Genomic DNA, 56,736 nt, shown 5'->3' on the forward strand with positions numbered 1-56,736 from the left:
ACTGCAACGTCATTCTCGTGCCGAATCACGCCGGTCGGATGGAGTGGGTTTTGGTCCCCCTTCGCGGTGACGCGAACCTCGAGCGGATCACCGACTTCGTGGACGACTTAACCACCGACGTGTTGCAGAAGGTGAGTCTGGTCCACGTGGCAGAATCGGAAACGGACCGAGAGGAAGGGAAAGCGCTCATCGAGAACGGGCGCCAGAAACTGGTCGAAGCGGGAATAGACGATCGGTTGATCGACACCGATCTCGTCGTGTCCGATGACGTGGTCGGAACGGTTACCGAACGAGCAAAGGATTACGATACGATCGTCATGGGGGGAACCGAACCGTCCCTCCTGGACCGTATCTTCGGTGATATTCCACACCGAATCAGTCAGGAGACCGGGTGTCCCGTCTTCGTCATTCCTCCTGAAATGTAGATGGAATCAGCAGTCGAGTTGCGCGCTGTCGCTCGATGCGCCTCAAAACACTACGAGAAACGGTAGAGAGACCGACTGACGTCATCGAATATCCGATCAGCATACGCTGATCATCGAGCGAACGTCGGTTTGGCTCATCAGCACGTATGCGTTCTACGATCGGCTCTACTGGAGACGGCCAGTAGAACGCGATCGGTGTACGAGTCGTGTTAACCGAACGAATACCGCGTCAGTGAACGTAGGCGATGAACTGGTTGACCGTTTCGTCACTGCCCGCGACGATGAGCGTATCGTCTTCCCGAACGGTGAACTCCGGACCCATGTCCGTCGAGAGCTGTTCCCCACGCTCGACCGCAACGACGGTACACCCCGTTCGCGAACGGACGTCGGCCTCGCCGAGCGTTCGGCCGACGATGGCCGGTGCAGCCGTCCGGACGATTTCGAACTGCGTCTCCGGCGTCAGTACCTCTTCGTCCTCGAGTAACACCGAGGGGAGCATCCGGCGAAGCCGGCCGTCGTCAGCGACTCGATGACGGTCTGGACCGACTGCACGAGCGTCAGTTGCACCCCCTCGTACGTCGCCATCGCCCACTGGTAGACGAACGCGTAGACGAGAATGATGCCGAGGACTGCCACGAGCGAGAAAACGACCCGTCGCCACCACGTATTCGTTCGGCACACGAACGGTGAGGGTACGGAAATCGGACGGTCCGTTAGTGACCGCGCTGTCGTCTCGAAACTCGCCCGTGATCCACCGGCTGTCACCGCGACCCCCAGCTTGAATCGACGATCGAAGCATGCAGATAAAACGACTTTGTCGGACGAGGCCCTACGTCGACCATGGATGTCCTCGTCGCCGTAGACGACTCGGAAGAAGCCCGGCAGGCGCTCGAACACGCGCTCGAGACGTTTCCCGACGCCGCGATACGAGTCGTCACCGTCCTCGAGGTAGAGCTCTCGGATATGCCGGGCAGCTCCGACGCATCGGCGGAAGACGCGGCCCGCGAAGACGCCGAGGAAATCCTCTCCGACGCGGTGGCGATCGCCGAGGAGTACGGCCAGACCGTCGAGACGGACGTCGTTACCGGCCACCCTGCGAAGGCGACGGTCTCGTTCGCCGACGAACGAGACGTCGATCACATCGTCATCGGGAGTCGCGGGAAGGGCGGCGTGAAACGGGTCCTGCTCGGGAGCGTCGCCGAGACGGTCGTCCGCCGGGCGGACTGTCCCGTGACGGTCGTCCGGTGATTCGTCACTCGTTTTCGCTGTAATCGACGGCGTCACTCGTACGATCGGCCTCGCCTTCCTCCCTGCGCTCGGTCCCGTCCACGGTGTCCGCCTCGAGTCGTGACCCCATTCGCTCCGCAATTCCGAGCTGGTCTTCCGGCAATTCGGACTCCTTGCCGGGTCTGGCAGGAACGTAGGCGCGCCCGGCGAGCCCGCCGATAAACCACTCCCGCACCGTCAGCTGTCGTTCGGCTCCGTCCTGGCGAGCGGCCTCGAGACGGCGTTCGGTCGTCTGGAAGTAGTTGACGACCGTCACGAGCAGGACGCCGCCGATGGTGTTGCCGAGCAGGACCGGCAGGACGAACTGGCTCATCCCCGCGTAGAGCGCGATTCGTCCGTTGAACACGAGGTACATCACCTCGGTGATGGAGACGACGACGTGGAACAGATCCGCAAACGGGATCATGAGAAACGCCATGTAGACGAGGAAGAACCGGGTGATAGTGTCGCGGGACGCGAAGTCGAGCCAGACGACGCCGGCGACGATCAGTCCGGCGAACGCGGCCTTGAAGAACAGGTCCCAGAAGGGCGTCTCCATTCCTTTCATGGCGATCTCGGTGGCCGCGATGGACGCGTCGTGGGAGAAGACGCCGGTGAACGCGAGCACGAGCGCGCCGAACGTTCCGCCGACGAAGTTTCCGATCAGGACCACCGTCCAGACGCGAAAGAGTGCCGGGAGACTCGCCAGCCGCTCGAGGACGAGCGCGACCGGCGGCAGGGTGTTCTCCGTGTAGAGCTGATAGCCGCCCAGGATGATGTAGATGAAGCCGATCGGATAGAGGAACCCGCTCAGAACCGGATCTCCGTCGTATTTGGCGTACATCGAGGCGTATATCAGGAACGTCAGCGTGATCGCGAATCCGGCGGCGAGAGCACTGAAGAACAGCTCGCGGAGCCCGGTGTCGATCTCGTCGTCCGCCGCGGCGATAATCCGCTGGAAGACCTCGTTGCTCTCGAAGCGATCCCGGACGACCGCACCGACCGCCGGTGCGCCGTGGCGCGACTGTTCGACGCTCTTTCGAAGCGAGTCGTCGGGATCGTCTTCGCTCATTATGCCGCCTTCCGGGCTCACCGGTGAAAACGCCTGTCATCTGCGTGTCAGCGGTCTCCGGAGTCTACACTGGCAGCACGTTCCCGTTCCGGCCAGCTTCGACACTGCTCGAGTCGCCGGATCGGACTCGTAGCCGGCGGATACCGCGGGACCTGCTTCCTGTGCATCGTCACGATGCGCACAGTGACCGCTCGCCACCGGCGATAGACTCTCTATCCTGGCCATTGTACAGATCAGTATGCCAGAAGAAGTACTCTTCAAGTTCGAACGCTCGATGGAGCGCGCAGAGATCGCGGACTACCTCCGAACGGTCGCAGATTCGGTCGAGAGCGGCGACGTGACGCTCGACGCCGGCGACGAATCCGTCACCATGTCACCGCCGGCGCGTCCGACCTTCGAGATCAAGGCCGAACGGGAAACCTCGAGTTCCGGCGGGCCGGCCGAACTCAGCGTCGAGTTCGAACTCGAGTGGGACGAGGGCGACGAGGGCGACGAGAGCGGTGACGGCGAACTTCGGATACAGTAGCTAGAGATCGACGAGCCAGACCCGGTACTCCTCGGGGAGGCCGTAGGCGCGTCGGAACACCGCGTCGAGAAACTGCCCGATCCGGTTCGGGTCCGCCTTCGCGCTGATTCGAACGTTGACGCCGTCGGCCTCCTCGGGCCGATTCAGTTCGTCTATTTTGAACACCGGATACTCCGAGAGCAGTCCCTTGAGTTCCTCGAGTTCCGCATCGGTACAGTCGAGGTTGATCGTTCCGTCGGCGAACTGGATCCACGGGGTTCCCAGATCGGGATCGGTTCCCTTCGCCTGCGCGAGCGATTCCTCGTCGGCTTCGAACGTCACGAACCCGCTTCCGCGTTCTCGGTGGGCCTGGATTCCCTCGGCGTACAGCTTTCGCCGGTCCGTCGGATCGACGGCATCGAATCGAGTCATACCCGTAGAGATGTGCCCGATTCTTTAAGCCTTTATGTGGTGCTGGCGAACGGGGAGATATGGCACAGCCACGAATCCTGATTCTGGGGGCGCCCGGAGCGGGAAAAGGAACCCAGAGCGCAAAGATCGCGGAGGAGTTCGACGTCGAGCACGTCACGACCGGCGACGCACTTCGTGCGAACAAGGGCATGGACATCTCCGACATGGACACGGAGTACGACACGCCACGTGAGTACATGGACCAGGGCGAGCTCGTGCCCGACGAGGTCGTCAACGCCATCGTCGACGAGGCCCTCTCCCAGGCCGACGGCTTCGTCCTCGACGGCTACCCGCGCAACTTAGAGCAGGCCGAAGAACTCGAGGACATGACCGACCTCGACGTCGTCCTCTACCTCGACGTCGGCGAGGACGAACTCGTCCACCGCCTGACCGGCCGTCGGATGGACCCCGAGACGGGCGATATCTACCACATCGAGTACAACCCGCCGGAGGACCCCGAGGTCGAAGAGCGACTCGAGCAGCGGGACGACGACACCGAGGACACGGTCAAAGAACGGCTGCGCGTCTACCGAGAGAACACCGAGCCGGTGATCGAACATTACGAGGACGAGGGCGTGCTCGAGCGCGTCGACGGCGCGCAGGCGCCGGACGAGGTCTGGGAGGACGTGAAGGCGACGATAGACCAGTCGGCCTAATTTAATAACGAGCTATTTATTCGTCACTTTCACGTCGTAGTGGGCCACATTTACATACGTCAATTGTGGTGGAGGTACGTATCCGTCCGGATATGCGGTAAGATTCGCATCTTGAAGGCTATCGTCGTACTCTATATCTTGGGCATTAGCCTGGAAGTGCACAGAATGGGCAATGATCGATCCGGTAAATTTGGGATTTGAAAGGAGACAAACCTGATGGCCAGAACAATGCTTATTATCTATTACTTTGTTTTCTCCCTCAAAGTAGTCTGTTGGTGTAAAAATAGTTCCTACGTAAGTGCCGCCGGTGATTCCAACAGAGGTGTCTGGCGTGCCAAACAATTGTAACTGCTCGGCCTGGCGTTCGCCGTCTATTTCTTCGGGCTTAACATCTCCACCACTCATCTCAAAATTACCCGTCGTGTATATTTTTAGTGAGTTATTTGGGCTATTTTCGTTCTCCCAATCTCTGACAGAGAGACCTTCGTCATTTAGATCGACATCACCGTCGACAAGAATCGTCGCGTTTCCATCTGAGAGGTTAACGACGAGTTCATCGTTGAGGGATACCTCTCCTGCCAAGTGCGTCCCATTCTCTATTTGCTCACTTCCGTCAATGACCCCCTGTTCTTCGATGTCATCCCCCTCTTCACCGAACTCATTATTTTCAGCGTCTTCGATCATCTCGTGAATCGTATTATTGAGATCACCGAACGATCCCGGATTGAGTTCGATTTCTTCTTCGACGCTATCACTACCACTTCCCTGCTCGCTCCAGCTTTCAGAATAGGTCACTCCCTCTTCGAACGCATCTTCCATCTCGAGGTGTCCAAGCGTAACGGTCAGAATCGCTGAATCCCCTTCTGCGGGTTCGATGTTCCGGACGACCGCATTACTGGCCTGCTGTTCGAAATACGTCGCCCATCCACGCCAGTATTCACTTTTGATTATAAGATCAACGCTCTCGTCTTCGACAACGTTCGTTTCGGCGTACGCTGTTGTCTCATTGTGAGACATGGATATATCGCCGGTACCGAGCTGTTCGTCACCAGAAACGGTGATAACAGGGAGCGTCAACGTCTCACTGTGAAAATCATAATAGATCGGAGGGGAGGATACCACGCGCGTTTCTTCCCCCGTTTCACGGAACACTGCACCTGATTCGTAGGCGATCTTCGTTCCACTATCGCTCTCGTATTCGATCGTTCCGAACGTAAGATTGAGATCTTGTTTTAAGCCATCTGATTCAACTCGCATATATCCGGTTTCGTCCCGGGCGATGGCTCCGTCTTCACCGGCATCAAGATTGATCGTGTTCGCAGTATCAGAGTTAAACGACGTTTCTGATAGGGACTGGCTCATTTTTACGAACGACAGTTCAACCCGTTCTTCCTCCGTCTGATGCTCGGTCGTGGTCAGGAGGTCACCTCCGACCACGAGGATTCCGGCGCTGGCGACGGCGACCATTCCGATCAGTATCACGAACCCGATTAATGCCGCCTGACCGCGCTCCGTCGAAATGGTTGCTCCGTCGCCAACATCACTCATATGTTCCTAGAGGAATGGTGGCGATAATAAAACTCTCGGCTGATAGAATCATTCGCCGCCGTTTATTCCACCCGTTCTCCGGAGGACGGAAAGGAAACTCGAGCAGCGAACGAACGACGGCCGTGAGCGACGCAGAGAGCCCCGAACAGTTCGGTTATCGAATCTTCTCCGCCGCGAGGGAGCGAAACCCGGCATCCCCGAAGATAAACACTTGTATATCGGACGTACCCTAGCCTTCGTCAGATGACGCGTACAGCCGAGAAGATCAACGCCCTCGTCCGCGAGGATTCCTCGATGACGGATGCCCTCGAGGCCATCCGCGAGGAGGCCGACAGGAACGGTGGCGAGGTCCAGTGGGGCGATGTCAACGACGACCTGACCAGCGGGCAGTGGGGTCGACTGATCGAAAAAGGCGTGCTGGTCGACGGCGACCAGGGGTTCGAAATCGCCGACCGCGAGGCCTACGACGAGGCGCTCGACGGAGACGGTGAGACCGACGGCGTTCCGGACGTCGATATCGACGAAGAGGAGGCGAGCTGGTCGCAGTGGGACAAGATGGCCGGCGCCGGTTCGGTGCTGTTGATGGTCGGCTACTGGTTTAACTCAGTGCGGGATACGGTCGGGAGTACGATCAACATGGCGCTCGGGCCGCTCGATGCAGCGCTGCCGTTCTACGCCGTGATCCTCTCCGTCGCGCTGCTGACCGGTCTCTACTCGACGCTCCTGCAAGCGAACCTGATGAACCCCGACCGCATCGGGAAGTACCAGGAGCGGATGAAGGCGATGCAAGAGAAACAGAAGGACGTCCGCGAGCGCAAAGAAGAGGCCGAAGAGCGCGGCGCGAGCGAGGCCGAGATCGAACGCCTTGAGAACGAGATGGAGCGCGCCCGCGAAGAGCAGATGGAGGCCATGGCCGACAACATCGGGATGTTCAAAGAGCAGTTCAGACCGATGGTCTGGATCATGCTGTTTACGATCCCGCTGTTCCTTTGGATGTACTGGAAGATCCAGAGCGCGGGCATCGCCGACGCCGAGGCGACGATCATCATGCCGATCGTCGGCGAGACCGGCTGGAACGAGGGCCTACTCGGTCCGATGCAGGCATGGATCGTCTGGTACTTCCTGTGCTCGATGGGCTTTACGCAACTGCTTCGCAAGTCCCTGAACATCGACATGACGCCGTCGAGCGCCTGAATCCGGCGCCGACCCCTTCTCTGCAGTTACCGCCCTCGTCGCGATCGTCGCGGCGTGGTCCCCCGTCACACGCTCACGGGCGTGTTTCGTCGGTGGATTCAAAACCCATTTTACCCGTCCCGTCGCAGTTTGGATATGTTACTCACCGTCTCCGGCCCGCCGGGAAGCGGGAAGAGTACGACTGCGGAGTTGCTCGCCGACGCATTCGATCTCGACCACGTCAGCGGCGGCGACATCTTCCGTGAGCTAGCCGACGAGCGCGGCTACACCCCTCTCGAGTTCAACAAACTCGCGGAGGAGAACGAGTCGATCGACCGCGACCTCGATCGTCGGCTGCGCGAAATCGCCATCGAAGAGGACGACCTCGTGCTCGAGTCGCGCCTGGCCGGCTGGCTCGCCGGCGATCACGCCGACTTCCGATTCTGGCTCGACGCGCCGGCGGGAGTCCGCGGCTATCGGATCGCCGAACGGGAGGAGAAGGATCCCGAACGGGCGACCGAGGAGACGAAGGCGCGCGAGGCGAGCGAGGCCCAGCGGTACCAGGAGTACTACGGGATCGACATCCGGGATCTGACGATCTACGATCTCTCCGTGAACACCGCTCGCTGGGAGCCCGACGCCGTCCTCGACATGCTCGTGACCGCCGTCGACGAGTACGAGCCAAACGGTGACGAAGGAAAGGCGACCGTCACCGGCGTCGACTACGACTTCTAATGGCACTTCGTGGCCCACCCGAGGAGCGATCGCCCGCCGACCTCCTGACCTTCGGCGTCGTCAACCTCGACAAACCGCCCGGACCGTCCTCCCACCAGGTGAGCGGCTGGCTCCGGGATACCGTTGCGGACACGCTGGCCGAACGCGACGCGGGGACGATCGACCAGGCGGCTCACGCCGGCACCCTCGATCCGAAGGTGACCGGCTGCCTCCCGATCATGCTCGGCGACGCGACGCGACTCGCACAGACGTTCCTCGAGGGCGCGAAGGAGTACGTCGCCGTCCTCGAGTGCCACGGCCCCGTTCCGGCCGACGTCGAGTCGATCGCCGTCGAGTTCGAGGGCCCGATCTATCAGAAGCCGCCGCGAAAGAGCGCCGTCTCGCGTCGCCTTCGCGTGCGCGAAATTTACGACCTCGAGGTGCTCGAGGCCGACGATCGACAGGCGCTCGTGCGAATTCGGTGTGAGAGCGGGACCTACGTCCGAAAACTCTGTCACGATCTCGGCCTCGCGCTGGGGACGGGCGGTCATATGGGACACCTCCGGCGGACGGCGACGACGCCGTTCGACGACTCGACGCTGCACACCGCCCAGGAGTTCTACGACGCGCTCGCCTTCTGGCTCGAGGACGACGATCCGGAGCCGCTGTTCGAGGTCGTCGAGCCGGCCGAGCGGATTCTCGAGCACATTCCGAGCGTGATGATCGCCGAGAGCGCGGCCCAGCAGGTCGCGACGGGCGCGCCGGTCTACGCGCCGGGCGTACTCGAGGCGGACGACGCCGACCGCGGCTCCCTCGTCGCCTGCTATACGCCGAACGGGGCGGCGGTGTGTCTCGGCGAACTGGTCGGCGAGCCGGACGCCGAGAGCGGCGCCGTCGTCGATCTCGAGCGCGTGTTGGTGTGATACCGGCGACCAACTCACCTCTCACGGGGTTCTCGAATACCGAGGCCGAGAGCAGCGAGGTGCGTCGACGGGCCGCTCTTTGGTACCGTCCTATACGAGTGGCTCGAGGACGTTCTCTCTTCGGAACAGGGCGGGCTCGCGCCGTATCTCCGGGAAACGCTTCCGGAAGGGGTGTTGACAACCGACGTCGCCGGCGTGACGTTCCTCGACGTGATCAACGCGGTCGTCGACGGCCGCAGCCAGCTGTACCTCGGAATCGTCTTCGTGCTGTTCGTGCTGTTCGTCCCGAACGGGCTGCTCGGTTCGATCCGGGACCGTCTCGGCGGCACCGTCGCGAAACGGCTTCCGGCGCATCTGGAGCGGTACCGTCGCTGACGGCCGCCGTGGTGCGCTCGCGTTCTCTTTTGCGGGGGTATCGTCCCTCGACTCGAGCCGGACTGGATTCGAGTCGTGTCGTTTCTCTCGAGGTGGCTCGCTGCTTCCAAAACGACACGCTTAAACGATAGACGGCCATCGATCTACGTACGGGACCGTGGGGTAGTGGTATCCTCTGCGGATGGGGTCCGTAGGACCCGAGTTCAATTCTCGGCGGTCCCATATTCCGTCGCGAACAAACTCGTGAGCGACAGCACTCTGGAACGAGCCGAGAATTGAGCACGCAAGTCGCAGCGTCCGAGCGAAGCGAGGACGACCGTCTTGCATCTGTTCAATTCTCGGCGGTCCCATTTTCACGACGCAACGAACGAGGGAGCGTAGCGACCGTTGTGACGCGAGGAGTGGAAATGGGAGCAGGGAGCAGCTTCGCTGCGACCGTGCTGGACGCGCTCGTCGCAAATGTGTTCTCCGGCGGGTCGATCAACACGAAACACTACGCCCCGTCGTTTGCACTGAACCACCGCGGCGAAGACGCTCACGTTCTCGATGCGCTCGATCTGGTCGGCGTCGACTATCGGATCGTCGACGACCGTCACGAGCGGGCCGATGAAGTCTGGCCGACCGAAGACGGAACTGTTCTCGGGCGGGTATTGGCTGTTCTCGGTGCGCCTGTTGGACAAGAGCGGAACAGCGTCTGGAACTCCCGGTGTATCTCGACGACGCGCCTACCGACGTTCGGGAAACGTTCGTCGTTTGCTATCTCGAGAACCGAGCGACAGAGCCCCGCGGCGGTGTCACTACGTTTCGAGAAGAACGCAACGAATCGTATCTGCTCGCATTTGCAAACTGATCGAAGACGTGAGTGACGGACCAGTGCGGGTTTCCGAAAAGAACGTATTTTATCGCAGGAAGCGACGCAGAACCTTGGCGTCGTTCGGTGAACGGGTAGATTACCCGTTCAATCCGATTCGAGGTCGTCGGCATCCAACTCTCCAACCAAGTACGCCTGACCTCGGCCGGTAATCTCGTAGAGTCCCTCGTCGACGCGATTAACGAGCCCCGCCTCGTGAAGTTTCCCGAGGCGGGTACTCAGATAGTGGCGCGAGTAGTCCAGGTTGACCGATAGTACTCGAGGCGAGAGAACGAGAGCACTATCCGCGAGAGTCTCGAGGAGACGATCGTCCGCTTGCGTCATCCACGAGACGCTCGGCCTTCGCATACTGGTACGTCATCGGCTGGCATTTTATCAATACTGGTTGGTTCGCTCGACAGCAACAGATGTTGTGCTCTGTCGTAACGAGCGGTCGGTTGAGTGGGGTGAGCGGAACGGTTCGGTGTCGGTGAACGGAAGCCGGACAGACCCGACGGTCGCCGGTCGGGTTCTCGTCAGAAACGCGAACCCGGTATTCGAGGCACCGGCCCGTCTGGTTCCCGTGAGGGAGACGGAACGCGACAGCGAACGATCCCGCTCGAGTAGATCCGTCGACCGGCCGACCGCCCGCGCCTTCGACGGCGATCAGCGGCTTTATCGGGATTCACTCCCGATCAATCGGCTATGACGGTCGTTCTCGCCGGTGTCGGTGCGGACAGCACGAACCTCGGTGCGCTGGGGCCGCTGTACGACGACGGCGGCTTCGAGTACGTGCCGATCCCCGAGAAAACTCGCGAGACGGACGAAACCGAAACGCTCGGCTCGTGGTCGCTCCGGGGAGACGACGGGGTTGCAGCCGATCTGACGACCCGGATCGAACCCCAGCCGGTCCGCGGCGGACTCGAGGCCGTCTCCGGCGGCGACCTCGCGTCCTGGCCGTTCCACCGCGATCCGAACTTCGAGGCGCTGACCTACGGCGAGCACCGGACCAGCGGCTACGTCTCGCGGCTGCGCGCCCTCGAGCCCGGTGACATCGTCGGCTTCTACGCGGGACTGCGGCGTCCGGGCGGTGACCGGGCCCACCGGTACCTGATCGGATACTTCACGGTCGACGACGTCGCGGTCGTCGCACCCGAGATGCCACTCGAGGAGCGGCGAGCGATCCTCGAGGCACACCCGAACAACGCCCACGCCAAGCGGGCGCGGGACGGCGACCTCTACCTCGAGAAGCCGGTCGTCGTCGTCGACGGCCGAGAGCCGGGCGGACTGTTCGATCGAGACCCGATTCGCCTCAGCGACTACTACGTGCGGGACGGAAACGTCCGGGCGCAGTACTACCTGCGCGAGGAGATCGAGTCCGCGTGGGACGTCCGCGCCGGCGGCGCGAACATGATGTTCAAGCCGGCCTACCGCTGTGGACTCTCCGGCGAGCGCTTCCGCGAACTGGTCGGAGTCCCCGGCGAGCGAGAGGGCGCGCACGCGGTCGTCGGCGACGGCTGATCGGCCGCTCACCCCTGCGGACCGCTCGAGGGGTGGCGAATCGATCGGTTTCATGTGGTGACAGATCGAACGATCCTCGCAGTGACCGACGACACGACCTCGAGACACGACCGCGTTCGCTCGCACCCGACCCGCGGAGCGCGCAATTCGCTCGCTCACTGGACCCGCGCTCGGCACCCGCTACGGGTCGCGATCAACTACGTGGTCGTCTGGCTCGTCCGCGTTTCGCCGAGCCTTCGGCTCAAGCGCTGGCTGCTGCGCCGGATCGGCGTCGCGGTCGGCGAGGGTGTCTCCTGGGGGCTCGAGGCGACGCCGGACGTGTTCTGGCCCGACCTGGTCACCGTCCACGACCACGCGATCGTCGGCTACGACGCGACGATCCTCTGTCACGAGTTTCTGCAGGACGAGTACCGGACCGGGGAGGTCGTCGTCGGCGAGCGGGCAATGATCGGTGCGGGCGCGATCGTCCTCCCCGGCGTCGAGATCGGGGCGGAAGCGAGCGTCGCGGCTAACTCGCTCGTGACCCGGGACGTCGAACCCGGTACCACGGTGGCCGGAGTGCCGGCCCGGCCGATGAACGGTGAGGCGCTCGAGGAGGGAGGCTCGAGCGCGGACGGGTAACCGTACGACGCGGTAAAACGGAGTGCGGGCGAAACGGCGGAACGGCGACTACAGCGAGGACCAGGACTTACGAGCCCGGTTCCAGGAGGTGATGTCGGCGATCCAGCGCGCGGCGATGAGCTTCTTCAGATTCTTCGCGGGTACGCCGCCGAACGTGTCGACGGGAAGCGAGAGTCCGAGCGCCGGCTTGACGCCGTGGGCGACGGCCTCCTCGCCGACGGAGACGACGGTTCCCTTGTCCTCGAACTCCCAGGTCTTCAGCGGGCGGTTCTCGATGGCGCGGCTGATGTTCTCGCCGGCGACCTCGGCGGCCTGCCAGGCGGCCTGTGCGGTCGGCGGCGCGGGCTGGTCGCCCTGATCGACGATCGCCGAGTCGCCGATCGCGAACACGTTCTCGGCTGACGTCTGGAAGTTCGCGCCGGCGTTGACGCGGTTGTGTTCCTTCTCGAGGTCGGCGCTGTCGAGCGCGTCGCGACCCGTGATCCCGCCGGTCCAGACGAGCACGTCGTGTCCGAGTGGGTCGCCCTCGTCGAAGTGGATGACGTCGTCGTCGGCTTCCGTGATCGGGTCGTCCGTGTGAATCTGGACGCCGGCGTCCTGGAGCAGGTCGCGAAGCGCCTGCTGGATCTCCGGATCGTTACCGGGGAAGATCTCGTCGAGTGCCTCGACGAGGTGGATCTCGAGGGGTGCACGGTGCTTGTCGCGGAACTCCGCGATTTCGCCGGCGGTCTGGATGCCGGACAGGCCGGCGCCGCCGATCACGATCTGTGCCGGATCGCCGCGCGTGGCGTCGCGACTCGCCTGCTTGACCGCCTCGTGAATCTCGACTGCGTCGTCGAGGCTCTTGAGCGTCAGCGAGTGGTCCTCGAGACCGGGAATGCCGTAGTAGGCGGTCTGGCTGCCGAGTCCGACGAGGACGTAGTCGTAGTCGACGTCGTCCCCGTCGGCGAGTTCGACGACCTGCTCGTCGGTGTCGAGCCCCGTAACCTCGTCCTGAATGAACTGGGTCGACGGCTCCGCGATATCGTCGACCGGGATCGTGATGTCCGAACGGACGTTCGGGTCGCGGATCACGCGGTGAGACTCGTGGAGAACCAGGTGATAGTCGACGTCCGCGATCCAGGTTAGCCGCGCGTTACCCTCGAGCTCCGATTGGAGCTTTGTGACCGCACCAGCACCGGCGTATCCGGCACCGAGCACGACGACGTTCTCTGCCATACCACACACTCTGAAACACTCCGATACAAAGGTGTTGAAACAGGAACCCGCGTGCGTGACGTTACCACGGTCAGAACCGGCTGCGTTCGCTTGGCGGCGCGTCGCGAGCTATAATAACCACTGAAAGTCGGTGCACGATTGCACGACGGCTGTGCGATCGGTGTGGAAACCGTTTCAGTTGGTACTATCGAGGATGCGCTTTCCGAACGCACTCGCCGTGAGTTCGGCCGCGAGCGTCGCCGTCTCGTTTCGTTCGTCGAGGATCGGATTCACCTCGACGACGTCCATCGATCGAAGGACGTCCTCCCGGTCGTGGCGGACCGAAACGGTCTCGAGCGCCGAGTGGGCCTCGCGGTAGGTGACGCCGCCGCGGACGGGCGTGCCGACGCCGGGTGCGGTCTTCGGGTCGAGCCAGTCGAGGTCGAGACTGACGTGAATGCCGTCGGTTCCGCTCGTCGCGACGTCGAGTGCTTCCTCGACCACACTCGTGATCCCGCGCTGGTCGATGTCGGACATCGTGAAGGCCGTCATCTCGCTCTCGCGAACGAACTCGCGCTCGCGCTCGTCGATACTTCGCAGGCCGACGTAGACGATCGACTCCTCGCGGACGGCCGGCGCGTGCGCCCACTCCATTTCGCCGAACGATCCGCGGCCGAGCGCCGCGGCGAGTGGCATCCCGTGGACGTTACCGCTGGGCGAGATCTCGGGCGTGTTGAGGTCCGCGTGCGCGTCGAACCAGATAACGCCCAGTTCTCCCGTCCGGGACGCCCCGCCCATCGAACCGATCGCGACCGAGTGATCGCCGCCGAGGACAAGGGGGAACTCGCCGTCGGCGATCGTCTCCGCGACCCGGTCCGACAGGCGCGAACAGACGTCCCCCACCTCCCGGAGGAACTTCGCGTTCCCCTCACTGGGCTGTGATGCGTCCGGGTCCCGCTCCTCCGCGCGCGGAATGAGCAGGTCGCCCGAGTCGACCGACTCCACGCCCGCACCCTCCAGTTTGTCGGCCAGTCCCGCGTACCTGATCGCTGACGGTCCCATGTCGACGCCACGGCGGTTCGCCCCGTAGTCCATCGGTGCACCGATAATCCGGACTGTCTGTCCCATACGTTACCATCCACGGGAACCGTTTTGGTCGTGCTGATTCGCTCGCGGAATCGACGCCGATAGATTTAGGGTTAGACGGTTCTAAATCCGACCGAAATGATGCTGAGCGACGTGATGGAAGACTACCTCAAAGCCATCTATCAGCTCCAGCAGGGCACCGACGACCGGATCAAGACCTCAGCGATCGCCGACGAACTGGACGTCACGTCGCCGACGGTCACCAGCATGCTCGAGAAGCTCGAGGATCGCGGGTTCGTCGACCGCAAGAAGTACCGCGGCGTTACCCTCACCGACGAGGGCGAGACGGTCGCCCTCGAGGTGATCCGCCACCACCGTCTCCTCGAGTCCTACCTGACCGAGCACCTGGACTACGACTGGTCCGAGGTACACGAGGAGGCGGACCGCCTCGAGCACCACATCAGCGAGGACTTCGAGGCACGCGTCGCGGCCGCTCTCGGCGAACCGGAGGTCGACCCCCACGGCTCGCCGATTCCGGGCGCCGACCTCGAGCCACCCCAGCGGCCCGACGGCGAATCCGTCACCGAGTTCAGCGAGGGCGACATCGTCGTCGTCGAAGAGGTTGCGGATCGCGACCCGGAAATCCTCTCCTACCTCGCCGAACACGGCGTCGAACCCGGTGTCGAGCTCGAGATCGTCGAAGTTGCACCGTTCGGAATGGTGACGGCCCGATCGAGTACGGGCGAGGAACCGGTATCGCTCCCGGAAACTGTCGCCCATCACGTCCGAGTCGCGCGTCCGGTCGATATCGAACACTGACTCGAGCGGAATTGTTCCGGCGGCGAGCGGAACTCCGACGAACGATATTAGATTAGTCTTAGTCGAACGGTGTATGAGAAAGATATATAATTAGATGCGTCTAATGATGGGCAATGAGTCAGCAACGCGAATCGGTCGGGGTGTCACGCGGTGACCGATGAGTTGCCGATACACGAACAGGTACCCCAGTGGGTTCTCGCCGTCGCGCCGCTCGGCGTTTTGGCCCTCGTGATCGGACTCCTCGTCATCACCTCTCCGTTCGGCGACATCGACTCGATGGCGGACGCCGGTACCGTCGATATCCTCTGGATGCTCACGATCATCGGCTTTCTGGCCGGTGTCGTGCCGGTCGCGATCGGGATGCTCTGGTTCCCGTTTATCCGTGCACTGGATTACCGGCTCATCCACGCGTTTCTCGCGCTCTCCGCCGGTGTTCTCGTCTTCATCGCCTTCGAAATGACCGGGGAGGTCATCGACTACGGCGGCGAACTCGAGAGTGCATCGCTCGGAGTGGCCGCTGCAGTCGGGGGGGTTGGCGCCACGTTCGGCATCATGTACCTGCTCAGCAAGTGGCGCCAGCGGACGATGGTGACGGGGGCCGAAAAGAGCGGCCTTCACGTCGCGTACCTGGTCGCCATCGCTCTCGGCCTTCACAGCATCGGCGAGGGGCTCGCGATCGGGACCGCGTTCGTCCTCGGTCGGGGCGAACTCGTCATGCTTCTGGTGATCGGGTTCGTCATGCACAATATCATGGAGGGGCCGACCGTCGTCGCGGCGGTCGCTCGAGACAGGACGAGTCCGCCGCTTCGACACTTCGCGGTCATGGGCCTGCTCGCCGGCGGCCCGGTCATTCTGGGCGGCTGGCTCGGTAGCCTCGCCAGTTCGGCGCTGCTCGCGGTGGTCTTTTATGCCGTCGCAATCGGAGCGATCTTACAGGTACTGGTCGAACTCGTCGAACTCATCCGATTCGACGCCGAAGCCATCGTCACGCGCCTCAACGCGATCACCTTCTTCGTCGGGGTCGTGCTCATGTTCATCCTGGAAGACGTCGTCGTCGAGGGGTGGGTGCTCCCGGGTTGAGCTGGTTTCGGTCACATACCAGCTTCGAAGAAAGCGGGAATGGAAACTGATTACCGTGTCGGGCGGCCAAACCCTAATCGAGCGAATGTCCCGGCCTACCCGTCGGGTTTAAGGAAATCAATTACGAAGAATACAGCATGTCATCAATTGAACTCACCCCCAGTCAGAAGAAGATCCTCCGCGCATTGACGAACCTCCACAAGAAATCGGAGGACGCAATCAAGGGGGAAGATATCGCCGAACAGGTAGATCGTAACCCAGGGACCATCCGCAACCAGATGCAGAGTCTCAAAGCGCTCCAACTGGTCGAGGGTGTACCCGGACCGAAAGGTGGCTACAAGCCGACCGCCGCCGCCTTCGAGGCCCTCGAGATCCAGCAGATGGACGACCCTGCCTCGGTCCCTATCGAGCACGAGGGCGAACCCGTCGAGGGCGTCATCGTCGAGGAGATCGACCTCTCGAGCGTCCATCATCCCGAACTCTGCCGCGCCGAGATCCACATGCAGGGAACGGTCGACATTCAGGAGGGTGATTCCGTCACCGTCGGTCCGACGCCGCTCTCGAAACTCGTCATCGAGGGGACCCTCGACGGCAGAGACGACACGAACAACATTCTCATTCTTCGGATCGACGACATGGCCGCGCCGGCCGAGGAGCCGAACCACTGACTGGCGGGCTTCAGCGACCGATTCTCCTCTCGAATCGAGAAATAGACGACGAACGCGCGATCAGTTCGATTCGACGGTCTCGTTCTCGTCGGCCACGGAGGCCGCCGGTAGCACGTCGACGCTAGCGACGGCGTCGCCGTCTTCGACGTCCATCACGATCACGCCCATCGTGTTGCGGCCGACCGACGAAACCTCGTCGGCGCGCGTGCGAACGATCTGCCCGCGTTCGCTCATCAACACGAGATGGTCGTCCGCGTCGACCGCCTTCACGGCCGTCACGGGGCCGTTTCGACCGTCCGTCTTGATGTCGATCAGTCCCTTTCCGTACCGGGACTGGGTGCGATACTCCGAGAGCGGCGTTCGCTTGCCGTAGCCGTTCCGGGTGACGGTCAGCAGCGCCTGTTCGTCGCCCTCGTCGGTCGCGACCAGTCCGGCGACCGCGTCGTCGTCCGAGAGTTTGATCCCGTTGACGCCGCGGGCATTGCGTCCCATGGTGCGAACCTCGGCCTCGTCGAAGCGGATCGTCATCCCGCCCTCGGTCGCGATCACGAGATCCTGAGAGCCATCGGTTACCTCGACGTCGACGAGTTCGTCGCCCTCCTCTAGGTCGGCGGCGATGATACCCGTCGAGCGGATGTTATCGAAGTCCTCGCCGGCGGTTCGCTTGACGTAGCCGTTCCGGGTGGCCATCGTCACGCACTCGTCGTCGCCGAACGCGTCGGTGTCGACGATCGCCGTGATATCCTCGCCGGCCTCGAGATCGAGAATGTTGACTGCGGACTTGCCGCGAGCGGTACGACCCATCTCCGGGATCTCGTAGGTCTTCAGCTGATAGACCTTGCCGTGGTTCGTAAAGCACAGCAGGTAGTCGTGGGTGTTCGCCCGGAACACGGAGGCGACGCGGTCGCCTTCCTTGACGTCCGCGCCGATGATCCCCTTGCCGCCTCGACCCTGGGGGTCGAACCCGTCGATCGGCATCCGCTTGACGTAGTCGTCTTCGGTCATCACGACGACGACCTCCTCCTCCGGGATGAGGTCCTCGTGGGTGACCGTCCCCTGGTCCTCGATGATCGAGGTCCGGCGGTCGTCGCCGTACTCGCCTTTGATCTCGCGGAGTTCGTCCTTGATGACCTCCAGCAGTTCCGACTCGCTCTCTAAGATCTCCGTCAGCCGTTCGATCTCCGCCTGGACCTCCTCGTACTCCTCGTCGATCTCGGCGGCCTCCATCGAGGTGAGGCTCCCGAGTTGCATCCGGACGATGTGTTCGGCCTGGTCCTCGGAGAAGCCGAACTCCTCGCGCAATCCGGCTCTGGCGGCCGACCGGTCCTCGCTGTTGCGGATCAGTTCGACGACGACCTCGGCGTTCTCGACGGCCTTCAGCCGCCCCTCGAGGATGTGTGCGCGATCCTCGGCCTCGGCGAGGTCGTACTCGCTGCGCCGACGGACGACCTCGCGTCGGTGGCTGACGTACTCCGACAGAGTCTCCTTGAGCGAGAGCACCCGGGGCTGGTCGTCGACCAGCGCGAGGTTGATGATGCCGAACGTCTTCTCGAGGTGGCTCTCGAGCAGTTTGTTCTTGACGACCTCGACGTTCGCGCCGCGTTTGAGTTCGATGACGACCCGAACGCCGTTGCGGTCGGACTCGTCGCGAAGGTCGGTGATTCCCTCGAGTTCGCCCTCGTTGACGTCCTCGGCGATGCGCTCGACGAGGCGGGCCTTGTTCGCCTGGTAGGGGAGTTCGGTGACGACGATTCGCTCGCGGCCCGACTTCCACTCCTCGACCTCGAACTCGGCGCGGACGCGGACCCGTCCGCGGCCGGTCTTGTACGCCGAGTAGATGGCGTCGCGACCGACGATGTTCGCACCCGTCGGGAAGTCCGGCCCCTTGACGTGGTCCATCAGGTCCTCGACCGTGGCGTCGGGGTTGTCGATCAACTCGATCGTCGCGTCGATCACCTCGCCTAAGTTGTGCGGCGGGATGTTCGTCGACATCCCGACCGCGATTCCCGAGGAGCCGTTCACGAGGAGATTCGGGAACGCCGCCGGCAGTACGTCGGGTTCCTGCAGTCGATCGTCGTAGTTCGCCGAGAAGTCGACGGTATCCTTGTCGATGTCCTCGAGCAGCTCCTCGGAGACGGAGGCCATCCGGGCCTCCGTATATCGGGGCGCTGCGGCCGGATCGCCGTCCATCGAGCCGAAGTTCCCCTGGCCGTCCACGAGGGGATAGCGCATCGAGAAATCCTGGGCCATCCGGACCAGGGTGTCGTAAATCGCGCTGTCGCCGTGGGGGTGGTAGTCACCCATCGTCTCCCCGACGATCGAGGAGGATTTGCGGTGGCTCGAGCCCGAACTCACGCCCATCTCGTGCATCGCGTAGAGGATGCGTCGGTGGACGGGTTTCAGGCCGTCCCGGACGTCCGGGAGGGCGCGGCCGGCGATGACGCTCATCGCGTAGTCGATGTAGCTCTGCTCCATCTCGTCCTCGATCCGGACGGACTCGATCGATGCCGCCTCGATGTCCGTCGGATCGGGTACTTCCGAACTCATGTGTTCACTGTGTTTCGTGGTTGGTTGGCAAGTGTTGCATCCGTGAGCGAGTTCGCGACGCGAACTCGCGAGCGGGCCGACGACCGACCCGAAGGGAGGGATGAGGCTTTTCATCGACGTTTTGCCGAGGGTGCGCCTTGGCGCACCCGCAGAGCAAAAGGTCGATCGTTAGATGTCGATCCACTCTGCCTCGGGTGCGTGGTCCTTGATGAACTGCTTTCGCGGTTCGACCGCGTCGCCCATCAGCACGGAGAACATCTTGTCCGCCGCGGCCGCGTCCTCGACGGTGATCTGCTTCAAGATTCGGTTGTCCGGGTTCATCGTCGTCTCCCAGAGCTGTTCGGGGTTCATCTCGCCGAGTCCCTTGAACCGCTGGACCTGGGTCGGGTTGCCGTCGCACTTCTCCTCGACGATCCGATCACGCTCCGCGTCGGTCATCGCGTCGTAGGTCTCGCCGCGGTAGCGGATGCGGTACAGCGGGGGCTGGGTCGCGTAGACGTAGCCGCCCTCGAGCAGCGGCCGCATGTGCCGGTAGAAGAACGTCAGCATGAGGGTCCGGATGTGGGCCCCGTCGACGTCGGCGTCGGTCGCCATGATGATCTTCTTGTACCGGACGTCGTCGATGTCGAACTCGTCGCCGATCCCCGCGCCGATTCCGGTGATCATGCTCCGGATCTCGTCGTTCTCGAGGATGCGATCGAGTCGGTGTTTCTCGACGTTCAGGATCTTCCCCTTGATCGGAAGCACCGCCTGGAACTCCGGATTCCGGGCCTGTTTTGCGCTGCCACCCGCGGAGTCACCCTCCGCGATGAACAGTTCGGCCTCCTCGGGATCTTTCGTCTGGCAGTCCGCGAGTTTGCCCGGCAGCGAGGTGGACTCGAGTGCCGACTTCCGGCGCGTGAGCTCCTCCGCTTTCTGTGCGGCCTTGCGGGCCTTGGCGGCCTCGACGGCTTTCATTACGATCGCCTGAGCCGTATCCGGCTGTTCCTCGAAGTAGGTGCCGAGGCGCTCGTGCATCGCGCTCTCGACGATTCCTCGAACTTCGGAGTTGCCGAGTTTGGTCTTCGTCTGGCCCTCGAACTGCGGGTCGGGGTGTTTGACCGAGATCACCGCGGTGAGCCCCTCGCGGATGTCCTCTCCCTTGAGATTCTCCTCGATGTCGCCGAGCAGGTTGTGCTCGTTGGCGTAGTCGTTGACGACCCGGGTCAGGGCGGTCTTGAATCCGGTGAGGTGGGTCCCACCCTCGCGCGTATTGATATTGTTTGCGAAGGCGTGGATCGACCCCTGCAGGTCTTCGGTCGCCTGCATCGCTACCTCGACCTGGATGCTCTGATCCTGGTCTTCGAAGTAGATGACGTCGTCGTGCATCACCGAACGCGTCTCGTTCAAGTACTCGACGAATTCGCGGATGCCGCCCTCGTACTCGTAGGTCTCCTCGACGTACGTGCCGTCTTCCGTCTCCTGTCGCTCGTCGCGGAGGTTGATACGGACGCCCGAGTTGAGGAAGGCCAGTTCGCGCAGTCGGTTCGAGAGCGTCGAGAACGAGAAGTCGATGGACTCGAAGATGCCCTCGTCAGGCCAGAACTGGATCTGCGTTCCGGTCTCTTCGTCCGGCTCCATATCGCGAACCCGCTCCATGTCGCCGACGGGTTCGCCGGCTTCGAACTCGTGGCGGAAGACGCCGCCGTCGCGTTTGACTTCGGCCTCGAGTCGCTGTGAGAGGGCGTTCACGACGGAGACGCCGACACCGTGGAGTCCACCGGAGACCTGGTAGGACTTGTTGTCGAACTTGCCACCGGCGTGAAGGACGGTGAGAATCACCTCGAGTGCGGGTCGATCGTACTCGTCGTGCATATCGACGGGGATTCCGCGGCCGTCGTCCGCGACGGTCACCGAACCATCGGCGTTGATGGCGACGGTGATGTCGTCACAGTGACCGGCGAGGGCCTCGTCGATCGAGTTGTCCACCACTTCGTAGACGAGGTGATGGAGCCCTCGAGTATCGGTAGAACCGACATACATCGCTGGGCGTTTTCGGACAGCTTCCAGCCCCTCCAGGACCTGGATCTGTCCGGCGCCGTACTCGCTTTCCTGGGACATGAGAAACCTGCTTTCGGATAGCGCCTGGCTATTTATAAAACTTCGCGTACGCGCGCGAGCGCGCCAAAACGCGACCGAACGTATCGGGACTGAGTACGTTCACGTCGAATTAACACTCCCTTTCAATATAATTTTCTCGGAAACATACGACATCTCAAGCTCTCCGCTCAAACAGGTCCGCGTCGTTCGTTCTGGTAGATTCGCTACAGCAATCTACAACAACCGTTCGCCGGTCGATCGTCGCCAATTTCGGACGGCTACGCCGCGTCCGGAAGCGGACTCGAGTCGGACGATCCGGTCTCGGCACGGTTTCGGAGATTACGCACCCATGGAAGAAACCAGCTCTGTTGCGGACGTTCCGTTTAGTAAAGCGAAGGGAATGGTCCACCAGTACGGACTCGGGCTCCTGTTTGCAGCGAACATCTTCGGGGCGGGATCCGTATACATTCTGACCGAGGCAGGCGTTGTGTTCGGGTTCGGCCTGCTCTGGGTGTTACCCCTCGGACTCGGCGTCGGACTCGTCATGCACGAGATGTCCGCTCGACTGGCGGCCAAAGATCTGCCGCTGATGGACTACATCAGAGACGTCATCGGGCCGACGGCTGCGAAGCCGTTCGCGCTCGGTATCGCGTTCATCATGCAGTTCTGGAGCGTCGCGAACTACGCACTCGCGGGCGCCGCGTTCGTCTACCTCACGCCGCTGACGAACCTCTACGTCGGCATTATCCTTTCCGCAGCACTCGGGATCTCGCTCGTCGAACTCCGAGTCTACAGTCGCATCGAAGGCGTCATCGCGGCGCTCGTGCTCGCGATCTTCGCCTCGTACGTCGTCATCGTCGCGAACCTGGAGCCCTCGCTCGGCGCGGTTGCGACGGGGTTCGTTCCCGGCGTCGTCCGGGAAATCGAGTACATGACGATGATCATCGCCCTACTCGGGACGACCGTCTACTATCCCAACTTCTTCATCCAGACGAGCATGAACGGCGAGAAGGACTGGGATCTCGTCTCCCGATACCGTCGCGATCATACCGTCGGCCTGACCGCGGTAATCGCGCTCAGCGTGGCCGTGATCGTCGCCGCCGCGATGACCGTTCCCGAGGTGGCGCTCACACTTACGGCGCCGGCCGAGCCGCTTGTCGAACTGATCGGGCCGTGGGTACTCGGCGTCTTCGTCCTCGCGGTGGGTGCAGCCTCGTTCACCAGCGCAACCGGGACGCTGTTCGCGGCCGGGTTCATGGTTCCGCAAGCCTACGAGATTTCCACGCAGTTCGGTGACCTTCACTTCCGACGAACCGTCCACTTTCTGATCGGACTGTCCGTCGTCCTCGCGATCCCGATCCTCGCGTTTACCGACTTCACACCGGTCAGACTCGCGCTTCTGATGCCCGCCGTCAACGGCGTCGTCGGGCTGCCGATCACCGCACTTGCGCTGTACGCGGCAGTCAATCGCTACTTCGAGCCGACCCTCTCGGAACAGGCGCTCTTTCTCACGGCGGTCGTCCTGATGTTCCTCACGTCGATCGTGACCGGGCAATCGCTCGTACACTCGATCCTCGAGTTGATATAACCAATGACCGACAGCGGACGACCACGGTCGTGGACGACTCGACCGCTCTCGAGCGACAAACAACAGCGTTAGGGGTTCCGAAACGCACATCCGGATCACGCAGGTACCAAATCAGATGCTGAATATCCCCTTCGGGCCCTCGCTCGCACTGTTACTCGTCTGCATCGCCTTCTTCTCCGGCGTCGGAATCACGACGATCGGACCCGGCGGCATCTTCGTGACGATCGCTCTCTACTCGCTCACGACGCTGCCCTCGAGTCAGGTCGCCGGAACGGCTCACGCGACGTTCATCGCCACGGGGCTCGTCGGCAGCGTCGCGTACCTCTACTCGGGGGAGATGCGGACCGGCGAGGGCCGTGCGATCGCGATCGTTCTCAGCCTCTCGAGCATCGCCGGCGCGCTCGCCGGCGCCTACCTGAACACGTACGTCCCGCGTGCGGTCTTCGGAGCGCTCCTCGGCGGCGTCTCGATGGCCGTCGGCGGGATCATCCTCTACCGGGAGCGACGCGGGTTCACGCCGCTCGCCGATCTCGAGGCGCTGACGCGATCCGGACAGTTCGCGCTCGCCGGCCTCGGGTTCGTCCTCGGCGTCTGCAGCGGCCTGCTGGGAATCGGCGGCCCCGTTCTCGCGGTCCCGGCGCTCGTGCTCGTCGGCGTCCCGATGTTGCTCGCCGTCGCGGTCGCCCAGGTACAGTCGATCTTCATCGCGACGTTCGCGACGGCCGGATACGCCCTCCAGGGAAACGTCCTGCTTCCGGTCGCGATCGTCGTCGGCGCGCCGTTGCTGCTCGGCGTCGTCGCCGGCTGGAAGATCGCACACGTCGTCGATCCCGCGCGACTGAAGGTCACGCTCGGGGTCGTCCTTCTGGGCGTCGGACCGTACCTCGCGCTGTGAGTGGGAACGAGTCGGGCGACGATCCCTTCGACTGCCCCGCGTTGCCGTTCAGGTACCAGACTGAAGGAGGGGTGGACCGTTACGGTCAGTTATGACACGGCGCATCCTCGTCCCGTTCGACGGCTCGGACCCCGCTCGGGAGGCGCTCGAGTACGCGCTCGAACTGTTTCCCGACGACGAGTTCCTCGCGCTGACCGTCGTCGACACCTCCGCCGCGCCGTTTATCCCGAACACCGCCTCGCCCGAGACCAACGACGAGTTGCAAGCGATGTTACGGGAGGCCGACGAGGAACTGACCGAAGCGCGGCGGATCGCCGACGACGCCGACGTGGACCTCGAATCGCTGACGCGGGTCGGTTCACCCGCCCAAGAGATCGTCGACTGCACCGAGAGCGAGTCGATCGACCACGTCGTCATGGGCAGTCGCGGCCGCTCGGGCGTCACGCGGATCCTGCTCGGTAGCGTCGCGGAGGTCGTCGTCAGGCACTCGTCGGCGCCCGTGACCGTCGTTCGGTGACGTCGACTCGAGATCCCAGGCTCCTCGGAGGAACGTCCTCGAGCCGTCGTCCGGAACCGGTGCGCGGAGGCCGACGCTCGAGCGACGGCGACGTACGATCGAACGGGGCAGTGATCGGCCGCTCCGCCGACCCGCCCGTCGGTCGCCGTCGTTTCACTCGTCGAGAAAGTGGATATTGCCGGCCCAATTCACTTCCACCCGCGTTCCGCTAGTAGGATCCGAATGCTACCGTTCGTGGCTCTCATCGTCGGAGTTCTCGCCGTCGTGATCGTCCTCGAGGTCGCCTCCTACACCTCTCTCAAACGGATCCCGTCGGTCGCGACGGAGGAGTTCCCGGAGATCGACCGCGAACTCCTCGACAAGTTCAGCAGTTACGACGCCGAACTGGGCTGGTGTCCCCAGCCGAACCGCGAGAAGCAGAAGGACACCGGCGATCACCTCCCCGGCGAGGAGGTTCGCAGCGTCGTGACGTACTCGACCGACGAGTACGCCAGCCGCGTCTGTCCCGCGAAGGAACGGGACGAAAACGCCGACGTGACGGTCTCGACGTACGGCGACTCCTACTGCTTCTGCCGGGAGGTCGACAACGACGAGACCTTCCAGCACTACCTCGCCCAGGAACTCGACACGCACGTCGGCAACTACGGCGGCGGCAACTACGGCCTCGATCAGGCGCTCATGCGCCTCGAGCGCAAGTACCCCGAGGACCGGACCGACTACGTCTTCATGGTCGTCACCGCCTCCTCGATCGCGCGGATCCTCTCGGTGTGGAAACACTACCAGGAGTTCGGCAACATCCTCGCGGTCAAACCCCGATACACGCTCGAGAACGGCGCGCTCGAGCGCATCGAGAGTCCGGTCGACGAGAAGGAGGACCTGCTCGACCTCGAGTCGAAGGCGGACTTCCTGCGCACGCACGATTTCCACTACGATCACTGGTTCAAACCACACCATGCAACGTTCCCGTACGCGTCCGACTTCCTCGACGACGCCGAGAAGATCCGGTACGCGCTGTACGAGGCCGGAATCGAGTTCGAGAAACGAACCGGTAAACCGATTCCCGGAATCGACTTCGACCAGGCGCAGACCCGGTCGGCGCTGCGGATGGAGCAGCCGCGGGTGCGGTACCACGAGCGGCTGTTCGACACCCACGAACCCCTGTTCGACGCTCTGATCGAGGAGTTCGTCGACTACGGCGACGAACAGGAGTTCACGCCGGTGTTCGTGATGGTTCAGCAGCTTCGGTACGCGAAGTACGAGTCCGAACACGGCCCCATCTACGGTGACCTGATGGACCGCCTCGACGACCGGTACGACGACCTCGAGACGATCGACATGGCTCGCCACCTCGATCCCGACGACGGCGTCGAGTCGCTGTACGTCGAGCGCGGCGAGGGCGGCCACTACAGCCCGGAGACGAACCGGGAAATCGCGAACGTGCTGGCCGAGGTCGTCGACGAGGACCGATAGCACTTCTCGGAAGCCGTCTCCACCGTGGTCCTGGTCGATTCTCGCAGAGATTCCGATTTAGTCGTCTCCCAGGCCGCTTTCCTCCAGAACCCGCCGTCCGGAGCGGCCGAGTCGATCCCGCTGCTGTCGTGCGGGTTCGTTGTACAACTCGCCCTTCCGCTTGACGACGCGACCGTCGACGAGCACCGTGTCGACGTTGGCGACGCCCGACTGGAAGACGATCGTTTCGATCGGGTCGTGGACCGGCGTCGTGTTGATATCGTCCGTCCGAATCAGCGTGATGTCGGCCCGCTTCCCCGGGGTCAGAGAGCCGATTTCGTCCTCCAGGCCGATGGCTCGAGCGCCCTCGATCGTCGCGAACTCGAGGGCCTGGTGCGCGGTGAGTGACAGTTCCCCCACCTGCTCGCCCGCCTCGACAGTCGACTGGTTGTCGAGCGCGCGCTGGACCTGCAGCGCCGTGCGGGTCTGAGTGAACATGTCACCGCTGACGTTCGAGACGATGTCAACGCCGATCGACGGAACGCCGCCCGCGTCCAGGGTTTCCCGAAGCGGCGGCATCCCCATTCCCATCTGCATCTCCACCTCCGGGGTTATCGACACCGACGCGCCGGCGTCGCCGATCAGCTTGAACTCGTCCTCGGCGAGTCGGTTGCCGTGGACGAAGTTGAGGTCGTCGCCCATCAACCCGAGTTCCTCGAGCGTCTCGACGCCGCCCGGGCCGAGCGAGCCGATGTGCATGGACGCGGGAACGTCGAGTTCGCGGGCCAGTTCGATGTCGTGGGCCACGACTTCGTCGGTCGAGTAGTCGGGGCCGCGGATCCCCATCGCGAGGGTGAGGAGTCCGTCGTTCGCGGGGAACCGCTCGTCGTGGAGCCGCCGGATATCGTCGGGATGCGGTTCCGTGCTCTCCTCCCACCAGGTGTCGCCGTCGTCGCCCGGCGGACCGTGGGCGAACACCGCCCGAACGCCGGCGTCCTCGAGGCCGTCGATCGCCCGGTTCGTGTGTCCCGGCGAGTTCGCGATGTGAAACCAGTCGAGGACGGTCGTCGTCCCGGCGTTCAACTGCTCGAGCGCGCCGAACAGGTTGCCGATGTAGGCGTCGTCGGGAGTATAATGACTGCTGATCTCGCCGAGCATCGTGTCGAGGTACTCGAGGAACGACCAGTCCCCGGCGATCCCGCGAACGCCCGCCTGCCAGGTGTGCAGATGAGCGTTGACGAAGCCGGGACACACGATCGCGTCGCTCGCGTCGATCGTTTCCACGCCGCCGGCGTCGATATCGCGTTCGACCCGCTCGATCCGCCCGTTCTCGACGAGCACGTCGGCGTCCCGGAGGACCCCGAGTTCCGGATCGACGGTCACGACCGTCCCGTTGCGGATCAGTACGCAGTCGGACGCTTCGCTCTCGTCGTCGTCCGCCGATCGCTCGGCGGCCGCGCCGGTGGACGCGAACGCCACTGCTGCCAGGGCAGATCCGCCGGCTCCCAGATAGTTTCGTCTCGATACGCCGGATCCGTCGCCGCTATCGTCGGTTCGCATGATCGATCTCCGGATCGTCGTAGCGGCCGCTCCCGGGTGGAATCTCGTTTGGAATATACCAACCGGCAGCCGGACGGGCTCCGCTAATCGTCGTCTCCGGTCGGCACCGGTCCCGTCGTCGGTGTTCTCTTCGTGTTCGAGAGGAAACTCCTGGCAAGCCACGCTTCGGCCCGGGTCAGTCGGTACTGGAGGGTCGACGTCGGGATGCCCTCCGCGTCGGCAATCTCCTGGAGGGACAGCCGCCGCGGCGCGTCGTAGTAGCCGTGTTCGACGGCGAGTTCGAGCGCCTCGCGTTGCTCGTAGGGGAGATCGGAACCCGTTACGCGATCGGCGTCCCACTCGACCGGCCGACTGATGCGCTCGAACGCGAGCTCGAGTCCGTCGCGAAGATTCCGCTCGAGTTCGTCGTAGATCGCGCTCATCGCCGTGTCGTCCTCGGCGAGGAGTCGCCACCGGTACTCACTCCCGTGCTGTTCGGCCCTGCACAGCACGCCGTCACCGAGGTGTTTCGCCGCGAGATACGGGATCGACCGACAGCCGTCGCCTTCCGACTGGCGCGAGTAGATGAGTCGGCTCGTCGGGCGTTTCGCGAGCGTTTCGCACGTCCAGTCGACGTGACAGCCCCCCATCCCTCGAATACTCGAGCAGCGCTCGATCCCGTCGAGTCGCTCGTCGTACGCCTCGAGCGCGTCTCGGGGCCCGGTTACCTCGTCCACCCGCCACATCGTGTCTTCGCTCGCGTGACAGGAGACCGTCTGGGCGTACAGTCTCGGATGCTCGATGAAGACGTCCATCAGGTGGTCCGCGCCGCGCTCGTAGACGACCGTGAACGCAAACTCGCGCATACGCATCGACTCGCGAACGAATTACATGAACGTACCGTCGCGGTCCGTCGACGGTCGGTTCGCGGATCGACCGAAAATCCCACGCAGTGACCGGGGTATCGTTGACGGGGCTGGGACGCGTACCACGAGAAAATGCGACCGCTGTATCTCGCGATCGGGATCGTCGTGCTGGTGGCCGTGATCGTCGACATCATCTGGACGACCCTCTGGGTCGACGGGGGGTCCGGGCCGCTCTCGGGTCGATTGACGACGGGAATCTGGCGCGGGCTCCGAATCGTGAGCGGCGACCATCCGAAAGCGCTGAGCGTCGCCGGTCCGCTCATTCTCGCGCTCACGCTCGCGATGTGGATCGCGCTGCTCTGGATCGGCTGGACCTCCCTCTTCGCCGGCGACGAAACGGCCCTCATCAGCACGCAGACCGGGGAGGCCGCCGACTGGTCGGGCCGGTTCTACTACGTCGCCTACACGATGTTCACGAACGGGAACGGCGATTACACGCCGGTGGGGAGCGTCTGGGAGATCGTGAGTTCGTTCACGACCGCCACCGGAATGGCGTTCATCACGCTTGGGGTCTCCTACGTGCTTACGGTTCTCGGCGCCGTCTCGGACAAGCGAGCGTTCGCGAACAGCGTCACCGGCCTCGGCGAGCGAAGCGAAGCGTTCGTCCGGGCCGGCTGGACCGACGAGGAGTTTCGCGGCCTCGACCTGCCCGTGGAATCGCTCGCCTCGGACCTCTCTCACCTCGCGGATCAACACAAAGCCTACCCGATCCTCCACTACTATCACAGCGAACGCGCCAAACGCGCCTCGGCGATGGCCGTCCCGATCTTCGACGAAGCCCTGACGCTCTTTCGCTACGGCGTCGAGGAAGACGCCCAGCTCAATCCAGCGCTGGTCGAGAACGCCCGGTCGAGCACGGACAGCTACCTCGACACGCTCGAAACCGCGTTCATCGATCCGTCCGACGAGGTGCCGCCGCCGCCGGATCTCGACCGGCTCCGCGAGGAGGAGATTCCGACCGTCGACGACGACGAGTTCGAGGACGCACTCGAGGATCTGACGAAGCGCCGGAAGAACCTCTTGGGCGTCGTTCGCGCCGACGCCTGGCACTGGCCGTCGATCGAGGGTCGGGAGTCCGTTCCGAGACCGGAGGACGCTGACGAGGAGAACGACCCGCAGTAGTTTACTTTCACTGCGGTAGCACACACCTTTTACCCCCGCCGTTAGTATGGGGAAACGATGACGTCGTTCCAGTCGACACTCGGTGAGGAGTCGGAGATCGCCGAGGAGCTGGCGGAGAGCCAGCAAGCGATCTCCATCGCCGAGTTCTTCGAGAAGAACAAGCACATGCTCGGCTTCGACAGCGGTGCCCGGGGCCTCGTCACGGCCGTCAAGGAGGCCGTCGACAACGCGCTGGACGCCGCCGAGGAGTCGGGCATTCTCCCGGATATCTACGTCGAGATTCAGGAGTCGGGCGACTACTACCGCCTGATCGTCGAGGACAACGGTCCGGGACTCACGAAAGAATCGCTCCCGAAGGTCTTCGGGAAACTCCTCTACGGTTCGCGCTTTCACGCCCGCGAGCAGTCCCGCGGACAGCAGGGGATCGGTATCTCTGCGGCCGTCCTCTACTCCCAGCTGACCAGCGGGAAACCTGCAAAGATCACCAGTCGAACCCAGGGCTCGAGCGAAGCCGAGTACTTCGAACTCATCGTCGACACCGACGAGAACGAGCCCGAGATCAGCGTCGAGGAGACCACGAACTGGGACCGTCCGCACGGGACCCGCATCGAACTCGAGATGGAGGGGAACATGCGCGCCCGCCAGCAGCTCCACGACTACATCAAGCACACGGCGGTCGTCAACCCCCACGCGCGACTCGAGTTGCGCGAGCCGAGCGCCCACTTCAAGTTCGAGCGGGCGACCGACCAGCTTCCGGAGGAGACCGAGGAGATTCGTCCCCATCCCCACGGGGTCGAACTCGGGACCGTGATCAAGATGCTGGCGGCGACGGACTCCCAGACCGTCTCCGGCTTCCTGCAGGAGGAGTTCACCCGCGTCGGGAAGAAGACCGCCGACTCGGTCATCGACGCCTTCCGCGACCGCCACTACGGCCGCGAGATGCGCTGGCAGCCGCCCGCGGCCGCGGAGAACATCGATCTGCAGGCCGCGGTATCTGACGCGACCGCGAACAAAGGTGCCGAGGCGACGGCTTCGTTCGCCGACGCTATCGCCGATTCCGTCGACGATCACGACCGGATCGCTCACCACGAACTGGTCGACATCGTCGAGACCGCCGCCGACCGCGCCGAGGACGAGCACGGGACCGCGTTCGGCGAGACGGTTCAGGAACACGCCGTCGACGCCGTCTGGAGCGCGCTGATCGACGCACCCGAAGACGCGGCCGAACCGGACGAGAGCGCGGTCGAGGAGTCGCGGCTCGTGACCGACTGCTACGAACTCGCGGACGCGGCGACGAGCACCCGGAAGGACGACGAGGTGATCCACGCCTTCGCCGGCCGGCTGGCGGCCAAGTTCGAGGACGAGGAGGACGACCGGCACCGACTCACCCGACGGCGACTCCGCGAGCACGTCGACCGGGCCGCGGACCTCACCGAGGAGTACGACGACGTCTCCTTCGGCGATACCGCCCGCGAAAACGTGACGAACGCCGTCTGGGACGTCATGACGACCGTTCCCGACGACCCGCCGCTCGTCCGGGAACTCGAGGGGGACCGCGACGCCACGAGCGACCTCGTCGACGGAATGCGTGCGACGGACATCATGGCGCCGCCGACCCGGTGTCTCTCCCCGATCACCGACGATCTCATCCGGGCCGGCCTCGAGAAGGAGTTCGACGCGGACTTCTACGCCGCGGCGACCCGCGACGCGGAGGTCCACTCCGGCGATCCGTTCATCGTCGAGGCCGGCATCGCCTACGGCGGCGAGATCGGAGCGGAAGGCAGTGCGGACGTCCTTCGGTTCGCGAACCGCGTCCCCCTGGTCTACCAGCGCGGCGCGTGTGCCACGACCGACGTGGTCAAGTCGATCGGCTGGCGCAACTACGGACTCGACCAGCCCGGCGGCTCCGGCCTGCCGAACGGCCCCGCCGTGATCATGGTCCACGTCGCCTCGACGAACGTCCCCTTCACGAGCGAGTCCAAGGACGCCGTCGCGAACGTTCCCGAGATCGAAGACGAGATCGAACTCGCGATCCGCGAGGCCGCACGCGAACTGAAGGGCTACCTCAACAAGCGCCGCTCGATGGAGAAGCGCCGGAAGAAACAGAACGTCCTCGGGACGATCCTCCCGGAGATGGCCGAGAAGGTCGCCGAAGTGACGGGCCGGGACGAACCCGACATCGACGACGCGATCGCTCGCATCATGAACAACGTGCTCGTCGAGCGCCAGACGGAGGCGAACGGCGACGGCCAGGGCGTCTCGCTCGTCGTCGAGAACCACTCGAGCACGAACGAATCCCTCGAGGTCACCGACATCGTGACCTCTGAGCCACGAAACCTCTCCGACGGCGCGACCGCCGTCGAGATGGACGGCGAGTGGTTCGTCAAGTGGGAACCCGAGGTCTCGAGCGAGGACGAGGCCGTCCTCGAGTACGAGGTCGACGACGACGCGTCGTTCGATCTCGACGTAAAGGGCGTCGAAAGCGCGAAACTCACCGTAACAGATCAATGAGTGCAGACAACGACCAGCAGGCGAAAGAACAGCTGCTCGATCTCGCAGCGCAGTTCTACGACCAGTTCGAACTGGGCGAGATTCCCCACATGTCCGTGCCGACGCGGACGAAGAACAACATCGAGTACGACGAGGAGATGGACGTCTGGGTGTACGGCGATCGGAAGTCGACCCGCTCGGCGAACTCCGTCCGCGGCGCCCGGAAGCTCCTGAAGGCCGTCTACACGATCGAGTTTCTGGCGAATCAGCTCGAGGAGGACCGCTCGTCGACGCTGCGTGAACTCTACTACCTCTCGGAGAGCTGGGACAACGAGGAGGCCCAGTTCAACGACCAGGACGAATCCAACGGCCTGATCGAGGACCTGGAGATCGTCTCCGAGGTCACCCGCGAGGACTTCCACATGCGCCCGGAGGAGTCGGGGGCGACGATCATGGGACCGCTCCGCCTCCGCGAACAGACCCGCCGCGGCGAGCGCGAGATCCACTGCCAGAAGGACGTCGGCGAGGGCGGCTACCAGATCCCGAACAACCCGGACACGATCGAGTTCCTCGACAACGACGCCGACTTTATCCTCGCCGTGGAGACCGGCGGTATGCGGGATCGCCTCGTCGAGAACGGCTTCGACGAGGAGTACAACGCCCTGATCGTCCACCTCAAGGGACAGCCCGCACGGGCGACCCGGCGGATCACCAAGCGCCTCCACGACGAACTCGATCTTCCGGTCACGGTCTTCGCCGACGGTGACCCGTGGTCGTACCGCATCTACGGCTCGATCGCCTACGGCTCGATCAAGTCGGCTCACCTCTCGGAGTACCTCGCAACGCCCGAAGCGCAGTATATCGGCATCCAGCCCGCCGACATCGTCGAGTACGAACTGCCGACCGACCCGCTCTCGGATTCGGACATCAACGCCCTCGAGAGCGAACTCGAGGACCCGCGTTTCCAGACGGACTACTGGGAGGAACAGATCGAACTGCAACTCGAGATCGAAAAGAAATCCGAACAGCAGTCGCTGGCCGCCCGCGGGCTCGACTTCGTGACGGATACGTATCTTCCGGAGCGCCTGGACGAGATGGGTGTCCTGTAAAGCCGTTCCGAACCGAGGTTCTGGAAGCTGACGCCGGAGTACCCGAACGAGAAGGTCTCGTTTACGCACCTGTTCTTCCGCGATTACTCGCGAGACCCTGACAACTGGTCGGGATCGACCGTACGCCCGACGAACGGGAGCCACGACTGCAGTCGTACGACGACCGGCCGATCGTTGAGCCGCTCCCCGGCAGCCGGTACCAGCACGACGAATCCCACGATCGCCGCGTAGCCGAGCACGTCGCCGATCCAGTGGACGTCCCAGCCCGCGGTCAGCACCCGGAGCGCCGCCAGCGCCGGCAGGCAGACCGCCCCGAGAACGAGCAGCGACGCCCCGCTGGGAGCCCACCGACGGCGACCGGCGTACTGCCAGGCGAGAGTCGCGCCGATCGCGGCGCCGGTCGTCAGCGTCGTGTAGTGGGTCGACCCGAACGCGAAGGAGGCGATCGCGATCGCGCCGGCGAGGAGAAACAGGGGCCCGGGCTCGGGATCGAGGTAATAGACGAGCACCACGATTCCGAGGCCGAGGGCGACGCCCGCGAGGACGTCGCCGAGAAAGTGCGCCCCGATGACGACTCGCGAGAGCGCGACGAGCGCGATGATCGTCCCCGTGACGGCGTACCGGAAGCCTCGAGCGCCGATTCGTCCGTAGACCGCGACCGCGCCGTACACCGCCGCGGAACCGAGCGCGTGACCGCTCGGGAAACTGTAGGGACTGTACGCCGCGTGGGCGAACGAGACCTCGGGACGAGCGGCGTCGATGCTCCCCTTGAGTCCGGCCGAGACCGCCAGGGCGACGAGCGCGATCGCCAGGACGAGCCCGCGCGTTCGCTGTCTTCTCGGCGAGCCGAACCAGTACACGAGGGCGACGACGAGCAGTAGCGCTGCGCCGTCTCCGAGGTGCGTGACCAGTTCGAAGAACCGGATCGCAGGATCCGGAAGCGACGCCCGGACCGCCTCGTTCGTCGCCTCGTCGAAGAGGGCGTTCTCGAGGGTTCCGCTGCCCATACCCGTCGGTTCGTCGTCGAGCGAGAAAGAAACCGTATTCGGGAAAAACGCACTGTCCTCGAACGGGAGACACTCGCGACCGACGGAAGATAGCGAGATCGTTAGCGACCGGGTTCAGCTCCTCGCTCTATCGAAACCGGATCTTCGTCGACCGACTCCGATCTGTCGGTCGTCCGGTTCGTTGCCGTTGATCGCGTCGTCTCGGCGTTCGCACACCGCCGGCAGTAGTAGTTGCGTCCCTCAGAGATCGTCAGCGGAATCCCGAGGACGCAAAGCGCCTTCCGGTAGGTTCGTTCGAGGCCGCGACCGACGGGATCGGCGCAGGCCGCACACGGCCGGTCGTACGCGACGACCGAGCGCTCGTCGACCGAGCGCGTGTACCCGTTCGCCGTCACCGACCGGCGCGCACCGAGGCGTCGCCGAACCGACGGAAGCGCGCCGATTCCGACGGTGGCGAACCCGACTGCGAGTGCGACGAGAACTGGTGCGACCGCGGCGGCCGAGTAGACGACCGCCAGCCCCGCGAGGGCGAGCGCCGTCGCCAGGCAGCCGACGGCACCGAGTCGGCTCACCGTATCCCACCGCGACCTCGATGTCTTCGGTTCGTCGCTGACCCGGTCGCCCCGCAACACCAGGCGCTCGGCGTCGCCGACGTACCGGTAGAGGCCGTAGAACGCGTTGCCGAAGCCCATCGTCCACCAGATCGTCAGCGCCGCGACGACGAGGTGGTCGTTGACGCCGCCGACCGTCCGTCGAACCATGACCACGTGGTCGCCGAAGTCGTGCTCGAGTTCCCAGCCGTCTCCCATCGCGGTCGCGACGCGGCGCTCGAGTGCCGGTCGAGTCCCCGCCGTGCCGGCGCTCGGACCCGAGACCCCGATGCCGGTCGCTCTCGAATTCGATGACTCGCCACCGCTCGGACGACCGCACGACGGACAGTAGTTCATCGACGGCTCGAGCGACTCGCCGCAGTGCGAGCAGTACAGGACCCCCTGACCGCGGTCGCGGCCCCCGCGACGATCACTGCGCATACTCGAGCCCAAGACGGCAGCGACAGTAACGCTTTGGAGCTGTCGGAACGCCAACTCGGTCGACGATTAGGTCCGAAAAACGGGCCGGTCAGATGAACCCGAGGCGGACCGCCGCTCCCATGACCCCGAAGATGGCCACGAAGACGAGACTGACCGCGTAGTAGGCGTGCCACCGCCGGGACGGCCGGAACGGTTCGGGGAGTTCGTTCTCGACGATGTACCAGTTGGCGGGATAGAAGAAAATCTCCGTCACCGCGAGAATCGCGGCGACGAACAGCACGAGGGTCACCGGGACGTTCCCGAGCGAAAGGACCGTGACGCTGCTCACGAGGACGACCCCGACCACGACGGCCTTCCGGATCGGCTCGCCGTCCATCTCCTCGTTCTCGAGGGCCATCGGCAGGATGTCGGCAGTCGCTCGCGACGCGCCGTCGAGCAGCGTAATCACCGTCGAGTACAGCGCGGCGAAGCCGCCGATCAGCATCGCGTAGAAGGACCACTCGCCGAACGAGTCGCCCAGGATGTCACCGATCGCGAGCGCGAAGTTAGCGTCTTCCGGCGGGTTCGGGTAGAGCACGTTCGACGCGAGGACGACCATAGCGGCGATCAGCACGAAGCTGAACGCGTAGCCGATGTTGAAGTCCCGTCGCCCGGTCGCGATCCACGCCCGAATGTAGTCGTGGTAGGCTGGATCTCGCGGATCCAGCCCCTTCTCGCGGAGTTCGTTCGCCCCGTCACCCTTGGCCGTACTCCAACTCCCGACGAGAACCGTGGTGCTGAACCCGGACGGCGCGAAGCCGGCCGCCGCGGCGAACAGGCCGACGAACACCGGTCCCGTGAGATCCGGAACGGTAAACGCCATCGCGGTCGCCGTCCCCGGCTCCGGCGGGCCGACGACGACGCCGAGGAACAACAACACGCCGAGCACGACGGTGAAGCCGATCAGCACCTTCTCGAGCAGACTGTACTGGGAAAACATCACGAGAGCGCCGGCGAGTCCGATGAGCAGGACGAACGCGATCGGCGTCTCGAGACCGGTGAGTGCGGCGACGAGCGCCGCCGTACTCATACCTGCGGCGGCCGTGATCGCGGTGTACATCACGGTAAAGACCAGTACCGACAGCCACAGCGCCCAGTTTTTCGGCCCTGGGAGATCGCGGTAGCCCTGAACCGGGTTCTTACCCGTCCCGTAGTTGTATCTGATTCCCAGCTCCCAGGCGCCGTACTTGGCGAGGTAGATCAACCCGAACACCCAGATGGCGAACAGGCCGAACGTCGCGCCCAGCGTCGGAGCGAGCACGATGTGACTGACGCCGATGCCGATGAGCGCCCAGAGCATCGACGGCCCGAAGTGCTCTCGAAAGAAGCCGCGCCAGTCCGCGGCCGGATACGTGAGTTCTTCCGCGGCCGACTCCTCCTCGAGGGCGGTCTTTCCTGCCATCTCACACACCTGCGAAGCGAGAGCCGTCACCGGTCGACGAGACGTCGGCCGGCGCTTCGATCCAGCCGACGCGTATATGATATCGAATGTGTACCACGGTCGTCGTCAGAAAATACGCGAGATGACGTATATACTCGTGGAAATCCTCGAACTCAGGTCAGTGAAAAAATGTATAGTGGGGGGAATTAATTGTCGTCGAGGACGACCGGCACGCCCCGCGTCGCGACGTCGACGACGAACGCCTCCGCGTCGGTCTCGAGCGCCTCGAACGTGTCGTAGTGGATCGGCAATACGAGCCCGGGATCCGTCGCCTCGGCGAGCGCCGCCGCGTCGCGGCGATCCATCGTGAACGCGCCGCCGATCGGCGGGAGGAAGACGTCGACTGCCAAGTCCTCGTGGAACGGGAAGGCGTCCGTGTCGCCGGGCCAGAACGCGGTGACGCCGTCGATAGTGACGCCGAACCCGCAGCCCTCGCCCTCGAGGTGGTAGGGCGTCCCGTCCTCGTCGGTGTACGGCCCGTCGGGTTCGTTGTACGCCGGCGTCGTGAACAGGTCGAGCGGTCCGAGGACGAACGACTCGTCCGCGCGGACGCGTTCGACCTCGTAGGGGAGGTCCTCGGGCTGTTCGTCGACCCGATCGATCTCGTCGGCGTCGATCGACTCGTGGACGACGACGATCGCGTCCTCGCCGGCGACCCGACGGATACCCTCCGGGTCGTAGTGGTCGTCGTGACTCACCAGGACCAGATCACCGTCGCGGGCGTCGTAGTCGTCGAGAACCCCGTACCGGCCGGGGTCCACATAAACGACCGCGCCCGTCTCGCCCTCGAGGCGGACGGTCGCGTAGCCGAGCCAGTCGACGCTTACGGCACCGTACTGAACGGTCATAGACACTCCTTGGATGACGAGGTCGAAAAGCGTTGATATTGTTCGCGCCGGTCAGGGAAGTCTGATCGAGTGCTCGAGCGTGCCGACGCCCTCGACCTCGATCTCGACGGTGTCGTCGTCCTCGAGGGGACCCACGCCCTCCGGCGTCCCGGTCGCGATCACGTCGCCGGGCTCGAGGGTGAGGTAGGTCGTGATCTCGGCGATCAGTTCCGGGATCGAGAAGATGAGCTGGTCGAGCGAGCCGTCCTGTTTCGTCTCGCCGTTGACGCGCGACTGGACGGCCGCGTCGTCCGGGACCTCGTCGGGCGTCGCGAGCACGGGACCGATCGGCGCCGCACCGTCGAACGCCTTCCCGCGGATCCAGTTCTGCTCCTGACGCTGGTCGTCGCGGTTCGAAATGTCGTTGACGCACGTAAAGCCCTCCACGACGTCCATCGCGTCCGCCTCCGGAACGTGGCGGCACTGTTCGCCGACGACGACGCCGAGTTCGGCCTCGTAGTCGATGCGCTCCTTGCCGGCCGGGGCCGTGACGGTGTCGCCGTGGGCCGCGAGCGCGTTCGGCGGCTTCAGAAAGAGCAGCGGCCGGTCCGGAACGTCCGACCCCATCTCGTCGGCGTGGTCCGCGTAGTTGCGGCCGATACAGACGATCTTCGAGGGCTCGCAGGGCGGGAGAACGTCGATCTTCTCGTCCTCGAGCGCGTAACTCTCGTTCGCGAAGTGGACGTGGCCGCTCTCGAACTCGCCGCGACGGACGGCACCCGCGGGGTCGCGGAACCTGACGGATTTCATAGCCGATGGCTCGCATTCCGGGGGCAAAAGGATTGAGGTGGCGGCGGGATTCACGTCCGACGACGATCAGATGTAGGTCTCGAGTGCCTCGTCGGCCTTCCGAGCCGCGCGGTCGGGTTCGTCGGAGGCGTACAGTTCGAGCGCCGCGAAGCCGTCGTACCCGATCCCGTCGAGCGCGTCGAAGATCGTCCCGACGTCGAGGTCGCCCTCGCCCGGAATCCGATGGGAGTGCTTCCCGCCGACCGCCGACGGTGTCCTCCGGGTGGATCCCGGTGATCGAACCAGCGCTCCGACGGATGCTGTCGACGACGTCTTCGCCGTAGACCGCGGCGTGGCCGACGTCCAGACGACGAAAGCGGCGTCGACCTCTCGCGGACGGCGACGTTCGCCACGGCCGACCACCAGATCGCGAACGTCTACGCCGACGAGGTGTTGACAGGCGTCGGCGACACTCTCAGTGCGGTCGGGGGGTCGACGCCGTGCTCGAGGAGTCCGGCGAGGCGGGCCGCGGAATCGATCTCGACGCGACGAAGGTCTGTGGCTCTCACGGGCGCGTCGACGGGTCGGCGTTCGGCTACTACGGCCTCGCGGTCCGGCCGCACCCGTCCTCGAGCGTTCGGATCCGATCGACGCGACGGACGTCACTCCGGTGATTACGGACCCGTTCGGACTCGAGGACGGATTCTCGAGGCTCGAGAGCGACGAATAGCGGTGTAGATCGACTAGTATCGATCGTGACTGGTCAGTGCGTCAGAGCGTGTCACTACGGCCGTGGAACGGAACGTTTTTTACTAGGCCTCGGCAAGCAGAGAATGCGTTCCGCTCCGTTGGTGTAGTCCGGCCAATCATTTCGGCCTTTCGAGCCGATGACCTGGGTTCAAATCCCAGACGGAGCATTTTACTGCGAACGAGTTTTGCGAGTGAGCGAAGCGCGCACGGAAGGGATTTGAAGTAGAGAAGTCGCAGCCTGCGCAGCGAATGAAATGAGCGAGCAGGACCGTCTTCGCGTGGTTCAAATCCCAGACGGTGTATTTTACTGCGAACGAACGACTCGAGACAGCAATTGCGATCCTGGATTTGAAGGCGGTATCACAACCTGTGCAGTGGACATCGTGAGCGAGCAGGAACTGTGGAAGACGCTCCGAACCGTCCGTCGAAGTAAGGGTCCTCGAGACCGTTTGACTGGCGACCGATAGCCTCGACTGACGAGTGAGTACCGTAGAACTCGTCCAATCGGGTTTCGATCGGCGATTCGCCGCTCGAGTCAGAATATTCTCCGCGGTTTGGCGGGTCCTGCGTCGGCGAACGCGCCGAAGCGGACGGCGGTATCGACCGTTATCGATCACGCGACGGCGAAAGCGTAAACGAGAACGTCGAGCCCTCGCCCGGTTCGGAGTCGACCCGGATCTCGCCGCCGTGGCGCTCGACGATCCGCCGGCTGAGTGCGAGGCCGATGCCCGTTCCCTGATGGTCGGTACGGGTGTGGAGTCGCTGGAAGACCTCGAAAACGTGATCTTGATCTTCGGGATCGATTCCGAGACCCTCGTCGCGAACCGAGATGACCCATTTTTCGCCGTTTCGTTCGGCCGAAATGTAAACGCGAGGCGGCTCGTCACCGCTGTACGCGATCGCGTTACTCAGCAGGTTCTGGAAGACCTGCCGCAACTGGCTGACGTCACCCCGTACGCGGGGCAGTTCCTCGGTCGTGATTCTGGCGTTCGTCTCCTCGATCTGGAGGTGTAAGTCTTCGAGGACGTCTTCGAGGACGTCCTCGAGATCGACCGGTTCGAACGGATCGCCCTGCGTTTCCACGCGGGAGTACTGGAGGAGTCCGTCGATCATGTCGCGCATTCGATCCGCGCCGTCGATGGCGAACTCGAGGAACTCCTCGCCGTCCTCGTCGAGCGCGTCCGCGTAGCGGCTCTCGATGAGTTTGAGGTAGCTGGAGACCATTCGGAGCGGCTCCTGCAGGTCGTGGGAGGCCGCGTACGCGAACTGTTCGAGTCGCTCGTTCGACTCCTCCAGATCCCGTTCGCGCCGCTGTCGCTCGGTAATATCGCGAGCGATTGCGATCATATACTCCTGATTCAGTTCGACGTGAGCGACGTTGACCTCCGCGGGGTAGGTCGATCCGTCCTTTCGTTCGTGTTCGCCGATGATCGTCACTGCGCCCTCCGTTTCCACGTCCTCGACGTGGGATCGCCACTCCGCGATGTCGGCAAACCGCCGCTCGATGTCGAGGACCGATAACTCGAGCAGTTCGTCCCGGTCGTATCCGAGCCGACGGCAGGCCGTCTCGTTGGCGTCCAGGACCCCTCCCGTATCCGATTCGATTACCAGTACGCTGTCGTTGGAGTGGTCGAGGAGGGTCCGAAACAGTTCGAGTTCTCGTTCGCGCTCCTTTCGGTCGGTGACGTCCTGGAAGTACACCGAGAGTCCCGTCGTCGAGGGATAGGCCCGCACCTCGAACCAGCTGTCGAGCGGCTCCGGATAGTACTCCTCGAACGAGAGGGACTCCTGTTCGTACATCGCTCGCTCGTACTTCGGTCTGAAATCCTGGGTGACCGCTTCGGGAAACTCGTCCCAGACCGTCTTTCCGACCAGTTCCCGGTTCCCCGGATTGATCAACTCGTGTGCACGCTCGTTGAGATACGTGAACTCCCAGTCCTCGTTGAGTGCGAGGAAGGCGTCCGAGATGCGGCCGTAGATCTCTTCGAGGTCGCGCTGTGCCTGTTCGTTCTCGATCGCCGCCGCGAGGATGTTCGCAACGCTCTGTACGAAGTTGGCGTCGTGCTCCGTGAACTCGCATCGCTCCGTCGTGTAGGTTTCCAGGAGCCCCCACGGATCTTCGACCGAGCCGATAAGCACGGTGATACCGCTGATGACCCCGTGTTCGGCGAGCAACTCGCAGTCGGAGAATCGCTCTTCGGTCCGCAGATCGTCGACGATAATCGGGTGTTCGGTGAGCAGCGCGGTGCCCGCTTGGGAGTCCTGATCCACAACCACCGTTTCCGATCCGATCAGTTCGTCGTCCCATCCGACCCCCTGTCTGAGAACGGCTTCGTCACCGTCGGGAAGCAACTCGAGAACCGTCGCGTACTCGGCGTCTACCGTCTCGGCGACGGCAGCCGAGGCGTCGTGCAGCAACTGATCGAGGTTGTCGGTCTCGAGCGCTTGCTTTCCGAGTTCAGCAACGACCTCCTGTTGGCGAACTCGGGTGTGGAGTTCCCTGTGTGAGTCGGAGGTCGAAGTCATGGGTAGAAGGTAACCGAAGATGACGGGTAAAGTCTTCTATCTCCTTTCTCGTGTGAATTCCTTGTTATTCGACGATGAGGACCGCGTGCACTTCTCAGTGCAGAGTGCGTCAGAATTTACGCGCTACCAACCGTTCGAAAACCGGGAGAGCGTCGTCCGATCACGCTCAGTAGTAGTATAGTTCGAGTTCGTGGCCGCAGTTCCGGCAACTGGCTTCCTTCCCGCGGAGGTGGTTGAGCTTGCGCTCGCCGTCGATCCCGGGGCCGTGGGGAACTGATGCGTTCACGGTGCCATTACACTCCGGGCAACCGATATGCACATCTGGGTGGTTGGATTGCGACATAGTTCCGAGTAGCCGATTCACCCAAATAGTTATACTAGTCGTAAGCGATTCGTCGGAGTGGACCGTCCGGCGTTTCCGCGCCCAGCCCGGCGTTATTTCGCGTAAACAGTGGGCGTGGACTTTTCGATTCGAACTGACACAGCTTCCTAGCCCGTGTGTCAAGTTAACACCCCAGATACGTCTGAGGAGTTGAACGACACGTGCCGCGGACGATTACGCGGGTGTTAGGAACTACCAATCCTCTCGGATATCGGACGATCTCGCCGCTAACGCCCCGCTAAATCAGCCGATGGTGAACGTTACGTCCTCGAATTCGAAGAACGCGGTCTCGTACCCGTCGTGGCGGGAGACCTGCGGTGGGGCGTCGACCGCGACCGTCACCTCGTCGCTCGCCTCGAGCGGATCGATCGCGGTTCCGTAGTGGTGGCCGAATTCGTGATCGAGCGTCTCGGAAAGCGGCTCCTCGCGCGCCGTCGATCCGTCGCGGTCGATCGTCGCCGTCAGCGACGTCAACGGGAGAACGACGTCGTTGTACGGCGTCCGCGGGAAGACGGCCAGATACGAGTCGTCGCCGAACCGCTCGAGGTCCGCTTCCACGGCGGAAATCTTTGCGTCGGCGCTGCGTTCGGTCCCGAGCAGATCACCGGGAAGGTCGTCGACGGGCGGTCCCCGCGAGGTGGGCGGCGGGCTACCGTTGCCGTCACCGTGGCCGTGTCCCGCTTCGTGATCCATCAACGGTAGCGCGTCGCGCTCGCCGCGTCGGTCCTCGTCGACGAGCGTGAACTCGAGGTCGTGGATGTCCGAGCGATCGAACGCGAACGCGACCTCGAGGGTCACCGGTTCGTTCAGGCGGCCCTCGAACGCACCGGTTCGGACCGCGTCGACGGGGCCGACGCGAGCGCTGAGCGTGTACTCACCCTCGCCGGGCAGCCGAACGTTGTCGCCGTAATGAAACCCCATCCGCTGAGAGAGCATCGGCCAGGGCGAACCGCCGACGCCGTCGATCTGCTCGCCCTCCTGCCGGAGCTCGAGGGTTACGTCTACCGGCAAGACGGTTCCGGTTTCGACGTCCCAGACCGTCAGCATGAGGTGTATGCTGTCGTCGGCGTCGACCTCGACCCGACTACCGCCCTGGCCGGGTACCCAGAACCGGTGGGGGAACGTGTACGACAGTTCGAGGGCGACATCGCCCTCGCTCGTCGTTCCGTAGACGCCCATCTCCTCGGCGCTGGCGGGCAGGTAGACGGCGTTCGGTCGATCCTCCACGAGCGGCGGGTTCGCCCAGGCGGACTCCTCCTCGAAACCGAGGCGCTCGAGACAGCCGGCGGCGCCGAGCGTACAGGCGGCCGCCGTGCCACGGAGGATGTCCCGACGGTCCATGGCCGAAGGGTTCGGCGCCGGCGAAAAAACGAGTATCGGTTATCGATTCGCGTCGCAAGTCGATCCGCGAGACTCAGCCGGCGACGTACGGCGGCTGCGTCGTCGGCATCGTCAGCAGCCACAGGCTCACGGCGGTGTACGCCACCATCAGGGCGACGAACGGGTACTGGCTGCGGACCGCCTGTAGCCGGCCGGGAAAGACGTCGTAGGCGACCGCGTGAGCGGCCCAGATCGCGAGCAGGTGGCCCAGCAGGAGCGTTCCGATCTCGAGGGCGCCCATCCACCCCGGCAGGGCGAGCGTCGTCGGATTCACCGGCGGCGAGAGCGGATTCGCCGCGGCGTCGAGCGTTGCGGGCGCGAGTGAGACCGCGAACCCGACGTAGTGGGCCAGGTGGTAGCCCGCGGCGATCGCGAGCAGCGGCGGCGCGAACCGTCGGGCGAGGACGCGCTCGGCGAGGTACGTCGGTGCGAGCCGACGCGACGCGTGGGTCGCGAGGCCGTACAGCCCGAGCGCCAGCGCGTAGCCGCCGGCCAGCCCCAGCAGGTACGCCGCGGGTGCGGGAAGACCGCCCCCGACGAGCGCCTCGACGGTGCGAGCGCCCGGTGGCGTGACGATGAAACCGTTGAACGTGAGCTCCCAGACGAGCAGGAGAACGAACGCGACCCCGCTCGCGTCCGCGACCACGTCTCCGTCCCGGAGTCGCGAACCGGGGACCGCGAGGCGAAACTCGCCGTCTCGGCGCTGGATCGGCGCGACGGCGCCGTAGAGGCGGAACAGGGTTGCCAGCGGATCCGCGTGCCGAATCCAGGCTGCGGGCGAGAAGAGAACGGAGCCGACGACGACGGAGCCGGCGTAGCCGAGCGCGAGCAGCGCGAGCAGACGCGGCTCCGTCGTCACCGGAAGCACCAACTCGAGCCAGACGAGCGCGGCCAGTCCGATCACGGCCGGCCAGGACGCGAGCCGGGACGGATACTCGAACAGACCGGTCGCCGCCGGGTTTCGACGGCCCTCCGTAGACGACCGTGAGCCGCGGACGCGAGCCAGGATCCCGCTCGCGCCGTTCGCGAGCGTTCGAAACGGATCGAGCGTCGGCCAGGGATCGACGACGAGGAACGCGACCATCGGCAGCACCGCGCGGAGACCGACGAACGAGAGCAGGACCGCGAGGTTAGCGGTTCCCATCGCGGGGCCCTCGAGCCCGACGAACACGACGGCGCCGAGCGCCAGCAGCCCGAGTACCGAGCCGAGCGCGCTCCCGGCGACGAGCCATCGCGGAGGCGTCGGAACCGCCGTCGACTGCTCGGCGTCGGCTCCCTGCTGCGAGCGCCCGAGGACGAGCGACAGCTCCCAGTCGTGGAGGGCGTCGATAAACCGCCGGTCGGTGACGAGCGCGGCGAGCAGCGCGGACGCGCCGACGGCGGCACCACCGGTGAGGAGCGTGAGCCAGGTCGGGACCGTTACGGTTCGTTCGTCGCTGAGACCGGCGGCGACGTTCGATGCCGCGGCCGTGTCGGTCGCGACGGCAGCGGCGATCGCGGCCGCTCCGACGCTGACGGCGAACGCACTCCGGCGTGCGATCGGCGACGACATTGACGGAGCGGACAACGGTGTGCCACATACATGTATCTATAGTAGCCGCTGACAGCCACTGCACACCCGATCGCACGACGGGAGCGCGGTTCGGAGCGAGCGAAGCAAGCGAGAACCGCGAACAGTGCGATCGGTGTGGAAACCGTTTCAGTTGGTACGATACGTGTCGGCTCCGGTCGACGAACGCGTTCCGTGTGGTCATAGATCTCCTCCGAGATGGAGATGACCCGCGGAAGAACCCGCTCAACGGCGGCGTTTTTCCCTTTCAGAAATCGAACCAACGAACATTTGCCTCCCCACTCCTACGATTCGGGTATGAAACGACGCGCGTATCTGGGAACGCTGGGCGCGGCCGGCGCAGTCGGACTGTCGGGATGTCTCGGCGATCTCCCCGTCGTCGGGGACGGCGAGACGGCCCTCGACCCGCCGGACCGCTCCCGCGGGGAGCCGAGTCATCCGGTCCACGGGGACGAGTTCCCGACGTTTACGCTTCCGGATCCGCACGAGGGGACCGACGTCTCACTCGCCGACTTCGAGGGCGAGCGTTCGTACCTGCTGACGTTCATCTACACCTCCTGCACCGAAGACTGCGGCGCCCTGACCAGCCTCCTGCAACTCGTCCAGGAGGACGCCGCTGAACAGGGGTACGACGACGACGTCGCACTGCTGGCGATGACGTTCGATCCGGAGACAGACGACGCCGAGGCGCTTCGCGAGTACGGCGAACAGTACGGTGTCAACATCGAGGCGGACAACTGGCACTTCCTCCGGCCGGAAACCAACGAGGAGGCCATGAGCCTGCTCAACGACGAGATCGGCGTTCCCGCACAGATCGGCGGTCACGACCACGGCGAGGACGATCACGACCACGAAGACGACGAGCAGGGACACGAGGACCACGACGGTCACGAGGACAGCGACCAGGAGGACGGTGAGCAGGACCACGGTGACGACGACCACGGTCACGAGGACGATGCCCACGGCGACGAAGAGACAGACGATTCCGAGGACGACGGGGACGCGGACGACCCCGAGGACGTCCACTACTACATCGCGTTCCTCGTCAACGAGCAGGGGATCGTCGAGCGATCGTACCCGAACGCGACGGACGGACGCGACGAGACGCGGCCGCGGGCGATCATCGACGACGTTCGAACGGTGGTCGAGTAAGTATGCGACGGCGTAACGTTCTCGCGGGCGTCGCGAGCGCCGGAACGCTCGCGGGCGCCGGTGCGCTCGCCGTCTACGGACTCCCCTCGAGTGGCCTCGATGACGGCGGCGAGGAGCCCCACCACGATCCGGTCGAGATCGAGACGGTCGAGGCGACCGGCAGCGAGGACGGAACGCAGCGCGTTCCCGCCGAGGGGGAGGTGACGTTCGTCGACCTGTTCGCGACGACCTGTAGTGTGTGTACGAAGCAGATGCCCGAACTCGGCGAGGCTTACGACCGAGTTGGCGACGACGTGACGTTCATCTCGGTCACGAACGAGGGGGAGGATCAGGTCTCCGATGACGAACTGGCCGACTGGTGGGACGAGTACGACGGCCGCTGGCAGGTCGGCCGCGACGCGAGTTCGGAACTGATCGTCCACTACGGGACGGCGACGCCGATCGGGATCCTCTTCGACGCCGACGGTAACGTTCGGTGGGACGAGGCCGGTCGCAAGACCAGCGACGAGGTCGTCTCACGAATCGAGGACGCGCTCGAGGACGAGTGATCAGTAATGCTCGACGCGACCCTGCTGTCGACGCTCGCGTTCGCGCTGACGGCGGGCGTCTTTACCTTCTTTTCGCCGTGTGCGTACCCGCTATTGCCCGGCTACGTCGGCTTCTACGTGAGCCAGACCGAGGCCGAGGAGTCCTCGCTGGCGAGTGCTCTCGGACGGGGATTGATCGCCGGTGCCGGCGTTCTCGCGACGTTCGGGCTTTTGCTCGGCGTCGCGTTCTGGATCGGTCACTCGGTGCTGTCGAACGTCGTCGTCTTCGAACCGCTCGTCGGGGCCGTACTGGTCGTCGTTGGCGTTCTCATCCTGATCGACCGGGCACCGTCACTGTCGGTCGCTCTGCCGAAGCGCCGATCCGGGGCGCTCGGGTTCGGAATCTTCGGCGCGGGGTATGCGCTAGCCGCGGCCGGCTGCGTCGCACCGGTGTTCCTCGGCGTGATCGCCAGCGCACTCGCACTCCCGACCTCGTCGGCAGTGCTGGTGATCGGGACCTACGTGGGGAGCGTCTTCCTGCTCATGGTCTCGCTGACCGTGGCGACGGGAATGGGCCTCGCGGCCGGAGCCGGGCGATTGGCGGCGTACGGCGGAACCCTTCGGCGACTCGCCGGAGCGATCATGATCGTCGCCGGGATCGGCCAGCTGTACCTCGCGATCGTCGTTCTCGAGGCGATCTGATCGACGCCATCGAGACTGTGTCGCACAGTTCCTGGCAACTGCAGGTAGGAAACGTATCAGCCGGTTCGACGAACTAGAAGACGAGGATGTATCAAGAGCTTCTGCTCGCGACGGACGGGAGTGACGGCGCTCGCCAGGCAACCGACCACGCGATCGAGCTCGCGAGCCGACTCGACGCGACGCTGCACATCGTTTCGGTCTCCGAGGACGGACCGCACGGCTCGAAGAAGCGTGACCAGATGCGAGCCGACCTCGAAGACCAGGCCGCGGAGGCGCTCGAACGGGCCGAAACGGAGGCAACCGGCCGGGGTATCGATGTTGCGACGACGATCCGTCACGGCGTTCCCCAGGAGGAGATCGTCGACGTCGCGGAGCAACACGGGGCCGACATGATCGTCGTGGGAACGGTCGGCCGAACGGGGCTCGACCATCTGATCGTCGGCAGCGTCGCCGAGGAAGTCGTCCGGAACGCGCCGGTACCCGTCGTCACGGTTCGCGAGGAAACGTAGCGGCCGGAGCCGTCCGGTCGCCGTTCCACGGATTTTCGCTTCGCCAGCCGATCTCGTAATGGAACGCTACCCGTGGATACGGGATCGATAATTAACTCCGCTCGTCGGAAACGGGACGCTATCGTGGCAGATCGTCGGTTTTCGTCCGTCCGAACGCTCGATCCTGCGGTCGTCACCCGGTGGAGCCCGTCGTCTCTCGAGCGAGGGGGTCGGAATGCTGAATGAGTCGACCGCCGTCGTCGATCCCCCCCTCCGGGTGCTGGTCGTCGGCGATTCGCGTCGGATCGACGCGGTGATGGACGCACTCGCCACGCAGTTCGACTCCGTTTCGGTGTTTCGGGAACGAACGCCCTCGAGCGCGCTCGCGCGCCTCGAAGCGGTCGACGTTCACTGTGCCGTCTGCGCGTTCGACGAAAGCGACGGCGAGTCGACCGTCGGTCGCGTTCGCAGTCGGGCGGAATCGCTGCCGGTCGTCGCCGTCGTCGACGAGCACGCGGCGGAGGGTGCACTCGAGTCGGGTGCGACCGACGTCGTCACTCCCGACGATCCGGCCTCGGTCGTCGCCGCTCGCGTCAGAACCGCCGCCGAACGGGAACGCTACCGGCTCGCGGCGGAGAGCTCCGTATCGAAATACCGGTCGATACTCGAGGGGTCGAACGCGCCGGTCTGGGTGGTCGACGCCGAGGGCGAGATCACGTACGCGAGCCCCGCCGTCGAATCCAGGCTGGGCGTGACGACCGACGAACTCGAGCGACGGGGGACGACGCGACTCGTCCACCCCGACGACCGCGACGATGCGCAGGACGTGCTCGAGACGGTCTCGAGCGGCCCCTTCGGCGCGTCGGAACGCGTCACGATTCGGCTACGCCGCGCCGACGAAACCTGGCGCGTGACCGACCTGCACGCGGTCAACCGGCTCGAGGATCCGCAGGTTGCGGGCGTCGTCGTGACCGTCACGTCGACCGTCCCGGATCGGTCGCCGGCCGACGACGTTCGCGAGTCGCTCGATCGGCTCGAGGAGCCGCTGTTCGCGCTGGGCCCGCGGTGGGAGCTTCGGTACGCCAACGACGCGGCGACTGAACTGTTCGACGGCGAGCCGAGGCCGGGGACCGTCGTCTGGGACGTCTTGCCCGAGACAGTTCGCTCTACGTTCGCAGAACGGCTCCGAGAGACGCGGACGACCGATTCTCCCGTCGTGTTCGAGACGGCGCATCCGAAACCGGAACGACCGCTTCGAGTTCGTGCCATTCCTTCGGAGCGCGGAATCATCGTCCACGCGCGCGAATCGGTGGAATCGGACGGGCCAGGAGAGACGGGCGCAACGGCCGATCGGGACCGCCTCGCGCTCCTCGAGTCGGTCGTCGACGCGCTCGAGGACGGGATCCTCGTGCTCGAGGACTCGACCGTTACGCTGGCGAACGCGACGTCGTTCGAACTGACCGGAGCCGACGCGCTCGTCGGACGGGGGGTCGATGAACTGTTCGACGACGAACTGGCGGCGGCGATCCGCGAACGCGGTCAGTCGTCGGTCGTCAGGTGGATGGATCCGATTCCGGGTAATCTCGTCCTCGGCGAGCGACGTCCGGTCGACGTCTTTGTCGCCCCGATCCCGGGCGACGGTCGGACGCTCTGTGTCGTTCGCGACAGGCGTCGCTCGCCCGCCGGTGCGCTGTCGGAACTCGAGGAGGCAGTCGCGTCGATCCGCGACGCCGACTCGCGATCGAACGTCCGACAGACCGTCGCCGACACGGCGCTCGAGCTTACCGGCGCCGAATTCGCGGGATTCTACCTCGTCGACGAGGCGGCGCTCAGACCGGCAGCAGTCGCGACGCGAGACCCGTCGTCGACCGACCTCCCGTCCGTCGACCGGTCGATCGTTCCGCTTGAGTCGATCCGCGACGACGGTGCGTCGATCCACGACCGTCGGCCGCTCGAGTCCTTTCTCTCCCGATCCGGCGTCCGCGCGGAGCAGATCGTGACCGTCCCCGTCGGGGCCAACGTTCTGTTCGCGACCAGCACCGAACCGCTGGCGTTCGACCCGATCGATCTCGGGCCGCTCGAGACGCTCGCCGGGATCGCCGCCGTTGCCCTCGACGAGCTCGAGTACGCCTCGCTGGAGAGGGAGCGACGACGGGAGTGCGCATCGCTCGAGGCCGCCCTGGATCGGCTCCGACAGCTTCGGTCGACCGAACGCGAACTGCTTCGGGCGACCACTCGGGAGGGGATCGACCGGCGGCTCTGCGAGGGGGTCGCGTCGCTCGAACTCGACGGCGGCTCGGTCGAGCTGGCCTGGATAGGCGACGCCGCGAGCGGCGGCGAGACGATCCGCTCGCGGGAAGCGGTCGGGCGTGGCGAGGCGTACCTGGAGTCGGTCTCGATCTCGCGGGATCCGTCGGCCGGCGATCCGGCGGGCCGGACGTCGGCGACCCTGGAGACGACGGTCGTCGAGGCGATAGCCCGCGGGACGGACGAACCGTGGCGCGAGCGCGCGCTCGAGCAGGGGTTTCGGTCGGCCCTGAGCGTCCCGCTCGTCCTCGACGACTTTCTCTACGGAACGCTCACGGTCTACGCGGACGAGCCGAACGCGTTCGACGAACGCACCCGCCGCGCGATCGAACACCTCGCGGCGGTCGGTGCGTCCGCCATCGGCGCGATCGAAACCAGGACCGCGCTGCTCTCCGACGACGTCACCGAACTCGAACTCGTGCTCCGGGACGAAACCGAGCCGCTGTCGTCGGTCGCGGCCCGACTGGACCGGACGCTCGAGGTGCGATCCGTCGTTCCACGGTCCTCGGGTGGATCGGTCGTCTTCGCGACCGTCACGGCGGACGATCCGGAGACGATCGCCGACGCGCTCTCCGGACTCGAGGTCGTCGAGTCGGTTCGACCCGTCGGAGAGCGAGCGGACGACGCGCTCGTCGAACTCGTCCTCGCCGAGTCGTCGATCGCCGCGGCCGTCGCCGATCACGGCGGCGTCGTCCGATCGCTGACCCCGACCGACGATCGGGTCCGACTCGTCGCGGAACTCTCCGGCACGGTCGACGTCCGCTCGTTCGTTCGAATGCTCGAACGGCGGTATCCGAGCACCGAACTCGTCGCTCGCCGCGAGCGCGAGCGATCGCCCGACGACGAGCACACGTTCGGCGCGGCGCTCCGGGAGCGGCTCTCCGAGCGACAGCGTCGGACGCTCGAGGCCGCCTACTACGGCGGCTTCTTCGAGTGGCCCCGCGAGAGTACCGGCGAGGAGATCGCCGACTCGCTCGACGTCTCGCAGCCGACCTTCAGCCGCCACGTGCGGATCGCCCAGGGGAAGCTCTTCTCGCTGCTGTTCGAGGAGTTCGACGGACTCGAGTGAGCCCGATTCGGACCAGTACACAGATATTACCGGCCAGTATCGCCCGACTACGCCTCGCACGTTCGTCCGGCAGTGACACTCCGATCGAATGATGGCTGAATAGCTATAGCCATCGTCCGGGGGCCGGTGTTGCTGTCTAGCCGCTACCACCATTTGCTTACGCTCGAATCAGCCATTCGATGAGCACGGACCCGGTAATATCGTCTTATCGCTGTCATCTCCCCGGATGGCGGATCGACTCGTGAGCCTCGACCTCGCCGCTGGCGTCGATTGCGACGTCGATCGCGCCGGCGTCCGTTCGCAGGCGGAGGGAGGCATCGTCGCACAGCTCTGTCTTCAGCACCCGGATCTCGTTCTCCGGCCGTCGCTTCGCCGCGCACCCGCGATCACCGTCGAGCCCGACTACTGGACCGCAGGCGACGCCGGACGGACGTTCCTGTTTTTCACGGCTTACGGCCCGGAGTTCGACGGGTTCGAGACGGCCCTCGAAATCGATCCGACCGTCTCAGATCCGGTTCTCGTGGACCGCTATTCCGACCGACAGATCTACCGCGTCGCACTCACCGATCGAGCGATTACGCTCGTCGAGGCGACCGCCGCCGTCGGCGGCCGGTTACGCGACTGCTCGAGTTCTCGAGACGGCTGGCAGTTCCAGCTTCGGTTCCCCAACCGGGACGCGCTCGTCGCGTTCAACGGGCGCTGTCGCGAACTCGACGTCTCGGTGACCGTCGAACACCTCCGAATCGCCGACGAGGAGCGCGAGAGCGTCGTCTCCCTGACGGAAAAACAACAGGAGCTGCTGGCCGTCGCCTACGAGGAAGGCTACTTCGACGTGCCGCGGCGGATCTCCCAGAACGAACTCGCCGACCGGCTCGACGTCTCGAAGTCGGCGATCTCTCAGCGGTTGCGGCGGGCGATCGACGAACTCTGTGCCTCGGCCTTTTCCTGAGGACGAGTCGGCGATCCGCCGAGCCGCTATCGGCGTGCGGTACTGATCGTGACACCGCTCGGTGTCTTCGACGGCGTTCGAATCGACTCGAGTAACAGCGACCGCAGGAACGACCGGTCGTTCGTGTTTCCCTCCCGTCGGCGCGAGTTCGAATTAGTCCTCGGACTCCTCGTCCTTCATCGAACCCAGCTGCGAGACCAGCTGGTCGGTCGAGACGTCGGACTCGAAGGAGAGCTGTCCGTCGTGGTCGTTCTCGTGGACGTTGACGGCGTCAACGTCGTCGTCGTTCGACTGCTGTTGTTGCTGCTCGGATTCGTCGTAGCTACCGAAACCCATAGCAGAAACTGGGATCGTCTCCCCAAAAGGGGTGGCGATTCGGTTCGTCACTGGGTGGCTCTCTCACTCAGTTCTCGGCTCAGGAACGTGTTTCCACACGGCAGTCGTCGATATTACACTGGCGTATAACCAGTGCCAGTCCACTCGAGTACGAGTAGACCGGTCATTCGGTCCACCGCAGACTCGTGCTGCTCACGAACGTCCCGGGTTGGTCGTCGACGTAGTCGCCTCGTATCGACCAGTTATCGTGTATCAACTGCGTTGGATCTGACTACCGAAAATTATCCTCGGGTAAAATAAGTTGAACTTGAGATACGTAGCACATAACAATCCATCGATTCAGGCTGCGGTTTCGATGTCAAATGGATCGACGAACCTATCTTGCGACGGGGGCAGCGATCGCCCTCTCCGGTTGTACGGAACTCGGTGGTCCTGGCGAATCGGATACGGACGGCGAACCTTCCGACGACAGCACGGAGTCGTCCGACGATTCCGACGGCTCCGACTCGGACGACTATCCGGAGCTGGTTGGAACGTTCGACGACTTCGAGGACCTCGACGAGTGGTGGGAGTGGCAGGATATCGGGTTCCTCGAGGCGGACGCGAGTCGCTCGTTCGACGGATCGCAGTCGGCGCTCCTCACGTCGTCGACGGAGTCGGACGGCCAGGTTCGAGTTCGCCGCGAACTAGACGAGCCTATCGACGTCAGAGACGTCGCACCCGGGCTCGCGACGGCTACCGACACGGACCAGGGAGTGGTACGTATCCAACTCCAGGACGAGGACGCTCACTACCTCGAGTACAGCCAGCAGATTATGGGCGACATGCCGCTCACACCCAATAATTTCGGAGTCACTCGCATTCGAGGGGAACCCGACATGAGCGAGGTCGTGGTCCTCCAAGTCATTCGCTGGTTCGGCGGCGACGCCGAGGGGCGCCAGTGGATCGACGACTTCCACTTCGTCCCCAAGGCCAGTTCGGGCAAGGTGATGCTCCAGTTCCACGGCGGATACGAGACGCACTACACCGAAGGGCTGTCGCGCGTCTCGAAGTACGAGTTCCCGGCGACCGCATTCGTCCCGACCGACCGCGTTCGCGAGGACGATCGAGGCGAACGTCACCACCTTACGACTGATCAGCTCGAAGAACTCGCCGACGCCGGCTGGACGATCGGCGCACAGCCGGCTACCGGGCAGCAACTCGACAGCGTCGACTCGAGTCGGCTGGAAGACGTCATCGCCGACCCGATCGAGTGGCTCAACGACGAGGGGTACGAAGACGGTGCTCGGTTCTTTGCGTATCCCAACTCGCAGTACACCGAAGAATCGTACGAACTCGTACGGGAGAACTACGATCTCGCGTTCGCAGGGCAGTCGGAAGCGCAAGGATACGCGGGCAACCCGCACCTCTGTTCGGTCGTCGCCAATCCCGGTGTCGAGGAGGCGGCGGAGGCACTCGAGCGCACCGTCGAGTGGGACGGGATCACGAACTTCGCGTTCTACCAACTCGAGAACGAAAACGTGCGTGCGGGCCTCGAGGAAGTGTTAGCCCGACTCGACGAGTACGTCGCGGCGGGCGAGCTGGACGTGATTACGCCCGACGAGATGGCCGACGAGTACGTCTATTGAGGGAGACGCGACCTCGGTGTTCCGCGCTAGGTGCACACCCGATGTCACAAAGCCCGCTCACACCCTTCGCTCGTTTCGGGTGCAGCACTCGCGACTGAATCGCAATACTTCCTTCACCTGTACGTAACACGGTCTCCTCTCGAGCTGATTCACGTCGAAAACTCCGCTCCGTTACGTAGGGATGCGGAAGTACCTTTTTCTCGTCGGGTTCGCTCGCGTTGCTCGCTCGCCTCTCCTCCAAAAATCTACGCTAAAAAGGCCGCTCGCTCCCGCCGATCGCTCGCGGGTGCAGCACCCGCGCTCGACCGCAGCGGTAACGCCTTCACCCGTACGTAACGGAACGTTCACGGAGAATTCCGAGTACGGAACGCGCTCCGATCTACTGCTACCGACGAGCGGACGGGACCGGACTCTCGAGAACCGACGCCCGCTACTTGAGCCGCAGGTACTGCCGGTCGTACTCCGGTTCGCCCTGGCGCGGGTGGATCGTGATGAACGACTCCGGCGGCATGTCGGCGAGCCGAGCGGGGAGGTCCTCGAGTTCGTTGTGCCAGCCCACGTCTCCCCGACGCGGCGAGATGGCGACGATCAGGTCGTCGTCGTCGGTTTCCTCCTCGAGCCTCGGAAGCAGCCGCCCCCAGTCGTCGATCGAATCGAACTCGGCGGTGACGTCCTCCTCGACGAGGCTGAACAGCTGTTCGAACTGGTGACCGGAGCCCTCGACGACGAGGACGTTCAGTTCGGCGCCGAGATTCGCGGCGATTCGCTTGACGAAGTGGACGGCCTCGTAGAACCCCTCGTGGTGGTCGGCGCCGATCGGAACGACCACGAAGATCCGCCGGGTCGTGTTGATCGGATGACCCAGCCGGGAGATGAGAACCGGTAACGTAGTTCGCTCGAGCACCTGGTCGATGATACTCCCGAAGATCCGGTGGCTGAAGCTCTGGCCCGCGTCCCAGCCCATGATGATCTGGTCGGCCTGGACCTCGACCGCTCCCTGGACGATGCCGGAGGCGACGTTGTGGTTGACGCGGGCTTCGGTCTGGATGGGTACTTCGGCGGCGCTCCCCTCGGCCGCGAGTTCGTCGAGGTCGGTCTGGATCTTCGCGATCTGCCGTTCGGCTGGCTGGCTCGTGTCGGGCTGCACGACGGTCATTACGTGAACCGGGTTGGTGCCGGCGTCGCCCTTGATCACGAACGACAGTTCGAGCAGGCGCTGCTGGAGTTCCGCGTTGTGCGACAGCGGCAACAGGATGTTCGGATCCTTCGCCCCGTCGTCCTCGCCTTCGACTTCGCGTTCGAGCGCGAGTCGGTTCGCGGCTCGCTCGGTCATCCACGGGCTCACGAGTGCGGTAACGAGCAACATGAGGACGACGGCGTTGAGGATCGCCGACCCGAACAGTCCGGCCTCGAACCCGATGAGCGTGATCGCGAGCGCGGCGGCGGCCTGCCCGGTCGAGAGTCCGAAGATGACGTCGCGTTCGTGTTTGGTGTAATCCTGGACCTCTGCGACGACCCACGCCGCGGCGCCCTTCGTCGCGATCATAACCACGATGACGAGCGCGGCGACCTGGAGAGTTTCCGGCCCGTCGAAGATGACCCCGAGGTCGACGAGCATGCCGACGTGCAACAGGAAAAACGGGATGAAGAAGGCGTTTCCGACGAACTCGACGCGGTTCATCAGCGTTCCGCCCTGGGGAATGAGCTGGTTGAGCGCCAGTCCGGCGACGAACGCGCCGAGGATGGGCGCGAGGTCGAGGACTTCGGCGAGGCTGGCGGCGGCGAAGATCGCGACCATCACGAACAGGAACTCGAAGTAACTCTCCTCGCTGAAGTTCTGGAAGAACCACCGCGAGACCGGGGGGAGGAGGAACCAGGCACCGCCGAACAGGACGGCGAGCGAGAACGCGATCTGACCGAACAGCAGGACGGAGAGCCCGTCCTGTACGGCGCCGGTGACGACCGCGAGCACGACCAGCGCGAGCGTGTCGGTAAAGAGAATTCCGCCGAAAACGGCGGTGACGGCCCGGTTTTTCGTGACGCCGAACCGGTTGACGATGGGATACGCGAGCAAGGTGTGCGACGCGAACACCGACGAGAGCAACAGTGCCGCCCACATATCGAGGCCGAGAATCGCGTAGGTGGCGACGGTCCCGACGGTAAACGGCAGGAAGAAACTCGCCAGGCCGAACAGCGCAGCGTTCTCGGGGGCTTCCTTGAATCCCTGGAGATCGAGTTCGAGTCCGACCGTGAACAGCAGATAGATCAGTCCGACCTCCCCGAGCAGTTCGATCGCGTCGGAGTGTTCGACGATTCCGGTCGCGCCGGGTCCGATGATCGCGCCGAAGACGACGATTCCGACGATCCCCGGCTGTCCCAGTCGCTTGACGAGCAGCGGTCCGACCAGGAAGATCAGCATTGCGAGCGTAAAGATCAGCACGGGCTGCTCGAGTGGAAGTCCCACACCGTCGGCGACGAACGAGATAACTGGCGTGATCATCGTCAGTACGGCTGGCTGTCGGCGGCTTCCGGGTTCGTTCGCACGTGTCGTGACATCGATGGTGGCAGGGAATACGGATATCGGGGCCGGTCTGGCTCCGCGTAG

Annotated in this window: 48 protein-coding genes, 2 tRNA genes and 4 pseudogenes (1 of these 54 cut by a window edge); 31 read left to right on the forward strand and 23 right to left on the reverse strand. The window is 64.2% G+C overall.

Features of this window, described 5'->3' with window-relative positions; translation table 11 throughout:
- Window positions 1-425 carry the 3' portion of a universal stress protein gene (locus NED97_RS09960; protein WP_252490538.1) on the forward strand. Its footprint begins 283 nt before the window's first position, so only the last 425 of its 708 coding nucleotides appear in the window; its start codon lies beyond the left edge, outside the window; the stop codon is at window positions 423-425.
- 229 nt (window positions 426-654) lie between these two features.
- On the opposite strand, the pseudogene NED97_RS09965 reads toward NED97_RS09960, so the two are convergent.
- Both NED97_RS09965 and NED97_RS09970 read right to left on the reverse strand, forming a co-directional pair.
- Window positions 655-927, reverse strand: a pseudogene (locus NED97_RS09965) (cation:proton antiporter regulatory subunit); the annotation flags it as partial.
- A complete protein-coding gene (locus NED97_RS09970) occupies window positions 885-1,061 on the reverse strand; it encodes a hypothetical protein (RefSeq protein WP_252490675.1) in 177 nt (58 codons plus the stop codon). The pseudogene NED97_RS09965 and the gene NED97_RS09970, both read right to left, overlap by 43 nt.
- 204 nt (window positions 1,062-1,265) lie before the next feature.
- Here NED97_RS09970 and NED97_RS09975 point away from each other — a divergent pair, with 204 nt between their 5' ends.
- Window positions 1,266-1,673, forward strand: a complete 408-nt coding sequence (locus tag NED97_RS09975; RefSeq protein ID WP_252490539.1) for a universal stress protein — start codon at window positions 1,266-1,268, stop codon at window positions 1,671-1,673.
- A gap of 166 nt (window positions 1,674-1,839) precedes the next feature.
- Here NED97_RS09975 and NED97_RS09980 read toward each other — a convergent pair.
- Window positions 1,840-2,763: pseudogene (locus NED97_RS09980) on the reverse strand (formate/nitrite transporter family protein); the annotation flags it as partial.
- Window positions 2,764-3,001: 238 nt separating this feature from the next.
- Here NED97_RS09980 and NED97_RS09985 point away from each other — a divergent pair.
- Window positions 3,002-3,289, forward strand: coding sequence for an amphi-Trp domain-containing protein (locus tag NED97_RS09985; RefSeq protein WP_252490540.1), 288 nt, complete (start codon window positions 3,002-3,004; stop codon window positions 3,287-3,289).
- Here NED97_RS09985 and NED97_RS09990 read toward each other — a convergent pair whose 3' ends face one another.
- Window positions 3,290-3,700: a hypothetical protein gene (locus NED97_RS09990; protein ID WP_252490541.1), complete on the reverse strand. Its 411-nt coding sequence runs from the start codon at window positions 3,698-3,700 to the stop codon at window positions 3,290-3,292.
- A 59-nt stretch (window positions 3,701-3,759) separates the two neighbouring features.
- On the opposite strand from NED97_RS09990, the gene NED97_RS09995 reads away from it, so the two are divergent.
- Window positions 3,760-4,395, forward strand: coding sequence for an adenylate kinase (locus NED97_RS09995; RefSeq protein WP_252490542.1), 636 nt, complete (start codon window positions 3,760-3,762; stop codon window positions 4,393-4,395).
- 12 nt (window positions 4,396-4,407) lie between these two features.
- On the opposite strand, the gene NED97_RS10000 is transcribed toward NED97_RS09995, so the two are convergent.
- Window positions 4,408-5,943: a DUF7289 family protein gene (locus tag NED97_RS10000; protein ID WP_252490543.1), complete on the reverse strand. Its 1,536-nt coding sequence runs from the start codon at window positions 5,941-5,943 to the stop codon at window positions 4,408-4,410.
- Between the two features lie 243 nt (window positions 5,944-6,186).
- On the opposite strand from NED97_RS10000, the gene NED97_RS10005 reads away from it, so the two are divergent.
- The 6 genes and pseudogenes from NED97_RS10005 (at window position 6,187) to NED97_RS10030 (ending at window position 9,994) form a co-directional block, all read left to right on the forward strand.
- A complete protein-coding gene (locus NED97_RS10005) occupies window positions 6,187-7,137 on the forward strand; it encodes a DUF106 domain-containing protein (protein ID WP_252490544.1) in 951 nt (316 codons plus the stop codon).
- A gap of 135 nt (window positions 7,138-7,272) precedes the next feature.
- Window positions 7,273-7,851 carry a (d)CMP kinase gene (gene cmk / locus NED97_RS10010; RefSeq protein ID WP_252490545.1) on the forward strand — a complete coding sequence of 193 codons (579 nt, stop codon included), beginning with the start codon at window positions 7,273-7,275 and terminating at the stop codon, window positions 7,849-7,851.
- A complete protein-coding gene (locus NED97_RS10015) occupies window positions 7,851-8,753 on the forward strand; it encodes an RNA-guided pseudouridylation complex pseudouridine synthase subunit Cbf5 (protein ID WP_252490546.1) in 903 nt (300 codons plus the stop codon). The genes cmk and NED97_RS10015 overlap by 1 nt, the downstream gene beginning before the upstream one ends.
- 69 nt (window positions 8,754-8,822) lie before the next feature.
- A pseudogene (locus NED97_RS23225) lies at window positions 8,823-9,128 on the forward strand (branched-chain amino acid ABC transporter permease); the annotation flags it as partial.
- A 151-nt stretch (window positions 9,129-9,279) separates the two neighbouring features.
- Window positions 9,280-9,350 (forward strand) — tRNA-Pro (locus NED97_RS10025).
- 185 nt (window positions 9,351-9,535) lie between these two features.
- Window positions 9,536-9,994: a hypothetical protein gene (locus NED97_RS10030; protein ID WP_345781236.1), complete on the forward strand. Its 459-nt coding sequence runs from the start codon at window positions 9,536-9,538 to the stop codon at window positions 9,992-9,994.
- 92 nt (window positions 9,995-10,086) lie between these two features.
- Here the strand turns inward: NED97_RS10030 and NED97_RS10035 are convergent, their stop codons facing one another.
- Window positions 10,087-10,323, reverse strand: a complete 237-nt coding sequence (locus NED97_RS10035; protein WP_252490607.1) for a MarR family transcriptional regulator — start codon at window positions 10,321-10,323, stop codon at window positions 10,087-10,089.
- A gap of 360 nt (window positions 10,324-10,683) precedes the next feature.
- On the opposite strand from NED97_RS10035, the gene NED97_RS10040 reads away from it, so the two are divergent.
- Together NED97_RS10040 and NED97_RS10045 are read left to right on the forward strand one after the other, a co-directional pair.
- Window positions 10,684-11,499, forward strand: a complete 816-nt coding sequence (locus tag NED97_RS10040) for an Nmad3 family putative nucleotide modification protein (RefSeq protein ID WP_252490548.1) — start codon at window positions 10,684-10,686, stop codon at window positions 11,497-11,499.
- An 81-nt stretch (window positions 11,500-11,580) separates the two neighbouring features.
- The gene (locus NED97_RS10045; RefSeq protein ID WP_252490608.1) at window positions 11,581-12,120 is read left to right on the forward strand and encodes an acyltransferase; all 540 of its coding nucleotides are present in this window, start codon (window positions 11,581-11,583) and stop codon (window positions 12,118-12,120) included.
- A 48-nt stretch (window positions 12,121-12,168) separates the two neighbouring features.
- Here NED97_RS10045 and NED97_RS10050 read toward each other — a convergent pair whose 3' ends face one another.
- Together NED97_RS10050 and rocF are read right to left on the reverse strand one after the other, a co-directional pair.
- Window positions 12,169-13,338 (reverse strand): NAD(P)/FAD-dependent oxidoreductase, encoded by a 1,170-nt coding sequence (locus NED97_RS10050; protein WP_252490549.1) that lies wholly within the window; start codon window positions 13,336-13,338, stop codon window positions 12,169-12,171.
- Between the two features lie 174 nt (window positions 13,339-13,512).
- Window positions 13,513-14,445 (reverse strand): arginase, encoded by a 933-nt coding sequence (gene rocF / locus NED97_RS10055; RefSeq protein WP_252490550.1) that lies wholly within the window; start codon window positions 14,443-14,445, stop codon window positions 13,513-13,515.
- A gap of 96 nt (window positions 14,446-14,541) precedes the next feature.
- Here rocF and NED97_RS10060 point away from each other — a divergent pair, with 96 nt between their 5' ends.
- The 3 genes from NED97_RS10060 (at window position 14,542) to NED97_RS10070 (ending at window position 16,970) form a co-directional block, all read left to right on the forward strand.
- Window positions 14,542-15,222, forward strand: coding sequence for a metal-dependent transcriptional regulator (locus NED97_RS10060; protein ID WP_252490551.1), 681 nt, complete (start codon window positions 14,542-14,544; stop codon window positions 15,220-15,222).
- Between the two features lie 150 nt (window positions 15,223-15,372).
- Entirely contained in the window at window positions 15,373-16,302 is a 930-nt protein-coding gene (locus NED97_RS10065; RefSeq protein WP_252490552.1) for a ZIP family metal transporter, read from the forward strand.
- Window positions 16,303-16,439: 137 nt separating this feature from the next.
- The gene (locus NED97_RS10070) at window positions 16,440-16,970 is read left to right on the forward strand and encodes an Rrf2 family transcriptional regulator (protein WP_252490553.1); all 531 of its coding nucleotides are present in this window, start codon (window positions 16,440-16,442) and stop codon (window positions 16,968-16,970) included.
- 60 nt (window positions 16,971-17,030) lie between these two features.
- Here NED97_RS10070 and gyrA read toward each other — a convergent pair whose 3' ends face one another.
- A complete protein-coding gene (gene gyrA, locus NED97_RS10075; protein ID WP_252490554.1) occupies window positions 17,031-19,517 on the reverse strand; it encodes a DNA gyrase subunit A in 2,487 nt (828 codons plus the stop codon).
- A gap of 168 nt (window positions 19,518-19,685) precedes the next feature.
- Complete coding sequence (gene gyrB, locus NED97_RS10080) at window positions 19,686-21,617, reverse strand: DNA topoisomerase (ATP-hydrolyzing) subunit B (RefSeq protein ID WP_252490555.1); 1,932 nt, start codon at window positions 21,615-21,617, stop codon at window positions 19,686-19,688.
- Window positions 21,618-21,945: 328 nt separating this feature from the next.
- On the opposite strand from gyrB, the gene NED97_RS10085 reads away from it, so the two are divergent.
- The 4 genes from NED97_RS10085 to NED97_RS10100 all read left to right on the forward strand — a co-directional run bounded on the left by NED97_RS10085 (window position 21,946) and on the right by NED97_RS10100 (window position 26,066).
- Window positions 21,946-23,184 carry an NRAMP family divalent metal transporter gene (locus NED97_RS10085; RefSeq protein WP_252490556.1) on the forward strand — a complete coding sequence of 413 codons (1,239 nt, stop codon included), beginning with the start codon at window positions 21,946-21,948 and terminating at the stop codon, window positions 23,182-23,184.
- Window positions 23,185-23,299: 115 nt separating this feature from the next.
- Window positions 23,300-24,079 (forward strand): sulfite exporter TauE/SafE family protein, encoded by a 780-nt coding sequence (locus tag NED97_RS10090; protein ID WP_252490557.1) that lies wholly within the window; start codon window positions 23,300-23,302, stop codon window positions 24,077-24,079.
- A gap of 91 nt (window positions 24,080-24,170) precedes the next feature.
- Window positions 24,171-24,596 (forward strand): universal stress protein, encoded by a 426-nt coding sequence (locus NED97_RS10095; protein WP_252490558.1) that lies wholly within the window; start codon window positions 24,171-24,173, stop codon window positions 24,594-24,596.
- A gap of 222 nt (window positions 24,597-24,818) precedes the next feature.
- The gene (locus tag NED97_RS10100) at window positions 24,819-26,066 is read left to right on the forward strand and encodes a hypothetical protein (protein WP_252486925.1); all 1,248 of its coding nucleotides are present in this window, start codon (window positions 24,819-24,821) and stop codon (window positions 26,064-26,066) included.
- Between the two features lie 57 nt (window positions 26,067-26,123).
- Here the strand turns inward: NED97_RS10100 and NED97_RS10105 are convergent, their stop codons facing one another.
- Window positions 26,124-27,605, reverse strand: coding sequence for an amidohydrolase family protein (locus tag NED97_RS10105; protein ID WP_252486926.1), 1,482 nt, complete (start codon window positions 27,603-27,605; stop codon window positions 26,124-26,126).
- 83 nt (window positions 27,606-27,688) lie between these two features.
- Entirely contained in the window at window positions 27,689-28,450 is a 762-nt protein-coding gene (locus NED97_RS10110; RefSeq protein WP_252486927.1) for a helix-turn-helix domain-containing protein, read from the reverse strand.
- 132 nt (window positions 28,451-28,582) lie between these two features.
- On the opposite strand from NED97_RS10110, the gene NED97_RS10115 reads away from it, so the two are divergent.
- The 3 genes from NED97_RS10115 to NED97_RS10125 are packed head-to-tail and all read left to right on the forward strand — an operon-like array spanning window position 28,583 to window position 33,231.
- Window positions 28,583-29,632 (forward strand): potassium channel family protein, encoded by a 1,050-nt coding sequence (locus tag NED97_RS10115; RefSeq protein ID WP_252486928.1) that lies wholly within the window; start codon window positions 28,583-28,585, stop codon window positions 29,630-29,632.
- A 57-nt stretch (window positions 29,633-29,689) separates the two neighbouring features.
- On the forward strand, window positions 29,690-32,143 hold the full coding sequence (locus tag NED97_RS10120; protein WP_252486929.1) for a DNA topoisomerase VI subunit B: 2,454 nt from the start codon (window positions 29,690-29,692) through the stop codon (window positions 32,141-32,143).
- Window positions 32,140-33,231 (forward strand): DNA topoisomerase IV subunit A, encoded by a 1,092-nt coding sequence (locus NED97_RS10125; protein ID WP_252486930.1) that lies wholly within the window; start codon window positions 32,140-32,142, stop codon window positions 33,229-33,231. Before NED97_RS10120 ends, NED97_RS10125 begins: the two co-directional genes overlap by 4 nt.
- Window positions 33,232-33,314: 83 nt before the next feature.
- Here the strand turns inward: NED97_RS10125 and NED97_RS10130 are convergent, their stop codons facing one another.
- The 6 genes and pseudogenes from NED97_RS10130 to NED97_RS10155 form a co-directional block, all read right to left on the reverse strand.
- Complete coding sequence (locus NED97_RS10130; RefSeq protein ID WP_252486931.1) at window positions 33,315-34,238, reverse strand: phosphatase PAP2 family protein; 924 nt, start codon at window positions 34,236-34,238, stop codon at window positions 33,315-33,317.
- 101 nt (window positions 34,239-34,339) lie between these two features.
- On the reverse strand, window positions 34,340-35,269 hold the full coding sequence (locus NED97_RS10135) for a zinc-ribbon domain-containing protein (protein ID WP_252486932.1): 930 nt from the start codon (window positions 35,267-35,269) through the stop codon (window positions 34,340-34,342).
- An 88-nt stretch (window positions 35,270-35,357) separates the two neighbouring features.
- Window positions 35,358-36,710 (reverse strand): Nramp family divalent metal transporter, encoded by a 1,353-nt coding sequence (locus tag NED97_RS10140; RefSeq protein ID WP_252486933.1) that lies wholly within the window; start codon window positions 36,708-36,710, stop codon window positions 35,358-35,360.
- Between the two features lie 185 nt (window positions 36,711-36,895).
- Window positions 36,896-37,597 carry an MBL fold metallo-hydrolase gene (locus NED97_RS10145; protein ID WP_252486934.1) on the reverse strand — a complete coding sequence of 234 codons (702 nt, stop codon included), beginning with the start codon at window positions 37,595-37,597 and terminating at the stop codon, window positions 36,896-36,898.
- 51 nt (window positions 37,598-37,648) lie between these two features.
- Window positions 37,649-38,386: a fumarylacetoacetate hydrolase family protein gene (locus NED97_RS10150; RefSeq protein ID WP_252486935.1), complete on the reverse strand. Its 738-nt coding sequence runs from the start codon at window positions 38,384-38,386 to the stop codon at window positions 37,649-37,651.
- A 66-nt stretch (window positions 38,387-38,452) separates the two neighbouring features.
- Window positions 38,453-38,732: pseudogene (locus tag NED97_RS10155) on the reverse strand (sugar phosphate isomerase/epimerase family protein); the annotation flags it as partial.
- 133 nt (window positions 38,733-38,865) lie between these two features.
- Between NED97_RS10155 and NED97_RS10160 the strand changes: the two are divergent.
- Together NED97_RS10160 and NED97_RS10165 are read left to right on the forward strand one after the other, a co-directional pair.
- On the forward strand, window positions 38,866-39,039 hold the full coding sequence (locus NED97_RS10160) for a hypothetical protein (RefSeq protein ID WP_252486937.1): 174 nt from the start codon (window positions 38,866-38,868) through the stop codon (window positions 39,037-39,039).
- Window positions 39,040-39,207: 168 nt separating this feature from the next.
- A tRNA-Glu gene (locus tag NED97_RS10165) sits at window positions 39,208-39,282 on the forward strand.
- A 439-nt stretch (window positions 39,283-39,721) separates the two neighbouring features.
- Here the strand turns inward: NED97_RS10165 and NED97_RS10170 are convergent.
- From NED97_RS10170 to NED97_RS10180, 3 genes are all read right to left on the reverse strand, one after another.
- The gene (locus tag NED97_RS10170) at window positions 39,722-41,641 is read right to left on the reverse strand and encodes an ATP-binding protein (protein ID WP_252486938.1); all 1,920 of its coding nucleotides are present in this window, start codon (window positions 41,639-41,641) and stop codon (window positions 39,722-39,724) included.
- Window positions 41,642-42,266: 625 nt separating this feature from the next.
- Window positions 42,267-43,364, reverse strand: a complete 1,098-nt coding sequence (locus NED97_RS10175) for an iron transporter (RefSeq protein WP_252486939.1) — start codon at window positions 43,362-43,364, stop codon at window positions 42,267-42,269.
- Between the two features lie 73 nt (window positions 43,365-43,437).
- Window positions 43,438-44,955 carry a hypothetical protein gene (locus NED97_RS10180; RefSeq protein WP_252486940.1) on the reverse strand — a complete coding sequence of 506 codons (1,518 nt, stop codon included), beginning with the start codon at window positions 44,953-44,955 and terminating at the stop codon, window positions 43,438-43,440.
- A 315-nt stretch (window positions 44,956-45,270) separates the two neighbouring features.
- On the opposite strand from NED97_RS10180, the gene NED97_RS10185 reads away from it, so the two are divergent.
- The 6 genes from NED97_RS10185 (at window position 45,271) to NED97_RS10210 (ending at window position 52,167) form a co-directional block, all read left to right on the forward strand.
- The gene (locus NED97_RS10185; protein ID WP_252486941.1) at window positions 45,271-46,125 is read left to right on the forward strand and encodes an SCO family protein; all 855 of its coding nucleotides are present in this window, start codon (window positions 45,271-45,273) and stop codon (window positions 46,123-46,125) included.
- A gap of 2 nt (window positions 46,126-46,127) precedes the next feature.
- Window positions 46,128-46,673: a TlpA family protein disulfide reductase gene (locus tag NED97_RS10190; RefSeq protein WP_252486942.1), complete on the forward strand. Its 546-nt coding sequence runs from the start codon at window positions 46,128-46,130 to the stop codon at window positions 46,671-46,673.
- 6 nt (window positions 46,674-46,679) lie between these two features.
- Entirely contained in the window at window positions 46,680-47,354 is a 675-nt protein-coding gene (locus NED97_RS10195; RefSeq protein ID WP_252486943.1) for a cytochrome c biogenesis protein CcdA, read from the forward strand.
- 86 nt (window positions 47,355-47,440) lie between these two features.
- Window positions 47,441-47,863, forward strand: coding sequence for a universal stress protein (locus tag NED97_RS10200; protein ID WP_252486944.1), 423 nt, complete (start codon window positions 47,441-47,443; stop codon window positions 47,861-47,863).
- Between the two features lie 214 nt (window positions 47,864-48,077).
- Window positions 48,078-51,218, forward strand: a complete 3,141-nt coding sequence (locus tag NED97_RS10205; RefSeq protein WP_252486945.1) for a bacterio-opsin activator domain-containing protein — start codon at window positions 48,078-48,080, stop codon at window positions 51,216-51,218.
- 226 nt (window positions 51,219-51,444) lie between these two features.
- The gene (locus NED97_RS10210) at window positions 51,445-52,167 is read left to right on the forward strand and encodes a helix-turn-helix domain-containing protein (RefSeq protein WP_252486946.1); all 723 of its coding nucleotides are present in this window, start codon (window positions 51,445-51,447) and stop codon (window positions 52,165-52,167) included.
- A gap of 153 nt (window positions 52,168-52,320) precedes the next feature.
- Here NED97_RS10210 and NED97_RS10215 read toward each other — a convergent pair whose 3' ends face one another.
- Window positions 52,321-52,503, reverse strand: coding sequence for a DUF5786 family protein (locus NED97_RS10215; RefSeq protein ID WP_252486947.1), 183 nt, complete (start codon window positions 52,501-52,503; stop codon window positions 52,321-52,323).
- A gap of 362 nt (window positions 52,504-52,865) precedes the next feature.
- Between NED97_RS10215 and NED97_RS10220 the strand changes: the two genes are divergently transcribed.
- Window positions 52,866-54,131 (forward strand): polysaccharide deacetylase family protein, encoded by a 1,266-nt coding sequence (locus NED97_RS10220; protein WP_252486948.1) that lies wholly within the window; start codon window positions 52,866-52,868, stop codon window positions 54,129-54,131.
- A gap of 430 nt (window positions 54,132-54,561) precedes the next feature.
- Here the strand turns inward: NED97_RS10220 and NED97_RS10225 are convergent, their stop codons facing one another.
- Window positions 54,562-56,631, reverse strand: coding sequence for a cation:proton antiporter (locus tag NED97_RS10225; protein WP_252486949.1), 2,070 nt, complete (start codon window positions 56,629-56,631; stop codon window positions 54,562-54,564).
- Window positions 56,632-56,736 lie beyond the last annotated feature (105 nt).

The organism is Natronococcus sp. CG52 (assembly GCF_023913515.1).
GTDB lineage: Archaea > Halobacteriota > Halobacteria > Halobacteriales > Natrialbaceae > Natronococcus > Natronococcus zhouii.

What these genes read in the sequence shown, in the direction of transcription:
- NED97_RS10130 (WP_252486931.1), bottom strand. Translation starts at nt 34,238, where the DNA reads ATGGGCAGCGGAACCCTCGAGAACGCCCTCTTCGACGAGGCGACGAAC.
- NED97_RS10185 (WP_252486941.1), top strand. Translation starts at nt 45,271, where the DNA reads ATGAAACGACGCGCGTATCTGGGAACGCTGGGCGCGGCCGGCGCAGTC.
- NED97_RS10190 (WP_252486942.1), top strand. Translation starts at nt 46,128, where the DNA reads ATGCGACGGCGTAACGTTCTCGCGGGCGTCGCGAGCGCCGGAACGCTC.
- NED97_RS10135 (WP_252486932.1), bottom strand. Translation starts at nt 35,269, where the DNA reads ATGCGCAGTGATCGTCGCGGGGGCCGCGACCGCGGTCAGGGGGTCCTG.
- NED97_RS10195 (WP_252486943.1), top strand. Translation starts at nt 46,680, where the DNA reads ATGCTCGACGCGACCCTGCTGTCGACGCTCGCGTTCGCGCTGACGGCG.
- NED97_RS09990 (WP_252490541.1), bottom strand. Translation starts at nt 3,700, where the DNA reads ATGACTCGATTCGATGCCGTCGATCCGACGGACCGGCGAAAGCTGTAC.
- NED97_RS10110 (WP_252486927.1), bottom strand. Translation starts at nt 28,450, where the DNA reads ATGCGCGAGTTTGCGTTCACGGTCGTCTACGAGCGCGGCGCGGACCAC.
- NED97_RS10145 (WP_252486934.1), bottom strand. Translation starts at nt 37,597, where the DNA reads ATGACCGTTCAGTACGGTGCCGTAAGCGTCGACTGGCTCGGCTACGCG.
- NED97_RS09985 (WP_252490540.1), top strand. Translation starts at nt 3,002, where the DNA reads ATGCCAGAAGAAGTACTCTTCAAGTTCGAACGCTCGATGGAGCGCGCA.
- NED97_RS10095 (WP_252490558.1), top strand. Translation starts at nt 24,171, where the DNA reads ATGACACGGCGCATCCTCGTCCCGTTCGACGGCTCGGACCCCGCTCGG.
- NED97_RS10170 (WP_252486938.1), bottom strand. Translation starts at nt 41,641, where the DNA reads ATGACTTCGACCTCCGACTCACACAGGGAACTCCACACCCGAGTTCGC.
- NED97_RS10120 (WP_252486929.1), top strand. Translation starts at nt 29,690, where the DNA reads ATGACGTCGTTCCAGTCGACACTCGGTGAGGAGTCGGAGATCGCCGAG.
- NED97_RS10150 (WP_252486935.1), bottom strand. Translation starts at nt 38,386, where the DNA reads ATGAAATCCGTCAGGTTCCGCGACCCCGCGGGTGCCGTCCGTCGCGGC.
- rocF (WP_252490550.1), bottom strand. Translation starts at nt 14,445, where the DNA reads ATGGGACAGACAGTCCGGATTATCGGTGCACCGATGGACTACGGGGCG.
- NED97_RS10005 (WP_252490544.1), top strand. Translation starts at nt 6,187, where the DNA reads ATGACGCGTACAGCCGAGAAGATCAACGCCCTCGTCCGCGAGGATTCC.
- NED97_RS10175 (WP_252486939.1), bottom strand. Translation starts at nt 43,364, where the DNA reads ATGGACCGTCGGGACATCCTCCGTGGCACGGCGGCCGCCTGTACGCTC.
- NED97_RS10060 (WP_252490551.1), top strand. Translation starts at nt 14,542, where the DNA reads ATGATGCTGAGCGACGTGATGGAAGACTACCTCAAAGCCATCTATCAG.
- NED97_RS10225 (WP_252486949.1), bottom strand. Translation starts at nt 56,631, where the DNA reads ATGATCACGCCAGTTATCTCGTTCGTCGCCGACGGTGTGGGACTTCCA.
- NED97_RS10215 (WP_252486947.1), bottom strand. Translation starts at nt 52,503, where the DNA reads ATGGGTTTCGGTAGCTACGACGAATCCGAGCAGCAACAACAGCAGTCG.
- NED97_RS10210 (WP_252486946.1), top strand. Translation starts at nt 51,445, where the DNA reads ATGGCGGATCGACTCGTGAGCCTCGACCTCGCCGCTGGCGTCGATTGC.
- NED97_RS10050 (WP_252490549.1), bottom strand. Translation starts at nt 13,338, where the DNA reads ATGGCAGAGAACGTCGTCGTGCTCGGTGCCGGATACGCCGGTGCTGGT.
- NED97_RS10105 (WP_252486926.1), bottom strand. Translation starts at nt 27,605, where the DNA reads ATGCGAACCGACGATAGCGGCGACGGATCCGGCGTATCGAGACGAAAC.
- NED97_RS10200 (WP_252486944.1), top strand. Translation starts at nt 47,441, where the DNA reads ATGTATCAAGAGCTTCTGCTCGCGACGGACGGGAGTGACGGCGCTCGC.
- cmk (WP_252490545.1), top strand. Translation starts at nt 7,273, where the DNA reads ATGTTACTCACCGTCTCCGGCCCGCCGGGAAGCGGGAAGAGTACGACT.
- NED97_RS10040 (WP_252490548.1), top strand. Translation starts at nt 10,684, where the DNA reads ATGACGGTCGTTCTCGCCGGTGTCGGTGCGGACAGCACGAACCTCGGT.
- NED97_RS10180 (WP_252486940.1), bottom strand. Translation starts at nt 44,955, where the DNA reads ATGTCGTCGCCGATCGCACGCCGGAGTGCGTTCGCCGTCAGCGTCGGA.
- NED97_RS10220 (WP_252486948.1), top strand. Translation starts at nt 52,866, where the DNA reads ATGGATCGACGAACCTATCTTGCGACGGGGGCAGCGATCGCCCTCTCC.
- NED97_RS10205 (WP_252486945.1), top strand. Translation starts at nt 48,078, where the DNA reads ATGCTGAATGAGTCGACCGCCGTCGTCGATCCCCCCCTCCGGGTGCTG.
- NED97_RS09995 (WP_252490542.1), top strand. Translation starts at nt 3,760, where the DNA reads ATGGCACAGCCACGAATCCTGATTCTGGGGGCGCCCGGAGCGGGAAAA.
- gyrA (WP_252490554.1), bottom strand. Translation starts at nt 19,517, where the DNA reads ATGAGTTCGGAAGTACCCGATCCGACGGACATCGAGGCGGCATCGATC.
- NED97_RS10070 (WP_252490553.1), top strand. Translation starts at nt 16,440, where the DNA reads ATGTCATCAATTGAACTCACCCCCAGTCAGAAGAAGATCCTCCGCGCA.
- NED97_RS10030 (WP_345781236.1), top strand. Translation starts at nt 9,536, where the DNA reads ATGGGAGCAGGGAGCAGCTTCGCTGCGACCGTGCTGGACGCGCTCGTC.
- NED97_RS10100 (WP_252486925.1), top strand. Translation starts at nt 24,819, where the DNA reads ATGCTACCGTTCGTGGCTCTCATCGTCGGAGTTCTCGCCGTCGTGATC.
- NED97_RS10015 (WP_252490546.1), top strand. Translation starts at nt 7,851, where the DNA reads ATGGCACTTCGTGGCCCACCCGAGGAGCGATCGCCCGCCGACCTCCTG.
- NED97_RS10000 (WP_252490543.1), bottom strand. Translation starts at nt 5,943, where the DNA reads ATGAGTGATGTTGGCGACGGAGCAACCATTTCGACGGAGCGCGGTCAG.
- NED97_RS10115 (WP_252486928.1), top strand. Translation starts at nt 28,583, where the DNA reads ATGCGACCGCTGTATCTCGCGATCGGGATCGTCGTGCTGGTGGCCGTG.
- NED97_RS10090 (WP_252490557.1), top strand. Translation starts at nt 23,300, where the DNA reads ATGCTGAATATCCCCTTCGGGCCCTCGCTCGCACTGTTACTCGTCTGC.
- NED97_RS10140 (WP_252486933.1), bottom strand. Translation starts at nt 36,710, where the DNA reads ATGGCAGGAAAGACCGCCCTCGAGGAGGAGTCGGCCGCGGAAGAACTC.
- NED97_RS10085 (WP_252490556.1), top strand. Translation starts at nt 21,946, where the DNA reads ATGGAAGAAACCAGCTCTGTTGCGGACGTTCCGTTTAGTAAAGCGAAG.
- gyrB (WP_252490555.1), bottom strand. Translation starts at nt 21,617, where the DNA reads ATGTCCCAGGAAAGCGAGTACGGCGCCGGACAGATCCAGGTCCTGGAG.
- NED97_RS09975 (WP_252490539.1), top strand. Translation starts at nt 1,266, where the DNA reads ATGGATGTCCTCGTCGCCGTAGACGACTCGGAAGAAGCCCGGCAGGCG.
- NED97_RS10125 (WP_252486930.1), top strand. Translation starts at nt 32,140, where the DNA reads ATGAGTGCAGACAACGACCAGCAGGCGAAAGAACAGCTGCTCGATCTC.
- NED97_RS10035 (WP_252490607.1), bottom strand. Translation starts at nt 10,323, where the DNA reads ATGACGCAAGCGGACGATCGTCTCCTCGAGACTCTCGCGGATAGTGCT.